41 protein-coding genes and 1 tRNA gene are annotated in these 51,193 nt (G+C 67.1%); 15 read left to right on the plus strand and 27 right to left on the minus strand.

Annotated features, from left to right (window positions below):
• Positions 1-113 precede the first annotated feature (113 nt).
• From MLE18_RS14670 to MLE18_RS14680, 3 genes are all read right to left on the minus strand, one after another.
• Positions 114-1,544 (minus strand): anion permease, encoded by a 1,431-nt coding sequence (locus MLE18_RS14670; protein WP_243439550.1) that lies wholly within the window; start codon positions 1,542-1,544, stop codon positions 114-116.
• Between the two features lie 324 nt (positions 1,545-1,868).
• Positions 1,869-3,317 carry a sigma-54-dependent transcriptional regulator gene (locus MLE18_RS14675; RefSeq protein WP_243439551.1) on the minus strand — a complete coding sequence of 483 codons (1,449 nt, stop codon included), beginning with the start codon at positions 3,315-3,317 and terminating at the stop codon, positions 1,869-1,871.
• Positions 3,314-5,092: a transporter substrate-binding domain-containing protein gene (locus MLE18_RS14680; protein WP_243439552.1), complete on the minus strand. Its 1,779-nt coding sequence runs from the start codon at positions 5,090-5,092 to the stop codon at positions 3,314-3,316. The genes MLE18_RS14675 and MLE18_RS14680 overlap by 4 nt, the downstream gene beginning before the upstream one ends.
• Positions 5,093-5,271: 179 nt before the next feature.
• On the opposite strand from MLE18_RS14680, the gene ychF reads away from it, so the two are divergent.
• Positions 5,272-6,372: a redox-regulated ATPase YchF gene (gene ychF / locus MLE18_RS14685; protein WP_243439590.1), complete on the plus strand. Its 1,101-nt coding sequence runs from the start codon at positions 5,272-5,274 to the stop codon at positions 6,370-6,372.
• A gap of 7 nt (positions 6,373-6,379) precedes the next feature.
• Positions 6,380-9,379 carry a sensor domain-containing protein gene (locus tag MLE18_RS14690; protein WP_243439553.1) on the plus strand — a complete coding sequence of 1,000 codons (3,000 nt, stop codon included), beginning with the start codon at positions 6,380-6,382 and terminating at the stop codon, positions 9,377-9,379.
• A 156-nt stretch (positions 9,380-9,535) separates the two neighbouring features.
• Here the strand turns inward: MLE18_RS14690 and MLE18_RS14695 are convergent, their stop codons facing one another.
• On the minus strand, positions 9,536-10,183 hold the full coding sequence (locus MLE18_RS14695) for a precorrin-8X methylmutase (protein ID WP_243439554.1): 648 nt from the start codon (positions 10,181-10,183) through the stop codon (positions 9,536-9,538).
• Positions 10,184-10,305: 122 nt separating this feature from the next.
• On the opposite strand from MLE18_RS14695, the gene MLE18_RS14700 reads away from it, so the two are divergent.
• From MLE18_RS14700 to MLE18_RS14735, 8 genes are all read left to right on the plus strand, one after another.
• Positions 10,306-11,559: an HDOD domain-containing protein gene (locus MLE18_RS14700; protein ID WP_243439555.1), complete on the plus strand. Its 1,254-nt coding sequence runs from the start codon at positions 10,306-10,308 to the stop codon at positions 11,557-11,559.
• Positions 11,546-13,141: a sensor histidine kinase gene (locus MLE18_RS14705; RefSeq protein WP_243439556.1), complete on the plus strand. Its 1,596-nt coding sequence runs from the start codon at positions 11,546-11,548 to the stop codon at positions 13,139-13,141. Before MLE18_RS14700 ends, MLE18_RS14705 begins: the two co-directional genes overlap by 14 nt.
• A gap of 307 nt (positions 13,142-13,448) precedes the next feature.
• On the plus strand, positions 13,449-14,648 hold the full coding sequence (locus tag MLE18_RS14710; protein WP_243439557.1) for a benzoate/H(+) symporter BenE family transporter: 1,200 nt from the start codon (positions 13,449-13,451) through the stop codon (positions 14,646-14,648).
• Positions 14,645-15,553 (plus strand): ArsR/SmtB family transcription factor, encoded by a 909-nt coding sequence (locus MLE18_RS14715; RefSeq protein ID WP_243439558.1) that lies wholly within the window; start codon positions 14,645-14,647, stop codon positions 15,551-15,553. Before MLE18_RS14710 ends, MLE18_RS14715 begins: the two co-directional genes overlap by 4 nt.
• A 10-nt stretch (positions 15,554-15,563) precedes the next feature.
• Positions 15,564-16,988 (plus strand): adenosylhomocysteinase, encoded by a 1,425-nt coding sequence (gene ahcY, locus MLE18_RS14720; protein ID WP_243439559.1) that lies wholly within the window; start codon positions 15,564-15,566, stop codon positions 16,986-16,988.
• A 301-nt stretch (positions 16,989-17,289) separates the two neighbouring features.
• On the plus strand, positions 17,290-18,015 hold the full coding sequence (locus tag MLE18_RS14725; RefSeq protein WP_243439560.1) for a class I SAM-dependent methyltransferase: 726 nt from the start codon (positions 17,290-17,292) through the stop codon (positions 18,013-18,015).
• Positions 18,012-18,962 (plus strand): glycosyltransferase family 2 protein, encoded by a 951-nt coding sequence (locus MLE18_RS14730; protein WP_243439561.1) that lies wholly within the window; start codon positions 18,012-18,014, stop codon positions 18,960-18,962. Before MLE18_RS14725 ends, MLE18_RS14730 begins: the two co-directional genes overlap by 4 nt.
• 25 nt (positions 18,963-18,987) lie before the next feature.
• On the plus strand, positions 18,988-21,081 hold the full coding sequence (locus MLE18_RS14735; protein WP_243439562.1) for a hypothetical protein: 2,094 nt from the start codon (positions 18,988-18,990) through the stop codon (positions 21,079-21,081).
• A 10-nt stretch (positions 21,082-21,091) separates the two neighbouring features.
• On the opposite strand, the gene MLE18_RS14740 is transcribed toward MLE18_RS14735, so the two are convergent.
• Positions 21,092-22,231 carry an iron-containing alcohol dehydrogenase gene (locus MLE18_RS14740; RefSeq protein ID WP_243439563.1) on the minus strand — a complete coding sequence of 380 codons (1,140 nt, stop codon included), beginning with the start codon at positions 22,229-22,231 and terminating at the stop codon, positions 21,092-21,094.
• 145 nt (positions 22,232-22,376) lie between these two features.
• Between MLE18_RS14740 and MLE18_RS14745 the strand changes: the two genes are divergently transcribed.
• From MLE18_RS14745 to MLE18_RS14755, 3 genes are all read left to right on the plus strand, one after another.
• Positions 22,377-22,922: a hypothetical protein gene (locus MLE18_RS14745; protein ID WP_243439564.1), complete on the plus strand. Its 546-nt coding sequence runs from the start codon at positions 22,377-22,379 to the stop codon at positions 22,920-22,922.
• A 304-nt stretch (positions 22,923-23,226) separates the two neighbouring features.
• Positions 23,227-23,754, plus strand: coding sequence for a hypothetical protein (locus MLE18_RS14750; protein WP_243439565.1), 528 nt, complete (start codon positions 23,227-23,229; stop codon positions 23,752-23,754).
• A 91-nt stretch (positions 23,755-23,845) separates the two neighbouring features.
• Positions 23,846-24,859, plus strand: coding sequence for a hypothetical protein (locus tag MLE18_RS14755; protein WP_243439566.1), 1,014 nt, complete (start codon positions 23,846-23,848; stop codon positions 24,857-24,859).
• 19 nt (positions 24,860-24,878) lie between these two features.
• Here the strand turns inward: MLE18_RS14755 and MLE18_RS14760 are convergent, their stop codons facing one another.
• The 22 genes from MLE18_RS14760 to MLE18_RS14865 form a co-directional block, all read right to left on the minus strand.
• Positions 24,879-26,183: a phenylacetate--CoA ligase family protein gene (locus tag MLE18_RS14760; protein ID WP_243439567.1), complete on the minus strand. Its 1,305-nt coding sequence runs from the start codon at positions 26,181-26,183 to the stop codon at positions 24,879-24,881.
• 9 nt (positions 26,184-26,192) lie between these two features.
• Entirely contained in the window at positions 26,193-27,059 is an 867-nt protein-coding gene (locus tag MLE18_RS14765) for an EamA family transporter (RefSeq protein WP_243439568.1), read from the minus strand.
• 110 nt (positions 27,060-27,169) lie between these two features.
• Positions 27,170-27,931 carry a tryptophan synthase subunit alpha gene (gene trpA, locus MLE18_RS14770; RefSeq protein WP_243439569.1) on the minus strand — a complete coding sequence of 254 codons (762 nt, stop codon included), beginning with the start codon at positions 27,929-27,931 and terminating at the stop codon, positions 27,170-27,172.
• Between the two features lie 244 nt (positions 27,932-28,175).
• Complete coding sequence (trpB, locus tag MLE18_RS14775) at positions 28,176-29,354, minus strand: tryptophan synthase subunit beta (protein ID WP_243439570.1); 1,179 nt, start codon at positions 29,352-29,354, stop codon at positions 28,176-28,178.
• A 12-nt stretch (positions 29,355-29,366) separates the two neighbouring features.
• Positions 29,367-29,981: a phosphoribosylanthranilate isomerase gene (locus tag MLE18_RS14780; RefSeq protein ID WP_243439591.1), complete on the minus strand. Its 615-nt coding sequence runs from the start codon at positions 29,979-29,981 to the stop codon at positions 29,367-29,369.
• A gap of 366 nt (positions 29,982-30,347) precedes the next feature.
• A complete protein-coding gene (locus MLE18_RS14785) occupies positions 30,348-31,115 on the minus strand; it encodes an indole-3-glycerol-phosphate synthase (protein WP_243439571.1) in 768 nt (255 codons plus the stop codon).
• The gene (trpD, locus tag MLE18_RS14790; protein ID WP_243439572.1) at positions 31,108-32,106 is read right to left on the minus strand and encodes an anthranilate phosphoribosyltransferase; all 999 of its coding nucleotides are present in this window, start codon (positions 32,104-32,106) and stop codon (positions 31,108-31,110) included. Before trpD ends, MLE18_RS14785 begins: the two co-directional genes overlap by 8 nt.
• 72 nt (positions 32,107-32,178) lie before the next feature.
• Complete coding sequence (locus MLE18_RS14795; RefSeq protein WP_243439573.1) at positions 32,179-32,913, minus strand: hypothetical protein; 735 nt, start codon at positions 32,911-32,913, stop codon at positions 32,179-32,181.
• 12 nt (positions 32,914-32,925) lie between these two features.
• The gene (locus MLE18_RS14800) at positions 32,926-33,498 is read right to left on the minus strand and encodes an anthranilate synthase component II (RefSeq protein WP_243439574.1); all 573 of its coding nucleotides are present in this window, start codon (positions 33,496-33,498) and stop codon (positions 32,926-32,928) included.
• Entirely contained in the window at positions 33,479-34,891 is a 1,413-nt protein-coding gene (locus tag MLE18_RS14805; RefSeq protein ID WP_243439575.1) for an anthranilate synthase component I family protein, read from the minus strand. The genes MLE18_RS14800 and MLE18_RS14805 overlap by 20 nt, the downstream gene beginning before the upstream one ends.
• 465 nt (positions 34,892-35,356) lie before the next feature.
• Complete coding sequence (locus tag MLE18_RS14810) at positions 35,357-36,160, minus strand: prephenate dehydrogenase/arogenate dehydrogenase family protein (protein ID WP_243439576.1); 804 nt, start codon at positions 36,158-36,160, stop codon at positions 35,357-35,359.
• Positions 36,157-37,470, minus strand: a complete 1,314-nt coding sequence (gene aroA / locus MLE18_RS14815) for a 3-phosphoshikimate 1-carboxyvinyltransferase (protein ID WP_243439577.1) — start codon at positions 37,468-37,470, stop codon at positions 36,157-36,159. Before aroA ends, MLE18_RS14810 begins: the two co-directional genes overlap by 4 nt.
• Before the next feature lie 2 nt (positions 37,471-37,472).
• Positions 37,473-38,609, minus strand: a complete 1,137-nt coding sequence (gene pheA / locus MLE18_RS14820; protein ID WP_243439578.1) for a prephenate dehydratase — start codon at positions 38,607-38,609, stop codon at positions 37,473-37,475.
• Between the two features lies 1 nt (position 38,610).
• The gene (locus MLE18_RS14825; protein ID WP_243439579.1) at positions 38,611-39,582 is read right to left on the minus strand and encodes a 3-dehydroquinate synthase II family protein; all 972 of its coding nucleotides are present in this window, start codon (positions 39,580-39,582) and stop codon (positions 38,611-38,613) included.
• A gap of 164 nt (positions 39,583-39,746) precedes the next feature.
• On the minus strand, positions 39,747-40,544 hold the full coding sequence (locus MLE18_RS14830; RefSeq protein WP_243439580.1) for a 2-amino-3,7-dideoxy-D-threo-hept-6-ulosonate synthase: 798 nt from the start codon (positions 40,542-40,544) through the stop codon (positions 39,747-39,749).
• Positions 40,545-40,839: 295 nt separating this feature from the next.
• The gene (locus tag MLE18_RS14835) at positions 40,840-41,361 is read right to left on the minus strand and encodes a hypothetical protein (protein ID WP_243439581.1); all 522 of its coding nucleotides are present in this window, start codon (positions 41,359-41,361) and stop codon (positions 40,840-40,842) included.
• Between the two features lie 232 nt (positions 41,362-41,593).
• Positions 41,594-42,358, minus strand: a complete 765-nt coding sequence (locus tag MLE18_RS14840) for a M15 family metallopeptidase (RefSeq protein WP_243439582.1) — start codon at positions 42,356-42,358, stop codon at positions 41,594-41,596.
• Between the two features lie 38 nt (positions 42,359-42,396).
• A complete protein-coding gene (locus MLE18_RS14845; RefSeq protein ID WP_243439583.1) occupies positions 42,397-42,795 on the minus strand; it encodes a response regulator in 399 nt (132 codons plus the stop codon).
• 61 nt (positions 42,796-42,856) lie between these two features.
• A complete protein-coding gene (locus MLE18_RS14850) occupies positions 42,857-43,102 on the minus strand; it encodes a hypothetical protein (RefSeq protein ID WP_243439584.1) in 246 nt (81 codons plus the stop codon).
• Positions 43,099-45,096: a SpoIIE family protein phosphatase gene (locus MLE18_RS14855; protein WP_243439585.1), complete on the minus strand. Its 1,998-nt coding sequence runs from the start codon at positions 45,094-45,096 to the stop codon at positions 43,099-43,101. The genes MLE18_RS14850 and MLE18_RS14855 overlap by 4 nt, the downstream gene beginning before the upstream one ends.
• Positions 45,093-47,282, minus strand: a complete 2,190-nt coding sequence (locus tag MLE18_RS14860) for an ATP-dependent helicase (protein ID WP_243439586.1) — start codon at positions 47,280-47,282, stop codon at positions 45,093-45,095. Before MLE18_RS14860 ends, MLE18_RS14855 begins: the two co-directional genes overlap by 4 nt.
• The gene (locus tag MLE18_RS14865) at positions 47,273-48,589 is read right to left on the minus strand and encodes an alkaline phosphatase family protein (protein ID WP_243439587.1); all 1,317 of its coding nucleotides are present in this window, start codon (positions 48,587-48,589) and stop codon (positions 47,273-47,275) included. Before MLE18_RS14865 ends, MLE18_RS14860 begins: the two co-directional genes overlap by 10 nt.
• 90 nt (positions 48,590-48,679) lie before the next feature.
• Here MLE18_RS14865 and MLE18_RS14870 point away from each other — a divergent pair.
• Together MLE18_RS14870 and MLE18_RS14875 are read left to right on the plus strand one after the other, a co-directional pair.
• Positions 48,680-48,766: transfer RNA gene (locus tag MLE18_RS14870), tRNA-Leu, on the plus strand.
• A gap of 1,388 nt (positions 48,767-50,154) precedes the next feature.
• Complete coding sequence (locus tag MLE18_RS14875) at positions 50,155-50,388, plus strand: hypothetical protein (RefSeq protein WP_243439588.1); 234 nt, start codon at positions 50,155-50,157, stop codon at positions 50,386-50,388.
• The last annotated feature ends 805 nt before the right edge of the window (positions 50,389-51,193 follow it).

The following is a 51,193-nucleotide window of genomic DNA, read 5'->3' on the forward strand; positions in this document are numbered from 1 at the left end:
CCCGGCGCCCGCGCCGGTGGGCGGGGGTTGGCCCCCCGGGGGGCCTCGGTGGGGGGGGGCCGGGGGGCCCCCCCCCCCCCGGGACGCGAGGAGGGAAACGGGAAGCGCCGCGCCTAGGCCCGGGCCAGGTTCCAGGGGAAGCCGATGAGCAGGAACGCGCCGAGGTAGACGAGGCCGAACACCAGGCCGAGGATCCAGAAGTCCCTGCCCTTCACGTAGCCGGAGCCGTAGTAGATGGGCGAGGGGCCGGTGCCGTAGGGAGTGATCACGCCCATGATGCCGAGCGTTCCGCAGAGCAGGATGGAGACCAGCTTGATGTCCAGGCCGGGCACGGCCATGGCCGCGGCCAGCATGACGGGCAGCATGGCGGCCACGTGGGCGGTGACGCTGGCGAACATGTAATGGCTCAGGAAGAACACCAGCACCAGGCCGACCATCGTCGCCGTGGGCGAGAGCCCCACCATGGAGCCGGAGATGCTCTTGGCGAACCAGGCCAGGAAGCCGACCTTGTTCAGGCCGTCGGCCAGGGTGACCAGGGTGGCGAACCAGGCCAGCACGTTCCAGGCCTGCTTGTAGCCGATCACGTCGTCCCAGCTGACCACCTTGAACACCACCATCAGGCAGATGGCGGCCAGGGCCACGGTGGTGGCCTGCACGTGGTCCTTCAGGAAGATCCAGCTGAGCAGCGCGCCCAGGGCCAGCACGGCCATGAGGATCTCGCGGGCCGTGATGGAGCCGAGCTTGGCAAGCTCGTTGCCCGCCCAGATGGGGGCGTCGTCGGAGGACTTCTTGGTGGGCGGGTAGAGGATGTAGGCCAGCAGCGGGGTGATCGCGAAGAGCACGATGCCCACGGGCAGGAAGCCCATGAACCAGTCGTTCCAGGTGAGCACGACCTTGGTGGTCTTCTCCACCAGGGACTGGGCCAGGATGTTGGGGGCCAGGCTGGTGAGGAACATGGAGGAGGTCACGCAGGTCGTGGCCAGCGCCGTCCACATCAGGTAGCCGCCCAGGCCGCGCGGGTTGTCCTCCGGGGTGGAGCCGTAGAGCGGCGGGATGTTCTTGATGACCGGGAAGATGGTGCCGCCGCTGCGCGCGGTGTTGGAGGGCATGAAGGGCGCCAGGATCAGGTCCGCCAGGGCCACCGCGTATCCGAGGCCCAGGGCCTTCTTGCCCATGACCTTGATGAGCGTCAGCGCCAGGCGCTTGCCCAGGCCGGTTTTTTCGTAGCCCAGGGCGAACATGAACGCGCCGAAGATCAGCCAGACCGTGCCGTCGGAGAAGCCCGAGAGGGCCCACTTGATGGCGTCGGCGGCGGTGGCGTCCTTGCCCGCGGTCATGGGCACCAGCTTGAACAGCGCAGCCAGGGTTACGCCCGCCAGGCCAGCCAGGGCCGGGGCGATGGGCTCCAGGATGAGCGCGACCACCACGGCCGCGAAGATGGCGAAATACGACCATGCGTTGGGGCTCAATCCGGCGGGAACCGGCAGCGCCCACAACGCCGCCCCGACGATCAGCGGCGCGAGCGCCTTGATGTTCAGGCTCATTTCCACTCCTGTGCTTGAGGTTGCAATGCCCGGACAAACGGCCCGCACGCCAGCCTTCGGCCTTGCGGGCGGGCCTGATGCGGTCACTCCGATAAGCAGGGACAATGCCAAAACAGCCCGAAGCAGAATTGTTCTGGAGTGATGAGGTGTTGCGTGGGTGCTGATAGGCGGGGGAGGCTCAGGCGGCCATAACCAAAGTTATGGCTGGAAATGTGGGTTGAAAAAAATGTTTTTATATCAATTTATTACGAAGGTTATTGCCGCATTGCGCCCCCATAACCCTGGTTATGGGGGCGTCGCCCCCGGCCGCAGGTGCGCCGGGCCTCAGGCCCCGTCGTGGCGGCTGAGCTTCAGGCGCTTGCTCAGCGCGGGCTGCGAGATGCCCAGCAGCCTCGCGGCCAGGGTCTGGTTGCCGCCGGAGCGCCGCATGGCCTCGTCCACCAGCAGGCGGGCCGCTTCGGAGAGGCTCGGCAGGTTTTCGAAGGCGGCGAAGGGATTCTCTTCCCCGGCCTGAGCTCCGGCCTGAGCTCCGGCCTGGCCTCCGGACAGCGCCCCGGCCTCGGGCGCGAGTTGGCCCAGGGCCTTGAGGAAGGGCTCCTGGGGCAGGGCCGCGCCGCTCCGCACGCTCACCGCGTCGTAGACCATGGCCCGAAGCTCACGCACGTTGCCCGGAAAGGGGTAGGCCGCCAGCCGCCGCGCCAGCTCCGGCGGCAGACCGGGCCTGGGCCGGCCCAGCTCCCGGGAGCACTCGACCAGGAAGTGGGCCAGCAGGGGTTCGATGTCCTCCTTGCGCTCCCGGAGCGGCGGCACGTGCACGTGGTGGGTGCGCAGGCGGTAGTAGAGGTCGCGCCGGAAGGTCCCGGCGGCCTCCTTGGCGGCCAGGTCGCAGTGGGTGGCCACCACGATGCGGGCCCGGATGCGCCGGGGCTGGTCGCTGCCCAGGGGGTAGAACTCGCCCTCCTGGAGCAGGCGCAGCAGCTTCACCTGGGAGGCGATGCTCAGGTCGCCGATCTCGTCCAGGAACAGGGTGCCCTCGGCGGCCTCCTCGATCATGCCGCGCCTGGGGGCGTCCGCGCCGGTATAGGCCCCGCGCACGTGGCCGAAGAGGGTGTCCGCGAAGACGGCGTCGTCCAGCCCGGCGGCGTTGAGGGCCACCAGCGGGCCCTTGCGCCCGCTCAGGGCGTGGGCCGCGCGCACCAGATGCTCCTTGCCCACGCCGCTCTCCCCGGTGACGAGCAGGGGCTGGGGGCTGGCGGCCACGGCCTCCACATAGGCGAAGATGGAGCGCATGGCCCGGCTGCGCGTGACGATCCCGGCGAAGGCCTCGGGGTGGTGCGGCCCGCCGGAGACCAGGCGGCTGGCCACCTCGCGGTTCTCGTCGCGCAGCTCCAGCATGCGCACGGCTCGCAGCACGCCGCCCACGATGCGCTCCTCCTCGTCGGTCTTCACCAGGTAGTCGTAGGCGCCGAGCTTCATGCAGCGTATGGCCCCGGCCAGCTGGTCCATGCCGCTGACCACGATGCAGGCGATCTCCGGGTGGCGCTCGGCGATCAGGGCCAGCAGCTCCTCGCCGCTGAGGCCCGGCATGTTCAGGTCCAGGAGCACCAGGCCCACGCCGCCGCGCTCCAGGATGCCCATCACCTGGGCGCTGTCCTGGCAGGGGATGGTGTTGGTGATGCCCGCGGCGCTCTCCAGGGTCAGGGCCATGGAGCGCAGCCAGGCGGGTTCGTCGTCCACCAGCAGGATCTTGAAGGAGGGGGAGGGGGTGTTCACGGCAGTTGCTCCTCCGGGGCGCCGGGAGGCGCGACCGGCTGCACGGCGGGCAGTGAGAGGATGGCGGCGGTGCCGCGTCCCGGGCTGGACTGGAACTCCAGCACCCCGCCCATTTCCTTGACGATGCCCGCCGACACGGAGAGGCCCAGGCCCGTTCCGCCCTGGGCGCGCTTGGTGGTGAAGAAGGGGTCCGTGAGGTGGGGCATGTGCTCGGGGGCGATGCCCACGCCCTCGTCGCGCACGGTGAGCTCCACGCAATCGGAGTCGCGGTTGTAGCGGGTGGTGAGGGTCACGGCGCGGGCGCGGTCCGGCAGGGCCTGGCAGGCGTTGAGCAGCAGGTTGACCACCACCTGCTCGATGCGCTGGGCGTTGCCCAGCACCGGGGGCAGGCCCTGGCCCAGGTCCGTGGTGAAGCGGTCCGTGGCCTGGCGGATGGCGCGGTCCAGCAGGCGTACGGCCTTGCCCGCGGCCTGGTTGACGTCCACGGGCTCCCTGGCGCGGGCCTCGTCGCTGCGGGAGAAATCCTTGAGGTCGTTGACGATGCGCTTGATGCGCTGGGCGCCCTCGAACATCTCCTCCAGCATGACGGGCAGCTCGCGGCGCATGCGCTCGTAGGGGATGCCGCCCAGGCGGAAGTCCCCGTGCCGGGCGTGGTGCTCGTCCAGGATGCGCGCCGTGTCGGCCTGGACCTTGCGCAGGATGGGGATGTTCAAAAGAATCAGCCCATTGGGATTGTTGATCTCGTGGGCCACGCCCGAAACCAGGATGCCCAGCGCCGCCATCTTGTCCGCCTGCACCAGCTGCTGCTGGTTGCGGCCCAGCTGGTCCAGGGCGTTGGTCAGGGAGCGGGTGCGTTCGGCCACCTTGCGCCTGAGCGAATGCGACCAGAGCACGGTGGCCCCGAGCAGCAGCAGCAGGGGGGCCACCACCGCGCCCACGTAGTAGAGCACGGCCTCCCACTGCACGGGGCGGGCCTCCAGCACGCCGAGCCACTTCTGGCGTATCTGCTCGTACTTGCCGGTCTTGTCGAGGATGGCCAGGCCTTCGCTGAAGCGCTCCTTGAGGGCGGTGTTGCCCTTCTTCACCGCGTAGCCGTAGCGCACCGTGGCCACGGAGTAGGCGGCCACGTAGAGGTTGTCCAGCTTGTTCTCGCGGATGATGTAGAGCCCGGGGAGCATGGCCGTGACCGCGTAGTCGCAGTGGCCCGAGGCCACCATGCGCAGGGCGTCGGCCGGCGTGTCGCTGAAGTTCAGCTCGCTTGCGAAGCCCATGCCCGCCAGGGTGTCGTGCATGATGCCGCCCCGGTGCATGACGATGTTGCGGCCGCGCAGATCCTCCAGGGAGGAAACGGGGGGAAGGTCCTTGCGGGCGAACACGGAGTGCACCACGGTGGTGTGGGGCGGGGTGAACTCCACCTCCTGCAGGCGCTCCTCGGAGTAGGACATGCCTTGCAGGATATCCACCTCGCCCCGGGCCAGGGCGGCGCGCATCTCGGCCCAGGCCCCCAGGCGGAACTCCACGGAGAGCCCCATGACCTCGGCGATGGCCCGGCTGAGGTCCACGTTGTAGCCTGCGGGCTGGCCGTTCTTGTCCAGGAATTCGTAGGGAGGGTAGTCCCGGTCGCCCCCGATGACGATGGGGCGGCTCACGCCGGGGATCTCCCTGGTCTGCGCAGGGCACGGCCGGGCGGACGTGAGCAGGGCCAACGCAGCCAGCAGCAGGCAGGCGGCCAGGGCGGGGAGAGGGTTGCGGGCGGGCGTGTGTATTCTGGGCATGGCTCGGGGCGTTCCGGTGCGCCTTGGGCGGCGATATCAAAGCCCGGGCCGCAAGCCAAGGGGCTCCGGTAGTGCTGGACTCCTGGGCCGAGGCGCGCTATGTGGCCGCGTTGCGCGCCGCGCCCGCGAGGGCAGTCCTGTGCGCGCCCCATAATCCCTGCATCTCCAAGGTGATCGCCATGTCTCTTTCCATAGGCATCGTCGGGCTTCCCAACGTGGGCAAGTCCACCCTGTTCAACGCCCTGACCAGGGCCCAGAATGCCCAGGCCGCCAACTATCCCTTCTGCACCATCGAGCCCAACAAGGCCGTGGCCCCCGTGCCCGACCCCCGCCTGGACGCCCTGGCCCGCATCGCCAACCCCCAGCGCGTGCTGCCCGCCACCGTGGAGTTCACGGACATCGCGGGCCTGGTCAAGGGCGCGAGCAAGGGCGAGGGCCTGGGCAACAAGTTCCTGGCCAACATCCGCGAGACCCAGGCCATCCTGCACGTGGTGCGCTGCTTCGTGGACGACGACGTGGTGCACGTTCACGGCGGCGTGAACCCGCTTGAGGACATCGAGGTCATCGAGACGGAGCTGATCCTGGCGGACGCCCAGGCCCTGGAGAACCGCATGGACCGCCTGCGCAAGCAGGCCAGGGCCGGCAAGGAGCACCAGGCCAAGCTGGCCGCGGCCGAGAAGCTGCTGGCCCACCTGATGGAGGGCAACCCGGCGGCCTCCATGCCCGGGGCGGACGATGGCGCCATGGCCGAGCTCTTCGCGGAGATGGGCCCCATCACGGCCAAACCGGTGATCTACTGCGCAAACGTCTCCGAGGACGCCCTGGGCGAGGACACCCCCGAGGTGCTGGCCGTGCGCGCCCACGCCGCCAAGACCGGCTCGCCCGTGGTCAAGGTCTCGGCCCGCATGGAGGAGGAGATGGGCGGCCTGGACGACGAGGAGCGCAAGGAGTTCCTGGAGTCCTACGGGGTTGCCAGCTCCGGCCTCGACCAGGTGATCCGCACCGGCTACGGAGTGCTCGGGCTGATCAGCTATTTCACGGTCGGCCCCAAGGAGGTCCGCGCCTGGACCATCCAGGACGGCTGGAAGGCCCCCAAGGCCGCCTCGGCCATCCACACGGATTTCGAGCGAGGCTTCATCCGGGCGGAGGTCATCTCCTACGCCGACTACGTGGCCCAGGGCTCCGAGGCGGCCTGCCGCTCGGCGGGCGTGCTGCGCCTGGAAGGCAAGGAGTACGTGGTGCGCGACGGGGACGTGATCCACTTCCTCTTCAACGTGTGAGCAGCGCATGACCGGACCGGACCAGCCCAAGCCCAATATGTCATCCGGCCGCTGGCCCTGGGATGAGGCCTGTTGCGGCGTCATGGCCTCCTCCCTGGGGGAGGCCGTGGCCGTGCTGGACGCCTCCCGCCGCGTGCTCATGGTCAACACCGCCTTCGAGGCCCTGCTCGGCGCGGCCGGGTCAGGCTCGGGCACACCCGTGCTCGAACTGTTCCCCCAGGCCTGCCGCGCGCCCCTCGAAGCCCTGCTGGACGCCTGCACCGAGACCGAACGCTCCAGAGGCGAGCTGGAGCTGCCGGGACCAGGCGGAGCGAGGCGCATCCTGGCCGCCGCCGCCCACCTGCCCGGAGCGCCCTCCGGCATGACGCTGCTCCTGGTCGACGTCACCGCCCTGGTGACAGAGCGGGAGGAGCGGAACCGGTGCTCGCTGGACGCGCTCAGAAGCAAGGAGCGCGACAGCCGGGCGCTGCTCGACGCCATCCTGGACTCCATGTTCCTGCTGGACAGCTACGGCGTCATCCTGGACATCAACGACCACGGGGCCCGCAAGATGGCCTCCCTGGACGCCGTCTCCGTGATCGGGCGCAACATGGGGGAGTTCATCCCGCAGGACGTGTGCCGCGAGAGGATGGCCCGCGTGCGCCGGGTGATCGAAAGCGGCCAGCCCATGCGCTTCGAGGACACCCGCAACTCCCTGATATTCGACAACAACATTCTGCCCGTGCTCGACGACTCGGGCACCGTCACCCGGGTGGCAGTCTTCGCCCGCGACATCACCCAGCAGCGCGGCAACATGGCCCACCTGCGCAGGCAGGCCTTCCAGCAGGGCGTTGTGGCGGAGCTTGGCCTGTTCGCCCTGGCCAGCCAGAGCCTGGACGAACTCATGGACAAGACCTGCAGGCTGGTCTCCACGCTCTTCGGCGTGGAGCTGACCACCATGCTGGAACTGACACCGGAAGGCGACCTGCTGCTTCGCGCGGGGGTGGGCTGGCGGCCCGGCAGCGTGGGCTCGGCCCGGGTGTCGCTGGACGCCTCCCATTCCGGCCTGGCGCTCAAGTCCAGCGCGCCGGTCATCATGGAACACATCGACACCGAATCACGTTTCGCCCCTTCGCAGATCATGCGCGAGCACGCCGTGGTCAGCGGCATGAGCGTGGCCATCCTGGGTGCGGAGCAGCCCTACGGCACGCTGGGGGTGCATTCCCTCTCCCCCAGGCGCTTCACGGAGGACGAGGTCCACACCCTGCAATCCGTGGCCAACGTGCTCTCCGAGGCGGTGGCCCGCCTCCAGGCGGAGCAGCGGCTGGAGACCCTGGGCGAGCGCAACGCGGCCATCCTGCGTTCCGTGGGGCAGGGCATCTTCGGGTTGGACCTGCAGGGGCGCATCAGCTTCGCCAACCCGGCGGTGGAGCGGCTCACCGGCTACACCTCCCAGGAGATGCTTGGGAACGAGGCGCACTGGCTGTTCCACCACACCCGCCCCGACGGCTCGGTCTACCCCCTGGAGGACTGCCCCCTGGAGAAGACGCTGAAGGACGGCAAGCTCCGCCACATCACGGACGAGGTCTACTGGCGCAAGGACGGCTCCAGCTTTCCGGTGGAGTATTTCGCCACGCCCCTGTTCTCGGGCGACAAGCTCTCGGGCGCGGTGGTGGTCTTCGAGGACATCACAGACCGCGTGCGCGCACAGGAGCGGCTCAGGCGCCAGGCCTTCTTCGACGAGCTTACGGGCCTGCCCAACCGGGCCCAGTTCAAGCGCAGGCTGGACGCGGCGCTCACCAGGCCGGACAGCGACCGGGATTTCGCCGTGCTCTTCCTGGACCTTGATGATTTCAAGGTGGTCAACGACGGCCTGGGCCACACCCTGGGCGACAGCCTGCTCATGGCCGTGAGCCTGCGACTGCGCAGGACGCTCGGCCCAAAGGGGATGCTCGCGCGAATGGGCGGGGACGAGTTCGCCATCCTGCTGGAGGAGGGCGACTGCGCAGGAGCCGCCCTGGACCTGGTGGAGCGCATCCGCCGGGAGCTTGCCCGGCCCGAGCACCTTCAGGGTTATGAGCTGTTCGTTTCCGCCAGCGTGGGCGTCGTGCTGGGCGAGGGCGGCTACAAAAGCTCGGAGGACGTGCTGCGCGACGCGGACACCGCCATGTTCAAGGCCAAGTCCCAGGGCAAGGGCGAGAGCTGCATCTTCGACAAGGCCATGCACAGCGAGGTGCGCTCCAGGCTGATCCTGGAGAACGACCTGCGCCGCGCCCTGGAGCGCGGGGAGCTTTTCGTGGCCTACCAGCCTTTGGTCTCCCTGCCGGACGGCAGGCCCACGGGGTTCGAGGCCCTGATGCGCTGGAAGCATCCGGAGCGGGGGCTGGTCAGTCCGGCCGAGTTCATCCCCGTGGCCGAGGCCTCGGGCCTGATCCTCAACCTGGGGGAGTGGATCCTCTCCGAGGCCTGCACACAGCTGGCCCGCTGGCGGGCCGCCATCCCGGGCGCGCAGGGGCTGAGCGTGAGCGTCAACCTCTCCGGCCGCCAGTTCATGCAGGCGGACCTCACCGAACGGGTGGGGGCCATCCTGCGGGATTCTGGCCTGCCCAGCGGGGCGGTGAAGCTGGAGATCACTGAAAGCGCGGTCATGCAGAACGCGGAGCGCGCCGTGGAGATGCTTGGCGAGCTCAAGAAGCTCGGGCTGCAGATCATGATCGACGACTTCGGGACCGGCTACTCCTCCCTGGCCTACCTGCGCCGCTTCCCGGTGGACGCCCTCAAGGTGGACCGCTCCTTCGTGCGCAACCTGGACACCGACCGCGACAACCGCCAGATCGTCCGGGCCATCGTGCAGCTGGCCGCCAGCCTGGAGCTATCCGTGGTGGCCGAGGGCATCGAGCGCCGGGAAGAGCTGGAGACCCTTGGCCACTTGGGCTGCACCATGGGCCAGGGCTACCTGTTCGCCAGGCCCCTGGGCGCGGGAGCCGCGCAGGAATACCTCAAGGCCGCGCTGGCCCAGCCCGAGTAGCAGCCTGTTGAAATTTCCCCGCAGGCTGCGTTGCTCGAAAAAGTCAAACCCTCGCGTATGCCGGATACGCGTCGGTCTTGACTTTTTCTTGCGCCTTGCCCGCGCGTTTTTTGAACAGGCTGCAAGAATCGACGTTATAGCGTGCAGCGAGGCGATTTATCGCCTGAGGGCCGCCTCGGCCAGGGCGTTGACGCAGGCCGCCGCCAGGGCCGAACCGCCCTTGCGCCCGGCCAGGGCCACGTAAGGCGCGTCGCCGCGCGCGATGAGCATATCCTTCGATTCCGCAGCGTTGACGAAGCCAACGGGCATGCCCACCACCAGCGCTGGGGCAAGCCGTCCCTCATCCATCAGCTCCATGAGCCTTAGCAGCGCCGTGGGCGCGTTGCCCACCGCGAAGATCAGCGGCCCCGCCAGCCCGGCGGCGGCATCCACTGCCATCCTGGCCCGGGTCGTCCCGGCGTCGCGGGCCTTTTGGGCCACGTCCGGGTCCTCCATGAAGCAGACGGTGCGGCAGCCCAGGGCGTCCATGCGCCGCCGGGGGATGCCCTTGAGGCACATGAAGGTGTCCGTGACAATGGTGGCCCCGGCGCGCAGGGCGGTCACGCCCGCCTCCACGGCTCCGGGTGAGAAACGCAGGAGGGCGGGCATCTCGAAGTCGGCGGAGGTGTGGATCAGCCTGCGGGCCACTTCCCACTCCAGGCCCGTAAAGGGGCGCGGCTCGGGAACCTCGGAATCGATGATGGAGAAACTCAGGCGCTCGATCTCTTCGGGAAGCATGGGGGCCTTGATGTCTCGAGTTGTCATGGCGCCTGCCTACGCCGTTTCGGGCCGCACGCCAAGGGTTTGCATCCGACGGGGGTCCATGTATACTCTTTCGGAATGCAAGGATGTACGGCCCTTCAAGCGGGGCGAGACGGAGTTGTGGCATGTGGGTGAGCGAGCTTCGGCCCGGCCTGACACTGACCCGGCCTGTTCACGACGTGAACGGGAGGCTGCTGATGGGCGAGGGGACCCTCCTCACGGAGCGGTTCATATCCGTACTCAAGGCCTGGGGCGTGGCCGAGGTGGCGGTGCGGGGCGAGGAGCTTTCCTGCGCCGTGACGGGCGGCGGTGAGGACCTCCAGCAAGAGGACGACCCGGGCAACGCCGCCCTGGCCCGCGAGATCGTGTCCCTCAGGCTGGCCAACGACCCCGCGCCCCACCCGTTCCTGGCTGACGTGCACCGTCTGGCCGTCACCCGGCTGGAAGCCCGGCTGAACCGGGGCGACAGCTTCCATGTCCCCCCCGGCGTCACCCCCCTGCCGTTGCAGGGGCCTCCCGCGCAGAATCCGCTGGACCCCAAGGCCCTGGCCGAGTCCAACCCGGTCATCGGAGCCATGCCCGAGGTGCTGGCCCAGCTGGCCCAGGTCATGGACGATCCTTCCGCCTTCCCCGCCGAACTGGCCGAGATCATCCAGGGCGACCCCGGGCTCTCCGCACGGCTGCTCAAGGTGGTCAACAGCCCGTTCTACGGGTTTTCCCAGCGCATCGACACCATCTCCCGCGCGGTGACCATCATCGGGGTGCAGCAGCTCTCGGCCCTGGCCCTGGGCATGGCCGTCATGGACCTGTTCAAGAACGTCTCCCACGATTGCCTCGACGTACGCGGCTTCTGGCGGCATTGCCTGGCCACGGCCTGCGGGGCGCGGGCGCTGGCCTCGGCCGTGGGGCTGCCCAACACGGAGCGCTACTTCGTGGGCGGCCTGCTGCACGACGTGGGGCTGCTGCTTCTGCTGCTGCGGGAGCCGCGGCGGGAGTGCTCCGCTCTGGAATTGGCGCGAGGGCAGGGCTGGACGCTCTGCGCCGCGGAACGTCACATCCTGGGGTTGGACCACGCCAAGGCTGGCGCGGCCCTGCTCAAGGTCTGGAAGCTGCCCCCCGGGCTGGTGCAGGCCGCGGGATACCACCACGAGCCCCTCAGGTGCCCCGACGTGCGCGAGGCCGCCATCGTGCATACGGCGGACTTCCTGGCCGAGGCCCTGGTGTTCGGCTCCGGCGGACAGACCGTGCTCATGCCGTTCTCGACTGAGGCTTTCGCCAGCCTGGCCGCGCCATCCGGCGTGGCCTGCACCGTGTTCGACCGGGTGGAAAGCCAGCTGGACCATCTGGAAAGGGTGTTCATGAGCCATGGCCCCCACTAACGGCACACGAATCCTGGACGCACTCGATGAGGAAGGCCTGGAGGCTTTCCCGGCTGCCCGGCACCTGGAGGGCACCACGCGTTTCGTGCTGGCCGCCCTGGACCAGGCGGCGGCACTCTCCGATTTTTCCATGAGCATGGCCCGCCTGGACGGGCCGGAACCCATCCTGCGCCTTTGCCTGGAGCGCATTGCCGGGCTTTTGCCCTTCGACAGCATGGGGCTCATGCTGGTGGACGAGGCCGACTCCTCGTTCCGGTTCGCCCTGTGCGAACCCGAGGCCGCGTTGCCCGAACTGCAGGCATACGCCGACGCCCGCATCGAGGACGGCTGTTTCGCGTTCGCCCTGCGCGAGAAGCGGGCCGTGCTCTCCCCCATGTGCTCGGGCGGGTCGCGCAGGCTGCTGCATGTGCTCACCACTGCCTCGCGCACCAGGGGCATGTTCGTGGCCGAGCTCGGGGAGACGGCCGACGGCATCAGCGAGGTGACCCTCTCCATCCTCTCCATCATCCTGAACAACACCGCCCAGGCCCTGGAGAGCCACTACCTCTACCGGCGCATCCAGGACATGAACCAGGCCCTGGAGGAAAAGGTGGCCCGCCTGGCCGCTTCCGAAGGGGAACTGCGCGTCATCCGGGACGACCAGGAGCGCCTCATCGAGGAGAAAACCTCCGAGATCAAAAACGCCATGGCCCGCCTCAAGGACGAGGTGCGCAGCCGCAAGAAGGCCGAAGCCCTGCTCGAGGCCCTGAACCAGCGCCTGGAGACCAAGGTGGAGGTGCGCACCAAGGCCCTGTTCCGCAAGGTCGCGGAGATGGAGGCCGCCAACCGGCAACTCAAGCAGCTGGAGCGCCTCAAATCCGGCTTTCTCTCTTCCGTGTCGCACGAACTGCGCACGCCCCTGACCTCCATCATGGGGTTCGCGAAGCTCATCGAAAAGGATTTCCAGAAATTCTTCACCCCGGGGCCTGGCGACAACCTGCAGCCCAAGGCCGAGCGCATCCTGCGCAACCTCGACATCGTGGAGAAGGAGTCCGAGCGCCTGACCCGGCTCATCAACGACGTGCTGGACCTCTCGCGGATCGAGTCCGGCAAGATGCTCTGGCGCGACGAGATCCTGGACGTGATGGACGTCACGGCCGACGCGGTCATGGCCGTGGAAGGCCGCCTGGAGAACAGGCCCGACGTCCGGTTGCGTCTGGACCTGCCCCTGAGCCTGCCCGCGGTCTACGCCGACCGCGACCGCATCCACCAGGTGCTCATCAACCTGCTGGACAACGCCATCAAGTTCACCCAGGAGGGCCACGTGCTCGTGGAGGCCGGGGTGGACGAGCGGGGGATGCTCGTGGTCTGCGTGGAGGATACCGGCCCCGGCATATCCCCTGAAGAGACCGAGAAGATCTTCGACAAGTTCCATCAGCACGACCGCAAGGACACCCTCAAGGACAAGCCCAAGGGCACGGGCCTGGGCCTGGCCATCTGCCGCCACATCGTGGAGCACTACGGCGGGCGGATCTGGGTGGAGCCAGGGCAGGACGGAGGCAGCGTGTTCAGCTTCACGCTGCCCGTGCACCGGCCCAGCTGATCCCGCCCCGGCCGCCCGGCCATCAGCGATACATCTCGCCAATTCAGGACGCGAAACGAAAAGGGAGCCCAGAGGGCCGAAGGCCCTTTGACCGCCGGAGGCGTTTTGCGGCGGGGGCACCGCCAGGAGGGGAATGCCTCCGGCGGGCAAAGAGGGCGCCGCCCTCTCCGCACTTTCCCGCAAAAGGGAGTCCTCCCTTTTGAATCCTCTTTCGCTTCGCGTCGTCCGAGGACTACGAATTTTCTTGACCGCTGCGGGGAGGGCCGCTAAACAGCATATCAACATATCTTGATATAAAGATTCATACATGAGCACAGCCGTATACACACCCACCGCTTCGCGGTCCGTCTTCAAGGACGCCTCCCTCTCGGCGATCACCGCCGGGCTGGTGGCGGTGGCCGTCTCCTTCGGGGGGCCGGCGGCCATCATCTTCCAGGCCGCCTCGGCCGCGAACCTCTCCCCGGCGCAGCTCTCCAGCTGGATCTGGGCCATCTGCATCGGCTCGGGCGTCACGGGGGTCTGGCTGTCGCTGCGCTATCGCGACCCGGTGGTCACGGCCTGGTCCACCCCGGGCGTGGCTTTGCTTGCAACGGGCTGGGCGGCCTACCCGTACCCCGAGGCCATCGGGGCCTTCGTGGTGGCCGGGGCGCTGATCACGGCGGCGGGAGCCAGCGGCGTGTTCCAGACCATGATGGACCGCATCCCCCGGCCCTTGGTATCGGCCATGCTGGCGGGCATCCTGCTGCGCTTCGGCGTGGATGTGTTCGGCTACCTGGCCAAGGCCCCGCTGCTGGCGGGTGTCATGGTGGCGGCCTACCTGGCGGCCAAGCGGCTCACCCCGCGCTACGCCATCGTCTGCACGCTGCTCTCCGGCTTCGCCGCCGCCTGGGCCCAGGGCGCGCTTGATTTCTCCACGGTGCACGCCACCCTGGCCACGCCCGTGTTCACCCCGCCGGTGTTCAGCCTGGGCGCGGTGGTGGGCCTGGGCCTGCCCCTGTTCCTGGTGACCATGACCGGCCAGAACGCCACGGGCCTGGGCGTCATGCGCGCCAGCGGCTACCACACCCCGGGCAACCCCCTGGTCTGGGTCACGGGTCTTGCCTCCACGCTGTTGGCCCCGTTCGGCTGCCACGGCGTGAACCTGGCTGCCATCACGGCGGCCATATGCACCGGCCCCGAATCCCACCCGGACCCGGCCCGGCGCTACGTGGCCGCCGTGGTCTGCGGCCTGTGCTACCTGGTGGTGGGCGTGTTCGGGGCGGCCCTGGTGGGCCTGTTCACGGCCCTGCCCGGGGCGCTCATCGCCGTGGTCTCGGGGCTGGCGCTGTTTGGGGCCATCGCCTCGGGCCTCTCCCAGGCCATGGAGGACGCCACCCGGCGCGAGGCCGCCCTGGTCACCCTGCTGCTGACCATCTCCGGGGTGAGCTTCTTCGGCATCGGCTCCGCCTTCTGGGGCCTGATCGGCGGCCTGCTGGCCGACCGCGTGCTCACCAGGACCCACGCGTGAGCGGCTGCCCCTGCCTGGCGGCATTCAAGGCCCTTGCCGACGAGACGCGCTTGCGCCTGATGCGCCTGCTGACGCGCCACGAGCTCAACGTGGGCGAGATCGTGGCCGTGCTGGGCATGGGCCAGAGCCGGATTTCGCGCCATCTGCGCATCCTGGTGGAGTCGGGGCTGCTGGCGGCCCGGCGCGACGGGCTGTGGGTGTTCTACGGCGCGCAGCCCTCCACGCTGCTGGACGCCGTGACCCCGCTCATCGCGGACTGCGGCCCCAAGGAGGACCTCCAGCGTGCAAGCGAAGTGCTGGAGGCCCGCAACCGCGAGACGCGCAGCTTCTTCAACGCCATCGCCTCCGACTGGCGGGCCATGCGCCGCGAGGTGCTGGGCGACCTGGACCTGGAGGGCCTGATCCTTGAGCGCCTGCCCCTGTGCGGCGTCATCGCGGACCTGGGCTGCGGCCCTGGCGAGCTGCTGGCCGCGCTCTCGGCCAAGTGCGAGCGCCTTATCGGGGTGGACGCCTCCCCGGCCATGCTGGAGCTGGCCCGGCGCGTCCCGGGCCTGGAGGCCGCCAGCCTGCGCGTGGGGGAGCTGGAGCACCTGCCCCTGGCCGACGCCGAGGCAGACATAGCGGTGCTGAGCCTGACCCTGCACCATCTTTCCGACCCCGCCCGCGCCCTGCGCGAGGCGCGCCGCGTTGTGGCCCCTGGCGGGCGGCTCATCGTGGTGGATTATCTCAAGCATGACGCCGAGCTCATGCGGCAGCGCTACGGCGACCGCTGGCTCGGCTTCGACCCCGCCGAGGTCCGCGCCTGGCTGGAGCAGGCCGGGTTCGCGGCGAACGGCATGGACCGGCACACAATAAAACTGGGCCTGGAGCTGGGCATATTCGAAGCCCTGCGGCCCCAAAAGTAAGGAGAACACAATGAGCGTCAAACCCCTGGACCTGACCCTGGCCAACATGGTCGCCGACATGTCCCAGGCCGATTGGGGCCGCAAGGAAATGGTCATCGCCGAGAACGAGATGCCCGGCCTGATGGCCGTGCGCGCCAAGTACGGCCCGCAGAAGCCCCTGAAGGGCCTGAAGGTCGCGGGCAGCCTGCACATGACCATCCAGACCGCCATGCTCATCGAGACCCTCTACGAGCTGGGCGCGGACCTGCGCTGGGCCAGCTGCAACATCTACTCCACCCAGGACAACGCCGCCGCCGCCATCGCCGAGGCAAAGACCGCCGCGGTGTTCGCCTGGAAGGGCGAGACCCTGGAGGACTACTGGTGGTGCACGGAGATGGCCCTGACCTGGCCCGACGGCTCCGGCCCCGACCTGATCGTGGACGACGGCGGCGACGCCACCCTGTTCATCCACTACGGCGTCAAGGCTGAGAAGGACCCCTCCATCCTGGACAAGCCCTCCGACAACAAGGAGTTCGCCATCATCCAGGAGCGCGTGGCCGCCTCCGTGAAGGCCGACCCCACCCGCTTCCAGCGCATGGCCGCCAAGATCAAGGGCGTCTCCGAGGAGACCACCACCGGCGTGCACCGCCTCTACCAGATGATGAAGGACGGCGAGCTGCTCTTCCCGGCCATCAACGTCAACGACTCGGTGACCAAGTCCAAGTTCGACAACCTTTACGGCTGCCGCGAGTCCCTGGCGGACGGCATCAAGCGCGCCACCGACGTGATGGTGGCCGGCAAGGTCGTGGTGGTGGCGGGCTACGGCGACGTGGGCAAGGGCTGCGCCCACTCCATGCGCGGCTTCGGCGCCCGCGTGATCGTCACCGAGATCGACCCCATCTGCGCGCTCCAGGCCGCCATGGAAGGCTACGAAGTGACCACCATGGACAAGGCCTGCTCCATGGGCGACATCTTCGTCACCGCCACGGGCTGCTTCGACGTGATCAACGGCTCGCACATGGAGAAGATGCGCGACGGAGCCATCGTCTGCAACATCGGCCACTTCGACTCCGAAATCGCCATGCACTACCTGGAGTCCACCCCCCACTGCAAAAAGGTGGAGATCAAGCCCCTGGTGGACAAGTGGACCATGAAGAACGGCAACTCCATCCTGGTGCTGGCCGAAGGCCGCCTGGTGAACCTGGGCTGCGCCACCGGCCACCCCAGCTTCGTCATGTCCAACAGCTTCACCAACCAGGCCCTGGCCCAGATCGAGCTGGCCCAGAAGGACTACGCGGTGGGCGTGTACACCCTGCCCAAGATCCTGGACGAGGAAGTGGCCCGCCTGCACCTGGAGCGCCTGGGCGCCCAGCTTGAGCGCTTGACCCCCGAGCAGGCCAAGTACATGGGCATGAGCGCCGACGGCCCGTACAAGCCTGAGCATTACCGCTACTAGGCCGAGCATTCGGCATTTGGATTCCCCGGGGAGGCGCTGCCTCCCCGGACCCCACCGGCAGGGGAGTGACTCCCCTGCACCCCCAATGGCTTCGCGTTCCGGCCCGGGCACATCGCGTCCGCATGGAACATTTAGCAGCCCGGGAGGCACAGCCTCCCGGGCTGCTTGTCGCGGGGTCCAGGGGGATCATCCCCCTGGCGGGGTGTGGGGCGGAGCCCCGCGCCTTCTCTTTCGCCTCCCACAGGTTTACAGCCGGCGTCTCTTTCCCTACAACCAGGACCACAACCCCTAAGGAAAGCAGATGAAAGAGGCTGAGTTCGACAAGTTCTCCTCGCGCTACGACGAGATCCACCGCGCCAGCCTCGGCATCGCGGGGGACCGCAAGGAGTACTTCGCGCTCCAGAAGGCCGAGTCCCTGGCCTCGCTGCTGGCCTCGCTACCCGCCAGGCCCGCAGGCTGGCCCGAGCGCGTGCTGGAGTTCGGCTGCGGCGTGGGCAACAACCTGCCGCACCTGACGCGCCTCTTCCCCGGCGCGGACGTTTTCGGCTGCGACGTCTCCGCCGCCTCCCTGGAGGAGGCCGCCAAGGTGGCCCCGGGCGTCCAGCTGGGCCACGTGCGCGAGCCGGGCGAGCTGCCGCTGCTCGACCCGAGCGGCTTCGACCTCATCCTGGCGGCCAACGTCTTCCATCACATCGCGGTTTCCCATCGTCCGGCCTGGATGAGCGGCATCTTCGCCGCCCTGGCACCGGGTGGGGTGCTGGCCGTGTTCGAGCACAACCCGCTCAACCCCATGACCCGCCACATGGTGGGACAGTGCCCCTTCGACGAGGGCGCGGTGCTGCTTCGCGCCAGCGAGGCCGCCTCCCTGGCGCGCGGGGCCGGGCTTGAGCCGCTGCGGCTGGCCTACACGTTCCCCTTCCCCTTCCTGCCCGCCCTGGCCCGCCTGGCCGGGCGCTTCCTGAGCCGCACGCCGCTGGGCTTCCAGTACTGCCTGCTGGCGGGCCGCCCGCTTGAGGAGCACGCATGACCGCCACCGGGAAAAAGCTGTCCGTCGTCGTCCCCTGCTTCAACGAGGAGCCGGGCCTGGCCGAACTGCACCGCCGGGTGGGCGCGGCCTGCGCCAGCGTGGCGGGCTCCGTGGCGGACTACGAGATCGTGCTGGTGGACGACGGCTCCTCCGACGGCACCTGGAGGGCCATGCAGGCCCTGGCCGAGCGCGACCCCCGGGTGCTGGGCGTGCGCCTCTCCCGCAATTACGGGCACCAGATCGCCCTGACCGCCGGGCTCAACATCTGCTCGGGGGACCTGATCCTGATCATCGACGCCGACCTGCAGGACCCGCCCGAGCTGCTGCCCGAAATGCTCGCCAAGGTGGAGGAGGGCTGCGAGGTGGTCTACGGCAGGCGCCGCTCGCGCTCAGGGGAGACATACTTCAAGAAGGCCACGGCCAAGGCCTTCTACCGCCTGCTGGACCGCATGGTCTCGGTGAACATCCCGCGCGACACGGGCGACTTCCGGCTCATCACCCGCAAGGTGCTGGAGGCGCTGAACTCCATGCCGGAGCAGCACCGCTTCATCCGGGGCATGGTCTCCTGGGTGGGGTTCAGGCAGGCGGCAATCGAGTACGACCGCGACTCACGCTTCGCGGGGGAGACCAAGTACCCCTTCCGCAAGATGCTCAATTTCGCCTTCGACGCCATCACGGCCTTCTCCGTGGTGCCGCTCAAGATGGCCACGGTGCTGGGCTTCTGCATGGGCGTGGCCAGCCTGCTGGGCATCCTCTACACCGTGATCGGCTGGCTCAGCGGGGGGACCGTGCAGGGCTGGACCAGCACCATGCTGGCCGTGCTCTCGGTGGGCAGCGTGCAGCTGATCGCCATCGGCATATTCGGGGAATACATCGGCCGGATGTACATGGAGTCCAAGCGCAGACCGCTCTACATCGTCGACACCACCACCAGGGAGCCCCGGTGACTGCCTTCCCGCCCCGGCCCCGCGCATGAACGCAGTTCTTCCGGAGAGCAGGCCCGGCAAAGCGGGACTTCCGGGCATCCTGTGCTTCGCGGCCGGGGCTGCGGCCTATTTCCCGGCCTCGGGCTGGGCGGCCTTCGGGCTGCCCGGGCTCTATGTTCTGACGACGGCTCTGCTGCTGGCCGCCGTGTTCCTGCGGGGAGCTGGCGGGGCAACGCCCCCGGCGGGGCTGCTCCTGGCGCGCTCGGCGCAGGGGCTGCTCTGCGCCCTGGCCGGGGCTGGCGCCGCCTACAACCTCATTGCCTACGCCAACATCGACTTCACCCGCTGCCTGGACACCGTGAACAGCGGCGCTCAGGTGGTGCGGGTCTGGATGGTGGCCCACGGGCAGAGCCTCTATCCGCCCATCGGCGAATCCCAACTGCTGCTGAGCATCTATCCCCCGCTCTATTTCTATCTCGCGGGTGCGCTGTGCGCCCTGGGAGCGAACCCGTACCACGCGGCCCTGGCGGTCAACGGTGCGAGCCTGGCGGGCATTCTGGCCACGATCCTCCTCTGGACGCGCAGGGAGTCCGGCTCCTGGCTGGTGGCCGGCCTGATGGCCCTGGCCTTCTTCTGCCAGCCTTCGCTGTCAGGCTGCGTGCGTTGGATCAGGTCGGACCTGTTCGCGTGGGCGCTGGCCTTCTGGGGAGCCTACCTGTTCTTCACCGGCAGGGGTGGGCGCGGCCAGGCCGCGCTGGCCGGGCTGCTGCTGGCCCTGTCCCTCTTCAGCAAGCAGCAGACGCTCTCGCTCCTGACGGGGTGCGTCAGCTTCTTCCTGGTGCGGCCCGGCTGGTTCGGGCGCTGCCTCGTGCTGGGGCTTTCCGCCGGGGCAGCCGGGGCGGCCATGTTCGGGGCGCTCATGCTGGCCACCCACGGCAGCTACCTGACGCACAGCTTCCTGTATCCCGCGGCCATGTCCGCCCAGCCGTCGGTGTCGAGCTGGGCCAACGCGCTGCCGCGCATCAGGACGTTCGGCCTGCGCGCGGCCGGGCTGCTGCTGGCCTTCGCGGCGGCCCTGGGACGGGACGCGCGGCTGCGGCGCGTGAGCCCGGTGGCATGGCTGGCCCTGGTGCAGACCGCCATGCTCCTGCTGCTGCTCAAGCACTGGGGCGCGGGGGAGAACTACTACTGGGCGCTGCTGGGGCTGCTCTGCGTTCTGGCCGGGGGACTGGCCGGGCGGTGGATGGACTGCCTGCCCAAGGGCTCGCCCCTGGCCTGGGCGTTGCTGGCGGCGGTGTTCATGGGCGCGCCTGGGCTTGCGGCCATCGAGTTCAACCTGTCGCTGCCCAGGGAATCAAACCCCGCGGTGGACGGCATCAACGCCTTCATCGAGAAGGGCGGATACCAGCGCGTGCTGCTCAACACCGAGGCGGGCTGCGCGGTGCTGGGCAAGCCCTGGCAGCCCAGGGTGACGTTTTTCGACTCCCTGGAGCTGTTCTTCTACGAGAAGGCCAAGCTCTGGAAGTTCCACGACTCGCAGCTGGCGCGCGACATCACGGCCCGCAAGTACGACGCCGTCATCGCGGGCGGAACCGCCATGGCCCCCCAGTTCTGGTGGTACGTGGCCAACGGGTACGAGAAAGCGGGCCAGGCGGGATACTCCACATTCCATACGCCCCTGCCGGGCGCCATCGTGCTGTACCCCAAGCCCAGCAACGACCCGGTCTCCAGCGGCGGGGTGAGCGCTCGCGTATCGGGCGTGGAGGGCGTCTACGCCCTGGCGGATTTCGGGGCCTACGCCTTCACCAAGCATGAGACGGCCAAGGCCGGGACGGTCACCTTCTCCCTGGAGTCGGACGGGCCGGTAAATGGGATTCGCGTGGCCTTCGCTTCGCTGGTGATCCACCCCGGGGAGGGCCACAGCCTCGACGTGGAGGTCTCGGAGGACGGCGGCCCGTTCAGGCAGATATTCAGCTACACTGGCGACGCCAAGAATGACGCCGACAAGGAGCTTCTGGAGGCCCGCCACGAGGCATCCTTCGAGACCAGCTCCCGCAGGACGGCCGTGCGCTTCGTGCTGCGCGGCTCCGGCCAGCTCTGGTTCAGCGAACAGTTCCCCCTCTCGTTCATCGTGCGCTGAGGCGCGGGCCTCAGAGCAGCGAACGGTAAATCTCCTCGATATCCGCAAGCTCGGGCTGGCGCGGGTTCAGGCGCGAGCTTCCGGCGGCCAGGGCGTCCTCGCTCATGGCCGGGATGGCCTCGGCCGTGACCCCGTAGTCCGAGAGCTTTGCGGGCAGCCCGGTCTCCGCGAACAACTCCTTGAGCGCCCACACCGCGGCCTTGGCCGAAGGCTCGCGGCAGCCCAGGGCCAGCGCCACCCCTCCCAGCCGCTTCTTGCAGCGCGACAGGTTGTAGGCCGTCACGGCGGGCAGCAGCATGGCGTTGGCCGCGCCGTGCGGCACGCCGAACATGGCCCCCAGCGGGCGCGACATGGAGTGCACCAGCCCCACCGAGCTGTTGGAGAAGGCCAGCCCGGCCTGGAGCTGGCCCAGCAGCATCTCCTGCCGGGCCTCCAGGTCCTCCGGGTAATCGAGCGCCACGGGCAGGTTGGCGGCGATGGTGCTCATGGCGGCCAGGGCCAGCGGGTCCGTGAGCAGGTTGGCCTTCTTGGAGAGATAGGCCTCCACCGCGTGGGTCAGGGCGTCCATGCCCGTGGCCGCCGTCACGTTGCGGGGCATGGAGACGGTGAGCTCCGCGTCCAGGATGGCCAGGGCGGGCACCAGCATGTTCCCGAAGACGAGGAACTTTTTCCTGGCGGCGGTGTCGGTGATCACGGCCACCCGCGTGACCTCGCTACCCGTGCCCGCCGTGGTGGGGATGGCCACGATGGGCGGGCCGGAGCGCTCCGGTGCGCTGGCCTCGTAGTCCTGGATGCGGCCCGGGTTGGCCAGCATGAGCGAGATGGCCTTGCCCGCGTCCAGGGGGCTGCCGCCGCCCAGGGCCACGATCAGGTCGCAGCCGCGCTCACGGGCCAGGGCCACGCCTTTCTCCACCGTCTCCACGGAAGGGTCCGGCTCCACTTCCGCGAACACCGTCACGTCCAATCCGCCGCCCAGCAGGGCCTGGCGGACCTTCTCCAGGCTGCCGCTCTTGGCCGACGAACCCCGCCCGGTGACGATCAGTGCCTTGCGCCCGAGCTTCGCGGCCTCGCCGCCGAGGCAGGAGAGCGAACCGGGGCCGTGGACGATGCGGGGTGGGGAGAGGAAAAAATTGGGGGTGGGGGTGCTCATGCCGGGCTCCTTGAATTCGCTCTAGGCGAGGTGCGTGCGGATATTTTAAAAACAAATAGGCATATACGGCCATGTGGGTGGCGCGGGTGCAACGGATGTGCATACTGCCGGGTCAACCCTGGCGGGATGACCATAAGAAGAAAGTATGAACCAGTTGCCTCGGGTTCGCAAGGACCACAGCCGCCACACGGCGGGAATCATGCCCACGTATGCCGACGTGCTCTGCGGGCTGTTGGATGAACCGGACATCGGCAGGTTTCTGCTGGAGCCGGACTTGGCTTCGTGCAGGCATTTGCGCCGCCCCGGCGCTGCAAACTCGATGAAGAATCGCGGGAGGCCGGGAGCACGGGTGGTGCGGGAAGCGCTCTCGCGGCGGATGGTCGCTTGGCTGGAATGCAACGATCCGTTGTTCGTGCACACGGTCGGCATGTTGTTCGACATGACCGAGAGCTGGCCGAAGAAGGCCGAGAGAGCATTCTGGCGGGTAGCGGAAGAAGACGTGCTGGAATTTTTGGAAATATATGCCGCGATACGGGAGATCGCGGAAGGAGTGCTTTCCGGCGGCGCCGTTGAGGAGCCGCATTCAGGTTTTGGCGGGAAGCAGGGCTGTCATGCGGGTGGGGTGGAACGGAACCACTCTTGCGCGCAAGGGGTCGGTACAGCTTACAGGGGGTGTTATGCGGGAGAATGATTTTGACACCAACGGCGGCATGATGGAAAATCCAGCGCCTGTGATTCCTGTAGCCGATAATCCCGGCGATGTGTCCGGCGCGGGGGCGGCAGGCACGTATCCTACGGCCGATGACAATCCTGCGGGGCAAGGCGGATCGGCGCCGGGCGCGTTCCAGAGCAGTGCTCCGTCATGGGGGGCTCCGGCTTTTCCCCAGGCCGTGACCCAGGCCAGGAAGGACAAGCTCGCCGCGATACTGGCTGGAACCTAATCCCGTGGGCCGCAATACCCGGAGCTGAACGCCGCACCCTCCGGTGCGCCGGGGATGCACCAGGAGCCGGGCGACGGCCCGCTGATCGGCCCCGACGGCGGTATGGCCGGGCGCGGCATCAAGGCCGCCGGAGACTGGTACCAGGGCTACATTGGTGAGAACCGTGATTCCATCATGCAGACTATGGAGCATGAGTTGAACAAAACAATCACTCCACAGTTTGTAGATGGGGTAAAGGCGTGGTCAACCGGACGCCTAGACGGCATAGCTGGTACAGACGCGAGCGAAAAGCCGGAGTACTTGACCAGCTATCTGGTTGCGCCGCACCAGGCACTCCAGCTGTTGCCGAGGACGGGAATTCTTGCCAGTGGTTTGAAACCACGCGTTAACCCCGTTGTTCCTTTGGCGATAGGAGTTGCTGAAGCATATGATAAGGGGAGCCTTACTGCGAGAGAAGGGTGGACTATGGGGAAGGCGATTTTCGGCGGAGTGAGAGATTTGCCTCCGGAAGCTATAAATTCTCCTGTGGCACGAGCCGTTCCCGAAGGGGTCTGGTCGAAACAGGATGAGAGCACACGGTAACCTCTGAAGATCAATCGAGTGAATGCTCTCAGTTGAATCTAGGCACCCTGTGGACTCACGTCCACAGGGTGCACGGAAAAGGAAAGAAGTGATGCGTTCAATTCAACAGTGTATCGTTGTATTGTTGCTAGCAGTTGTTGTTGCATCGTGTTCAAGTCAGGAACAGCGCAATCCAGGCATTGATGAAATTGACGCGTTTGTAAACAATAAAAGGGAGTTCTTCTTATTCTCTGGGGAGCTCCAAGCTGATTTAAAGGCAGACATCAATCGTCTTGAAAAATCAGCAAAAGGCGGGGACCCCCAATCGTTGAAGGGGTGTAAGGTTATAGTTGCGGAAATGTTGCTATATTTGCAATGCTTATATATTCAATTGTTGGAAGTGACATTGGATAATATTCTTGTGGAAATGGCGGCTGCCCATGTCGAGTTGAAGCAGCCAAATAATTTTGCGAAAGATGTCGCTGGTCTTGACGCGATCAAGCAAGAAATGAAGAATGAAATGGAATTGTTGGTCGAAAAAAATACTGTGCCAGACGGCTTTGCTGAGCTTTTGCACAAACGCTGGAATGACGTTGATGCCCTGTTTAAAAATTTTACTCCAGGCGTGGTAAGTCGGATTGGAAAGAAAAGTGATAAATACTTGATGAGCCCCGAGGGAGAAACTGTCACGGCCTATATGAATGCGGCAGCAAAATTGTACTCGCTGTCAAAAAATGCTAATAATCAATTTAGAAAAGTTATATTTCAAGATATGAGGGAAGGAAGCAACTGTTATGATGCCTCGCAAATGGGGCTGTTGTTTCGGGCTAATGCTGTATCTGTAATAATGTCAGGCCAGCGAGTGGCAAACATCATATTCGCCGCGCGCCATAAGAACCTCCCAGGTATGCAGGATTCGGTGATGGCAACGGGCAAGGATCTCGCTGCGACGCTTCGATACTTTGAACAGGTAGACACCTACCTCAGGACGCTGCAGGAGCGGCAGAACTACCTCGGATTCCTCAGCGCAGGCCGGGATTTTCTGGAATCCTACGCTGCCTGGAAGAAAGCCCTCATGGCGGTTCTGGAGCAGGAGGAGGTCCGTTTGCCCGCGGCTGCCAACTGATCGCCTGTCTTGCCCCACCTCACCCCTGCTCACCGCTCTCGCGGTCGTCCACCACTCGCTTGGTCTTGCCGAAGCTGCGCGGCAGTTCGCCCTGGCCCATCACCTCCACCCAGGCCCGCACCATCACCTGCTTGCGCAGCTCCTCCGACACGGCGTCGGAGAGGTTCTGGTCGTAGGTGGGGTCGGTCTCGGGGCGGCGCTCCACCTGCAGGAGCATCTGGTCCTTGCCGCCCTTGCGGAAGAGCTGGATGCGGAACTCGCTGCCAAGCTCCTTGAAGTGTTCGATCACGGCCGCGATCTGGCCAGGGTAGATGTTCACTCCCCGGAAGATGATCATGTCGTCCGATCGGCCCAGCAGCCGCTCGTGGCGCGGCATGGTCACGCCGCAGGGGCACTCCCCGGGGATGAGGCGGGTCAGGTCGCGCGTGCGGTAGCGGATCAGGGGGGCGGCCTCCTTGCGCAGCGTGGTGACCACCATCTCGCCGATCTCTCCCGGGGCCACGGGCTTGAGCGTCTCCGGGTCCAGGATTTCGAGGATGTAGAGGTCCGCCCAGTAGTGGATGCCGTGGTGCGCCGAGCACTCCAGGCCGGTGCCGGGGCCGTACAGCTCGGTCATGCCCACGATGTCGAAGCTCTCCTGGACGCCGAGCATCTCGTGGATGCGGGCGCGCATCTTGTCGGAGTGCGTCTCGGCCCCGAAGATGGCCTTCCTGAGCGCGATCTTGTCCTTCAGGCGGCGCTTGTGCACCTCCTCGGCCATGAGCAGGGCCATGGAGGCGGTGGAGCAGAGCACGGTGGTGCCCATGTCCTCCAGGAGCTGCAGGTGGATCTCCATGTTGCCGGGGCCGACCGGCACGGCCATGGCCCCGAAGTGTTCGCAGCCCAGCTGGAAGCCCGCCCCGGCGGTCCAGAGACCGTAGCCCACGGCGATCTGCACGCGGTCCAGCGCGGTGAGCCCGGCCAGCTCGTAGCAGCGGGCGAACATGTGCTTCCAGGTGTCGATGTCGCCCTGGGTGTAGGCCAGCACCTTGCGCTTGCCCGTGGTGCCGGAGGACGCGTGCACCCGCACCACCTGCTCCTGCGGGACGGAGAGCAGGGGCAGGGGGTAGCCCTGGCGCAGGTCCTCCACGGAGGTGAGGGGCAGGCCGGAGAGGTCGTCCAGGGTCAGGGCCTGGCCCGGCTGCCATCCGCTGGCGGAGAGCTTCTCGCGGTAGGCGGGGCAGCCCGCGTAGGCGTGGTTCAGGGTCCAGTTCAGGCCCTCGGTCTGCCGTGCGGCCAATTCGTCCTCGGAGAGATGGGGGATGAAGCGCTGGGGAGTGGACATGGCGGCAGCCTACCCCAAAAACGCGATGAGAAAAACCCCCAGCACCATGAGCGCCGCGCCCGCCAGGCGCTCCCGCACGCTGCCCTCGCGCAGCACCAGCCAGCCCAGCAGCACCGCGAACACCGCGCTCATGCGCTTCACCGCGATCACGTAGGGCACGATGGTCATGGTCAGGGCCTGCATCTGGCCGATGCAGGTCACGGCTTCAAGCAGACCCGTTGCAAGCAGGTACCAGGGAGCCTCGAGCACCTGGGCGAAGCCCCGGTGCGTCCTGCGCCAGACCAGGGGCGTGAGCAGCAGCGCCGTGAACCCGAAGGCGCAGGTGATCCAGAACAGCGGGGAGGAGTTGCGCAGCCCGATCTTGTCGATGTTGGCCGAAACTGACCACAGGAAGGCCACCAGCAGCATGTAGCGCGGCCCCCTTTCGCGCACGAGGGCCTTGAAGGGCTCGAACACGCCGTGCTTCATGCGGCTCAGGTTCATCACGTAGGAGCCCGCCACCAGGGTGAGGATGCCCACCAGGCCCATGACGTCCGGGAACTCGCCAAGCATCAGCGGCGAGGTCAGCAGCAGGAACAGCGGGGTGGCCGTGAGCATGGGGGCCGAGAGGGAGAGGTCCGACAGCTCCAGGGATTTCACGTAGAAGTGGAAGGTGACCACGGCCAGCGGCCCGGTGCAGGCCAGGGATATCCAGAACACGGGCGTGACCTGGGGGATGCCCTCGCGCAGGGCGAAGGGCGCGATGAAGAGCGCGGTGGTCAGGCAGTAGGCCCAGACCACGGCCAGGCCGTCCACGCCCGCAACGCTGCGTTTGAGGCAGAGATCCTTCACGGCCTGGCAGAAGGCCGCGATCAGCATCAACAGAACCCAGGTCATGCGTTCGGTCCTCGAAAAGAAGGCGCGGCGGGGAGGCCCGCCGCGCCGAGTGTTTCCTTCATGATCCTCGCCGCAGCCAACGTGCGGCATCCCTTACCCCTTTGCGGGCCTCAGCGCCAGCAGCGCATGAACTCCTCCCCGGAGCCGCCGTCGCGCAGATGCTTGACCAGGGCCGAGCCGATGACCACGGCGTCGATGCGGTCGCCGAAGGGGGCAACCTGCTCGGGGCGCGAGATGCCGAAGCCCAGGGCGATGGGCAGGTTGAACATGGGGCGCACCTCGTCGAGCTTCTGGAGCACCTCCTCGGGCAGGGATTCGCGCACGCCCGTGGTGCCCAGCACCGAGACGAAGTACACGAACCCGCGCGCCGCCTTGGCGTAGGCTTTCAGCCGCTCGGGCGGGGTGTTCAAGCCGATCAGGCAGATGATGTCCACGCCGGAGCCGGCCAGTATCTCGGCCACGGGCTCGGCCTCCTCCAGGGGAAGGTCCGGGATGATGAGCCCGGAGACCCCGGCGGCCGCGCAGTCCATGGCCAGGCGCTCCAGCCCGTACTGCAGGAAGGGGTTGTAGTAGCCCATGAGCACCAGCCCGGCCTTGAAGGTGCCTTTGCGGCAGCTCAGCTCATTGAGTATCCAGGCCAGGGTCACGCCCTGCTCCAGGCAGTCCAGGCTGGCCTGCTCCACGGTGGGGCCGTCGGCCACGGGGTCGGAGAAGGGCACGCCGATCTCGATGACGTCGGCCCCGCCCGCATCCAGGGAGGCAAGCTCCTTCCAGAAGCGGTCGCGGTCCGGGAACCCGCCCGGCAGGTAGGGGATGACGGCCTTGCGGCCGGAGGCGTTGGCGGCGCGGATGCGGTCGGTGAGGATGGACATGAGGTTGCCTCCGATTGGCTTCGGTTGATTCTGTTCGTTCGGGCCTTCCGCCTCCTCCCCCGGCCCCTGCACCCCGGGGCACGCCGATATATTTGAAGAATATCGTCGCGCCCCGGGGTGCAGGGGCCGGGAGAGGAGGCGGAAGGCGTCCGGGCGTCACTCTGGGTTGTGATCGGCCCTGGCGGTCCTTACGGATTGCGCGGGGTGTAGCATGAACGCGGGGCGGCTGAAATACCGCTCCCGGTCAGCAGCCCTTCCTGGCCTCGTACTCCTCGATGATGCCGATGTCCTTGTCGCCGCGTCCGGAGAGGCAGACCAGCACGTCGCTGCCCTTGGGGATCTCCGCCGCGTTCTCGATGGCCCAGGCCACCGCGTGGGAGCTTTCAAGCGCCGGGATGATGCCCTCGGAGCGGCTGAGCGTGTGGAAGGCGCTCAGCGCCTGGCCGTCGTTGACGGTGACGTAGCGGGCGCGGCCGCAGTCCTGCAGGTGGGCGTGCTCGGGGCCCACGCCGGGGTAGTCCAGGCCGGGGGCGATGGAGTGCGAGGGCTCGATCTGGCCGTCCTCGGTCTGCAGGAGCATGCTCATGGCCCCGTGCAGCACGCCGGGCGTGCCAAGATTCAGGGGCGCGGAGTGGTGGCAGCCCGGCTCGCCGGTGCCAGCGGCCTCGACGCCGATGAGCTGAACGCCCTCGTCGGGGATGAATTCGTTGAAGGCGCCGATGGCGTTGGAGCCGCCGCCCACGCAGGCCACCACATAGTCGGGCAGCTTGCCCGCTTTCTTGAGCATCTGTGCCCGGGCCTCCCGGCTGATCACGGACTGGAACATGCGCACCAGCGTGGGGAAGGGGTGCGGCCCGGCCGCCGTGCCGAAGCAGTAGTGGGTGGTGCGCTGGTCCGCGATCCAGCGGCGCAGGGCCGCGTTGATGGCGTCCTTCAGGGTCTTGGTGCCGGACTCGATGGGCACCACCGTCGCGCCCAGCAGGCCCATGCGCCGTACGTTGTGGGACTGGCGCACAACGTCCGTGGCGCCCATGTAGACTACGCACTCCAGGCCGAGCATGGCCGCCGCCGTGGCCGTGGCCACGCCGTGCATGCCCGCGCCCGTCTCCGCCAGGAGCACCTTCTTGCCCATGTGCCTGCACAGCAGGCCCTGGCCCAGGGCGTTGTTGATCTTGTGCGCGCCGGTGTGGTTCAGGTCCTCGCGCTTGAGCCAGAGGTTGAAGCCCAGTTTCTTGGAGAGGTTGGGGCAGCGGTACAGGGCCGAGGGGCGGCCCACGTAGTCCTCCAGCATGGCGTTGAATTCTTTCTGGAAAGCCTCGCCGGGCACGATGGTGTTCATGGCCTCCTCGATCTCCAGGAGGGGAGGCATGAGCAGCTCCGGCACGAACATGCCGCCGAACGATCCGAAATAACCTTTCTGCATGGGTGGTAGCCTCTATTTGCTGCGTGCTGCGATGTCGATGGTTTGCGAAACCTTGTCCAGGTCCTTGACGCCGGGCGCGGTCTCGACCCCGGAATTGATGTCCAGTCCGGCGGGGCGGGCCAGCTCAAGCGCCTCCTGGGCGTTGAGCGGGGAAAGGCCGCCCGCCAGCAGCCACGGCCGGGGGACCTTGAGCCCGGCCAGGGCGGAAAAATCCAGGCTTGTGCCGTGGCCCCCGCCCGAGGCGCCCGCGTCCAGGAGCATCATGGCGCAGGAGTCCGCGAAGCGGGCCAACTCGGCTTCGAGTTCGGCAAGCGAGGCGTGACGCTGGGGCCAGAAGGCCCGAATGACGCGCTCCGGGCCGATCTCGCGGCAGAAGGCCTCGTCCTGCCCGGCGTGGAGCTGGGCGAAGTCCAGCCCGGCCTCGTCCATGATGGAGAGGACTTCCGCGGCGGACTGCTCCACGAACACGCCCACGCGCCTGGCCCGCCCGCGCGCGATGGAGGCCACGTGGCCGGGCGTGACGCATCGGGGGCTCTTGGCGGCGAAGATGAAGCCCAGGAAGTCCGCGCCCAGGGCGTCTATGGCGGCCACCTGCTCGGGCAGGGTCATGCCGCAAACTTTTATCAGCGGTCTCACATTGAATCCTTTCGTGGAGGGGGTGGCCTCCGGCGGCCAGGGGCGCCGCCCCTGGACCCCGCCAAAGGGAGTTCCTCCCTTTGGAATCCCATTCAGCTTCGCGTTCACAAGCGGCACTTCGCTGCACTCTCGATGGCCCTGCTTTCAACTTGCCGCGATTGTCCGGTCCGTCTCCGCCTGGGGCGTCCGCCGCGCGCCGATGACAGATATTATTCAAATATATCGGGCGTCTGCGCGCGGTGGGCGCCCCAGGCGGAGACTACAAACCAATAAATTCTTTACCATTGCGGGGTCCGGGGGGATCATCCCCCCGGCGGGGGCCAGGGGGCAGCGCCCCCTTCTTCCGTCGCTCCGGCTCTACCTTCTTCCCGTCAGCCCGGCCAGGGCCGCCCCCGGGTCCTCCCCGCTCATGAGCGAGGTGCCCACCAGAACGGCGTCGTAGCCCAGCGCGGCCATTCGCTCCACGTCCGCGCGCGTCTTTATCCCGCTGGCGCTGATCCAGATCTGGCCTTCCTGCTTGCGCGCGGCCAGCCGCTCGGACACGGCGAAATCCGTGGTCAGCTTGTCCAGGTCGCGGTTATTCACCTGGATGATCTCGGGCTCCAGGGGCTCCACCTTGTCAAGGTCGGCCTCGTCGAACACCTCCACCACACAGGCCAGCCCGAAGGCTTCGGCCAGGCCCAGCATGGCGCGCAGCTCGTCAGCCTCGCTCATGCGCGCGATGAGCAGCAGGGCCGAGGCAGGGGTGGAGGCCGTGTGGATCACCTGCACGGGGTGCAGGATGAAGTCCTTGCGGAGCAGGGGCAGGCCCGCACCGGCCATGCGCGTCAGGTACTCCAGGCTGCCCTTGAAGTAGGCCTCCTCCGTGAGCACGGACATGGCCGCGGCCCCGGCCTTCCTGTAGGACTCGGCCGCCTGCTCGGGCGTGAGGCCCATGTTGATCTCCCCGCGCGAGGGCGAGGCCCGCTTGTATTCGGCGATCACCGCACCGGGGCCGTTCTCCCACAGGGCGCGGATGAAGTCCGGGCGTTCGCCCTCGAAGGGCGGGGGCATCAAGCCCTCGTCCTCCAGCTTGACGAGGCGCTCGATCTCGGCCTGCTTGGCTTCGCGGAATCGGTTAAGCATTGGTCAGCTGGCTCCAGAAGCTGGAGGCCGCGCGGGAGGCGATGGCGTCGCGGGCCTTGTCGATGCCCTGCTTGAGCGACAGGCCGGGCTCCAGCAGGTGCAGGGCGGTGCCCAGGTTCAGGGCCAGCATGTCCTTCATGGCCTGGGGACCGTCGCCCTGGATCAGCTCGATGAGCACGGCCACGGCTTCGTCCTTGCTGGCCACGGCAACATCGGAGAGCTTGTGGCGCGGGATGCCGTAGTCCTCGGGCTCGATGCGGTCGCGGCGCATCCAGCCGTCGCGCACCCAGCAGACCTCAGCCGGGCCGAAGGGCGAAAGCTCGTCGAAGCCGCCCGCGCCGTGCACCACTGCGGCGTTGCGCACGCCCGTGAGCGAGAGCGCCTCCGCGATGAGCGGCACGAAGGAGGCCGTGGGCACGCCCAGCAGCTGGTGCGTGGGGCGGGCGGGGTTGAGCAGAGGGCCCATGAGGTTGAAGAGGGTGCGCGCGCCCAACTCCTTACGGATGGGCATGATGCGCTTGAAGGCCGGGTGGAAGTTGGGCGCGAACAGGAACACGAAGTTGCGCTGGGCCAGGGCGTCGGCCACGGCGTCGGGCTCAACGGTGAGGCCAACGCCCAGCGACTCCAGCACGTCGGCCGAGCCGCAGGTGGAGGACACGGAGCGGTTGCCGTGCTTGACCACCTTGTGCCCCAGCGCGGCCAGGTACATGGCCACGGCGGTGGAGCAGTTGAAGGAGCAGGTGTTGTCGCCGCCGGTGCCGCAGGTGTCTATGCGGTCGCCCTCGAGGCCGGGCACCAGGCGGGCCTCCTCCAGGGCGGCCTTGACGCCGCAGGCGATCTCAAGCCCGGTCTCGCCCTTGGTCTTGAGGCCCATGAGGAACGCGCCCACGCAGGAGGCGGGCATCTCGCCCTTGTACATGGCGCGGAACGAGGTCAGCGCCTGTTCTTCGGTCAGGTTCTTGCCTATGGCCAGATGTTCGAGGACTTCCATCGCGGGCTCCTTCTTCTCTATCGTTTCGGCCGCGTCCGCTGCGGCCGCCTCTTCACGCCGGTTCAACCCGGGCTACTTGCTCATCACCGGACAGTTGAACAGCGTCGACCTGCTGACCCTGTCCGAAAGACCCTCCCGCTTGATGATGGAGAGCGACAGTTCGTACTGCCAGGGCTCGGAGAGGGGCGAGACGTAGATGCTCTCGATGATGTGCGCCGGTTCCACGTTTATGTGCAGGCCGGCGGCGTCCAGAAGCCTGGGGTTCTGTTCGCCGCTGTCGTTGATGTAGATCAGCCGGAACTCCTTCTCGTGCTCGAAGGGCCTGCGCTTGAGCAGGGAGAAGTCGTAGATGTCGCTGATCTGGCAGTCGTCCTGGGCCACGTCCTTGTAGAGCACCTTGCCCGCGGTGAGGTCGTGGGGCGCAAGCTCGCTCACCAGCGCCCCGAAGGTGGTCTGCACGGCGATGGAGTGGCCGCTGCCGCCGAAGAGCTTCCACATGGCCTCGGACTCGTGCTCGCTCACGTGCCAGGAGTTCACGAACACCTTGGAGCGCTCGTTGTTGATGTAGTCGTCGTGGCGCTTCAGGAAACGCTTCCAGCTCTCCGGGCTCGCCTCGTCCCTGGCGGTGGCGTACATGCCCGGGGGCATCAGACACTCGTAGGGGTCGTGCAGCTTGTCCACGCGGCGGAAGTACAGACGCTTCATGAGCAGGAAGTCGAGGAACTTCTCGAACGTCAGGTACTTCCACAGGGTGGTTTCGCTCTCGGCCTTGTCGCCGTTGGAGAGGTTGCGGATGGAAAGCGGCATGGCTGCTTCGCGCTAGGCGATCTTCTCCGGGAAATTCTTGAGCAGCTTCATGCCGTCCGGCGTGAGCACGCTCTCAGGGTGGAACTGCACCCCCACCCAGGGGCGATCCTTCCACCTGAGCCCCATGACCTCGTTCTCGTCGGTCCAGGCGGTGATCTCCAGCTTCTCCGGGGCCTTGTGCGCCAGAACGAGCAGCGAGTGGTACCGGCAGACCTCCATGGGGTTGGGCACGCCCTCGAAGAGCCCCGTCTCCCGGTGGGTCACCTGGCTGGTCTTGCCGTGCATGATCCTGTCCGCCACAACCACGGGCGCGCCCGCGTAGTGCCCCAGGATCTGGTGCCCCAGGCACACGCCAAGCAGCGGCGTCTTCTTGGGCAGGTGCTCCAGGAACTCCAGGCACAGCCCGGCGTTCTCCGGCCTGCTGGGGCCGGGGGAGATGCAGCAGCGCTCCACCTTGCCGGACTTGGCCAGCTCGATGATCTCCGGGTCGTCGTTGGTCTTGACCACGGGGGCCAGCCCGAGCTGCTGGAAGTACTGCACCAGATTGAAGGTGAACGAGTCGAAGTTATCTACGAGCAAAAACATCGCCTTCCTCCTGCTTTGCAAGCACTTCCGCGAGCACCCGGGCCTTGTTGTGCACTTCCTTCCATTCCATCTCGGGGATCGAGTCGTAGACGATGCCCGCGCCGGTCTGCCAGTGGACCATGCCGTCCTTGAACCACATGGAGCGGATGAGGATGCCGGTGTCCAGGTCCACGCGGCCCTTGTCCAGGCCGAGCCAGCCGATGGCCCCGGCGTAGGGGCCCCGGTGGATGGTCTCCAGCTCCGCGATGATCTCCATGGCCCGCACCTTGGGCGCACCGCTCACCGTGCCCGCCGGGAACACGGAGCCGATCACGTCCAGGGCGTCCAGGCCCTCCTTGAGCTTGGCCGTCACGTAGGAGGTCAGGTGCAAAACGTGCGAGAACCGCTCCACCTGCATGAATTTCTCAACGCGCACGCTGCCCGGGGTGGCGATGCGCCCCAGGTCGTTGCGGCCCAGGTCCACCAGCATCACGTGCTCGGCGCGCTCCTTGGGGTCGGCCAGCAGGTCCTGCGCGAACTGTTCGTCCTGGGCCTCGTCCTTGCCGCGCGGGCGCGTGCCGGCGATGGGCGCGGTGGTCAGTTTGCCGTCCACGCAGCGCACCAGGAACTCGGGGGAGGAGCCCACCAGCGTGAGCCTCGGCAGGCGCACGAAGAACATGTAAGGCGAGGGGTTCACCTGCCTGAGCCTGCGGTACACCGCGAAGGGGTCGCCGTTGAAGGGCGCGTGGAAGCGGTTGGAGAGCACCACCTGGATGCACTCGCCCTGGCGGATCATCTCCTTGGCCTTGCGCACGTTCTCCAGGAAGGGCTGCTCGCCCGGGTGGTGCAGCACCGCGCCCATTTCGGGCTTGTCCATGGTGCGCAGCACGTTGGTGGTGTCCAGCTTGGGGCGCATGCCGCCGCCCAGGGTCAGCAGGCAGCAGCGGTGGCGCAGGTGGTCGAAGAGCACCACGTGGCCGGGCAGCACCAGGGTCACGTCCATGTCCTTGGGCGGGATGACCTTGGCCAGCTTGGGCGTGAACAGCGCGGCCGAAGCGTAGCCGAAGTAGCCGTAGAGGCCCCGGGTGATGGCCGGGAGGTCCTCGAAACCGTCGGGCGGCGTGACGGTGAGGGCGGCCATGAGCTGGCGCACGCCGTCCAGGAAGGGCAGGCCGTTCAGGTCCTCCAGGGGCTTCAGGCGGTCGTCCCGGGTGGTGAGCAGGAGCTTGCCCTCCTGGCATTGGGCCGTGAGGCGGAAATCCCAGGCCAGGATCGAGTAGCGGCCCAGGCGGCCGTCCACTTCGGCGGACTCGAAGAGTATGCCCGGCCTGTCGCCCACAAGCCCAAGGTACAGGCTGATGGGGGTCTGCACGTCGGCGGGCAGCCACTTTGCTTCTTGCAGGAGCTCGATCATGGCGCGTCCTTGTCGTAGTCGTTGCGTCGTTTCGTTTTATGTCGTCCAAGCGTGCCGGGGAAGGCCTCCGGCGGCCAAAGGGAGTTCCTCCCTTTGGAATCCCACGGTATGGGATGGTCCTATCGTTTCGAGGCTGTGCCCGGCCCTGTCCCGCTCGTTGGTGAAATGCCATATATTTGAAGAAAATGGCCTTTCACCTTCCTCGCGGGACAGGGCCGGGCACCGGCGCGTCACCGCGTTTTCAATCACCTGCGGTTGGATTCTTTCTGACTCGCATCCAACCGTGCGGGCTGACCACCGCAGTGCCTGCCGTTCACGACCAGAGCGATCATTGGGCGGCATCCAACCGTGCGGCCTGGGTCCGTGGTGCCCCTCCGGCAGCCGCGCCCGGGTCATATTCTTCAAATATATGGCACGGGTGCGGCTGCCGGAGGGGCACCACGGGCCGTTATGAAAAAGAAACCCTTATTTCTTCCCCCGCGAAAACCCTTTCGCCCCGCCCGGCCTGCCGCCCTCCGGCCACCAGCCCTTGGCCCGCTCCACCAGCAGCTCCAGGTCGCCGCCCGCGGCCACGTTCAGGTAGTTCCTGTATGACCGCACGGCCTCCAGGCTGTAGGGGTTGGCCTCGAACAGCAGCCGGAACAGCCCCGCGTCCTCCAGGATCAGCTTCCTGGCCGACTCCAGCCGCCGCATGAACGACGGCGTCAAATAGCGGGCGAACTCCTCGTGGTTGGCCTGGGAGGCCAGGTAGGCCACCGTGGTCACGAAGTTGAGCCCCTGCACGTAGGCCATGGCCCGGTCGTGGTCGTGGGCGTCGGCGTTGAAGGGCGCGAAGCCCAGCCGGGCCATCAGTTCCGTGGCCTGGCGGCAGGCCTCGTCGCCCCTGCCGGGGCACACGGCCACGCGCAGCTCCTCCCCTTCGGGGGGCACCGGCCCGAAGAGCGGGTGCGTGCCCACCACCGGCCCCTGGTGCAGGGCCAGCATTTCGTCCAGGGGGCGCACCTTCACGGAGCAGATGTCCGCCACGATGGTCCCCTTGGGGATCATGGGCACCAGCCGGACCAGCACCTCGGAGAGCGCCTGGGCTGGCACGCACAAGAGCGCCAGGTCGGAGCGGGGCAGCACGCGCCGCGCTTCGGCCTCGTCCAGGGGCTGGTCCAGTTCGTGGCAGGCCAGGCCTTCCTTGCGGCAGCGGGCCACGATCATGCGGCCCATCTTGCCCTTGGCCCCCACCACGGTGAGCGTGCGAATGGCTTGCGCGGTGCTCAACGCGTGCGCCCCCACTGCTCGAAGAACCCGGGGAAGCTCTTGGCCACGCAGCCGGGGTTGTCCAGGCGCACCTCAACCCCCGCCAGCTCGAAGAGCGACATGCTCATGGCCATGCGGTGGTCGTCGTAGGTGCTGAACTCGATGGTGCGCCCGGCCGGGGAGGGCCCCGGGGTCACGGTCAGGCCGTCGGCGAAGGTCTCCACCGTGGCCCCGGCCTTGCGCAGCTCCTGGGCGCAGGCGGCCAACCGGTCGGATTCCTTGATGCGCAGGTGCGCCACGTTGCGGATGGTGGTGCTGCCGGTGGCCCTCGCGGCCACGGCGCAGACCGTGGGCACCAGGTCCGGGCAGGAGCCCATGTCCAGCTCCACGCCGCGCAGGCCCCGGGGGCTCACGGTGACGCCGGATTCGCCCCAGGCGATGCTTGCGCCCATGCGCTCAAGGATGTCCAGGATGGCGCGGTCGCCCTGCAGCGAGTCGCGGCGCAGCCCGATCACGCGCACCGGGCGCGGCCCCACGGCTCCGGCAGCGAGGAAGTACGAGGCGTTGGACCAGTCGGCCTCCACCACGTAGGGCCTAGCGCGGTACTGCCCGGGCCTGACCTCGAAGCGGATGCGCCCCGGGGTCACGCTGGTCACGTCCGTGAAGGCGGTGGAGACCCACTCGTCGCCTTCCAGGGTCTTGACCTCCACGTCGGCTCCGAAGTCGGCCATGGCCATGAGCGTGAGCGACACGTACGGCCAGGAGACCACCTTCTCGCCAGCAACGCCCACGGTGAGCGGCCCGGCCGCCAGGGGCGCGGCCAGCAGGATGCCCGAGAGGTACTGGCTGGACTCGTCCAGGGCGATGGCGGTCTCGCCGCCGGAGAGGCCCTCGGTGCGGATGACGAAGGGCGGGTATCCGGCCTGCCCCTGCCACTCGAAGCGGGGTCCCAGCGGAACCAGCGCCCCGGTGAGCTGCCCGATGGGCCGGGAGTGCATCCTCCCCTCGCCGTGCACCAGGAACATGCCCCGCCCGGCGGCCAGCACGGCCGTGAGCAGACGGCAGGTGGTGCCGGACTCGCCCACGTTGCAGTCAGCCGGGGAGAGCGCGCCGCCCTTGGGCTGGCCGCCCACGCCGGTGACGCTCCATCCTTCGGCGGTCTTCTCGAACCTGGCCCCGGCCGCCTCCAGGCACTGCCGGGTGCGGATAAGGTCGTCGGATTCCAGGGCGTGGCTGACCTGGGATGTCCCCCTGGCCAGGGCCGCGCAGATCATGGCCCGGTGCGAGACCGACTTGGACGCCGGGGCCTGGATGTCGATTGTGTCAGCCATTGTTATCCCCTCTCCACCACGGCGGAGCCGGAAACGTCCAGGTGCGGGCCCGTGGGGTAGCTGCCCAGGATGCGCAGGGAGTGCAGCTCGTGGCGCAGTTCGGCCACCACGGCCTGGAACTCCTCGCCGCCCAGGTCGCACTGGAGGTCCGCGAAGAAGACGTATTTCCACTTTTCGCCGCGCAGCGGGCGCGACTCCAGCTTGGTCATGTTGATGCCCTCGCTAGCCAGGCGGGAGAGCACGGCCGAGAGCGCGCCCGGCTTGTCCGGCAGGGTGAACAGGATGGAGGTCTTGTCGCGGCTGCCGGTTTTGGTTTCGCTTGGCCCGATCACCAGGAAGCGGGTCCAGTTGTCGGGCAGGTCCTCGATGCGGGTGGCCAGCACGTTGAGCCCAAGCATCTCGGAGAGCTTCACGTGCCCGATGGCCGCCGCCTTGGGGTTGTAGACCACGCGCCGGGCCGCCGCCGCCGTGGACTCCGTGGGGATCACCCGGGCCAGGGGCAGGTGGGCCTTGAGCCAGGCCCCGCACTGGGCCAGGGGCTGCGGGTGGGAGTAGACCTCCTCGATGCGCGAGATGTCCGTGCCCTTGGAGAGCAGGGAGTGGCTGATTTTGCAATACATCTCGGCCTGGATGTACACGTCGTGGCGCAGGAACATGTCCAGGCTCTGGCCCACGGTGCCCTGCAGCGAGTTCTCCAGCGGGATCACGCCCAGCTCAGCGTCGCGCAGGCTCACGGCCTCGAACACCTCGTCGATGCCCGCGCAGGGATGGAAGTCCGCGCTGGCCCCCAGGTAGCTCGACGCCGCGAAGAAGGAGAACGTGCCCTCCGGCCCCAGGTAGGCCACCTTCTGGGTGCGCTGCAGTCTGCGCGAACTGGAGAGGATCTCGCGGTAGATGGCGCGCAGGTGCTCGTTGGGCAGTGGCCCGGGGTTGGCGCGGGTCAGCTTCTCCAGCACCTCCTTCTCGCGGAAGGGCTTGAACACGGGCTCGTTGCTGCCCGCCTTGAGCCGCCCCACCTCAAGGGAGTAGGCCGCGCGCTTGTTGAGCAGTTCCAGGAGCTGCTTGTCCGCCGCGTCGATGGCCTCGCGGATGTGGTCCAGGGGGGCGTCGCGCGCGGGATCGTCCGTCTCGAGCGTCATCCTAGCCCTCCTTGATCTCTTCGCAGATGCGCATGCCGAAGTGGCGTCCCGCCTGGTCCGTGCTGCAGAGGATCTCGTCGCCCTCCTTGAGGCTGACCACGCTCACGGGCTCGCCGCCGGGGCGGGTGAGCCGGATGGTCTCGGCGTTCTGCAGGAACACGGTGCCCTCGGCGTCGCCGCAGCGGGCCGTGATCTGGAGCATGGGCCGCACCTCCACCTTGACCCGGCCGATGGTGGCCAGGGAGGTGGCGCCGTCCGCGCCCACCACCAGCACCTCGTCCCCGGAGGAGAGCTCCTCCAGGTAGTTGGTCTTGTCGCCGGGCATGATGGCGTAGGCGTGCACGGCCCCGGCGTTCACGCGGAAGGGCCGCGCGGCCACGTAGGGGTTGGACTCGGTCTCGGCGTGCACCAGGAAGGTGAAGGCGCTGGAGTTGCCGATGAGCATGCCCTGGCCCTTCTTGAACATGCTCATGGTGTCCACGCAGACCCGGTGGCCGAGCCCCGCGGGCTTGATGGCCGTGACCACGGCCTTGGCCAGGCGGGCGCAGCCCTGGGAGAGCTTGACGTCGGCCACGATCTTCTTGAGCTCCGTGGCCGCCTCGGGCAGCACCACCACCACGTCCACGCCGCGCTCCAGGATGCCGGCGGCCAGGCGCGCCTGGTCCGCGCTGGCGACCTCCACGCCCAGGCCCTCGGACTGGGCCAGGATGTTCTCCACGGGGATGATCTCCCAGCCGAGCTTGAGCACGGACTTGCCGCCGGACTTGAGCGCGGCGATGGCCGTGTCCTCGTCGGCCTTGGAGTTGAGCGTCACGTAGATGACGTCCTCGGGGGTGAGCACCTCCACGCGGCCCAGGGCGCGCACGTCGTCGGCGTGGGCGGCGTCGGTCACGATGGCGTCAACGCCGGACTCCAGGGCCAGGGTGACCAGGGTCTTGTCGAAAGGCAGAGCGGAAAACCAAACGGATTTCATTAATTTCGTCTCCTAGCAGCCCGTAGCTGAATCGATGTATTCAGCCTGTTCAAAAAGCTCGCTGGCAAGGCGCAAGAAAAAGTCAAGGCCGAAGCGTATCAGGCATACGTGAGGGTTTGACTTTTTTGAAGCAGCGCAGCCAGCGGGAATTTTTCAACAGGCTGCTAGTCCTTAAGGAGTTCCATGGCCTGTTCCACTTCCCAGTTCAGGTGCACCACGCCGTGCAGGGCCTGCACCAGGCGCGCGGGCTGGGCGTACTGGAAGATGTTGCGGCCGATGGACAGGCCGGAGCCGCCCGCCTGCACGGAGTCGTGGGCCATGGTCACCAGGTCGCGCACGTCGGAGAGCTTGGGGCCGCCCGCGATGACCACCGGGATGCAGCAGGCGTCGCAGACCTGGGCGAAGGTCTCCACGTCGCCGGTGTAGGGCACCTTGACCACGTCCGCGCCCAGCTCCAGGCCGACGCGGGCGCAGTGGGCCACCACGCCGGGGTCGTACTCGTTCTTCACCTTGGGGCCGCGCGCGTAGACCATGGCCAGCACCGGCACGCCCCACTCGGAGGCGGAAGAGCTGATGTGCCCGAAGTCCTCCAGCATGTGGCGCTCGGTCTCGTCGCCCAGGTTGATGTGCAGGGACACGGCGTCCGCGCCGAGCTTCAGCGCGTCCTCCACGGTGCCCACCAGGGTCTTGGCGTTGGGGAAGGGGGAGATGGTGGTGGAGGCGGAAAGATGGATGATCAGGCCGACGTCGCGGCCGCGCCCGCGGTGGGAGCAGCGCACCAGGCCTTTGTGCATCAGGACCGCGTTGGCGCCGCCCTCGGCCACCTGGTTGATGGTCTCGCGCATGTCGATGAGACCCTCGATGGGGCCCACGGTGACGCCGTGGTCCATGGGGACGATGATGGTGCGGTTGTTGTTACGGTTGAAGATGCGTTCCAGACGTACGGCTTTTCCGATGAGCATTGTCCTTTCCCTCCGGTTTTGCACCGATCTCCGCCTTCACCCGGCGGACTCTGGATAAAACAAAAGGGCCGCCGGCTTTTTGCCAGCGGCCCTCGGTGTGGTGTGGTTGACTTGCGTTACCGTGCACCTCTCCCCGAACCGCTGGCGCGGCTAAACCAAAAGTAAAACCAGTTAAAGAAGCCAGCGGCAAAGTTGGGGGTCTGCATGGGCGATATGGGTACGCCCCCCCGGCGAAAGTTGTCAAGCGGGTTTTGCGAAAAAACGCAAACACAAGGATGCCGCTGCGTTGGCCCGGCTAGATGTTCTGCCGCTCCCGCCGGGCGGATGTGCAGGCCCCGTCCTCCAGGGCCTTGGCCCCGCCGGGGGTGAGCCACTGGTCGAAGGCAGGCTCCCCGGCCTCGGCGCGCCAGCAGGCCTGCACGCTTCCGTCCTTGAGGCTCACGTAGATGGTGGCGTTGAACCCCAGGCAGTCGTGCGGCTTGCAGGCCGTGATCACTATGGCGTCCTGCTGCTTCTCGATGGGCGAGACCACCACGTCGTTGATCCTGTTGCCCCAGCCCCGCACCAGCTGGGCGAAGCGGCGCGGGCCGAGGGTGGCCACGAGCAGGGGCTTCAGGCGCGGGTCGCTTAAGATGCGGGAATCGGGGTATTTCCCCACCAGAGACCCCAGGAAGGCCGCCGTATCGGGCGGCAGGGCGCTTTCAGCGGCCCTGGCCTGGGGAGCAAGGCCGCCCAAGGCCAGTAGGGCCAGCGCCAGCAGCACCAGAAGAAAATGGCCAACGCCCGGCCTGATGGAGAACCTGCGGCTAGGGATCATGGAAACCTCCTGGCTGCGTCGAAGCCGGAAAAACGTCGTAGCGGCCCCGTCATCCCGACGAGACAGACGGTCCGTGCCGTCGTCCCCGGCCCTGGCCCGCACCGGCCAGCCGTTGGAGCCGCGCCGCTTCTCGGGCGATACCCGCGAACACCGTCTTTGAGGGCGCGGGACCTACCAACAAAAATTGGTTCTGGTTTTGGAAGGCATGCCCATGCCTGTCAAAACCGCCGCCTTACGGGTTCCCGGCCGTCACCGGGAAGTCGAAATAGGTCTTGGGGAACGGTTCGTCCTTCAGGGTGAAGTGCCACCACTCGTAATCGTAGGGCGAGAAGCCGTGCTTCACCATCAGTTCGCGCAGCCTGAGCCTGTTGGCCTTGGCCCCGGCGGGCACGTCGCCGGTCAGGGGGTGGGATTTCTCGTCCATGCAGTCGTAGCCTGTGCCCATGTCGATGCCGCCGTCGTTGTAGCGCTGGCCGTAGGGCGCGGTGCAGGGCGTGAGCGGCTGGCCCGGCGTGTAGGCCCCGGGTGAAGGGACGGGCAGGGGGGTGATGGTCAGGTCCACGGTGGAGCCGCGTGAATGGCCGGACTTCTCGGCCACGTAGCCCAGCTTGAAGAAATCCTTCTTGTCCACGTTGGGGTAGAACTCGCCCTTGGTCTTCTGGTCCGCGGGCAGCTTGCTCCAGGCCACGAAGTCCTCCACGGCGCGCTGCGGGCGGTAGCAGTCGTACACGAGCACGCCCTGGCCGGTGGCGGCCAGTTCGTCGGCCACGGCCTTGAGAGCGTCGGCGGCCCTCTTGCTCAGGATGCACTCCGGGGCCTCGTAGCCGGCCACGGGACGGCCGAGAAAGTTGTGGGAGCCGTGGTATCGGATGTCCTGCGGGATGCCGGGGGCCACGGCGCGCAGGCGCACGAAGCCTTCGGGCAGGGCGTCGTCGCGGGCGGAGAGCGCCGGGACAAGAAGCAGCACGATAAGCACGGCCAGGGAGCGGGCGCGCATAAGGACCTCCAGCGGAGCGGAGTGGGGGCTGAGGCAGATTAAACGATGAGGCCGAGCTTGCGCAACTCGTCAATGAGCTGGTCCGGGTCCACGGGCTTGGTCAGATAGCTGAGCGCCCCGCCCTGGAAGAAGGCGCGCTTGATGTCCTGGCTGCCGCCCGAGCCGGAGATCATCAGCACCGTGGACTCCTCGGCGGGGGTGAGGCCCGCGTCGCGCTCCATGCCGCGGATCTTGCGCAGGGTCTGGTGGCCGTCCATGCCGGGCATCTGCACGTCGAGCAGCACGGCGTCGAAGGCGCGGGAAGTGTGCATGGACTTGCGGAACAGCTCGAGCCCCAGCTCGCCGGATTCGGCCGAGGCGGTATCCGCATAGGATGAAAGGACCTCTTGCAGGTAGAGGCGGTTGACCGGGTCGTCGTCGATGATGAGTGCGCGCATTGGGTGGTTGCTCCGGGCGGGGTGCACATACCCCGAGCCCGGCAATGTGTCAAAGCCGGGCTTAACCGAAGGGGTTCTCCGGCTCCTTTTTGGCTCCCGAGGCCATGAAGCCCATGGCCTGGGCCTTCTTGGCGGTGGCCACGGGCGCGCAGGCCAGCCCGCAGAACCCTGCGCTCTCGTCGCCCTCCTGGGCCTCGGCGAAGCGCCACATCATGCACTGTGCGCCCTGGCAGAAGCGCATCTTGCCGTCCGGGGTGGCCAGCAGGGGGCAGACCTTGAAACGGGCTTCCTTCTCGGGGAGGATCATGCGGTTCGCTCCGATTTGAGTGGTTTGATGACCAGCAGGGTCACGTCGTCGGCGGAGGGCACGTCGCCCTGGAAGGCGCGCAGCTCCTCCAGCACGGCCTCCATGATCGCGGCCGCAGGGAGGGAGGCGTTGGCGCGCATGACCTCGCGCACGCGCTGCTTGCCGAACATGGTTCCGTCAGGCCCGCGCGCCTCCCAGATGCCGTCGGAGCCGATGAGCAGCACGTCGCCCGGGTCGGGCCAGGCCTGCTCGGATTGGGTGAAGGTGAGCTTCTCCAGTACGCCCAGGGGTACGCCCTGACCGTGCAGTTCGTCGAAGACGTCCTCCCCGGCCCTGTAGAGGATGGCCGGGTCGTGCCCCGCGCGTACCCAGACCATGCGCCGGGAGCGCGCGTCGAGCTCGATGTAGAACATGGTCATGAACCGGCCGCTGCCGTAGGTGTCCTGGGCGAGCAGGGCGGAGACGTCCGTGACGGTCTGGGCCGCGTTGCCCGGCTGGCGGACCCGCATGCGCACCAGAGCCCGCGCCGTGGCCATGAGCAGGGCCGCGTCCAGGCCGTGGCCGGAGACGTCGCCCACCAAAGCCGCGGTGAGTCCGGGCATCCCGTGCGCCCGGGGGATGACGTCGTAGGAGTCTCCGCCGGTGTCCTCGCAGGGGATGGAGCGGGCGGCCATGTCCAGCCCGGCCACGCGGGGCAGGGTGCCGGGCAGCAGCAGGCGCTGCACCTCCCTGGCCAGGGCCATGGATTGCTTGAGCCGGGTGTGTTCCTCCAGGTGGGGGATCATCTTGTTGAAACTCTCGCCCAGGGCGGTGATCTCCCCGCCGCCTCCGGGCTCAACGCGCACGCTGAAGTCGCCGTGGGCGACCTTCTCCCAGGCCTTGGCCAGGGCCATGATGGGCCGGGTGAATACCCGGGCCGCGAACCAGGACGCGGCCACCACGGCCAGCAGGGCGGCCAGCAGGATGAACAGGGTCAGGTGCAGCTGCTCGCTGAAGCTGGTCTGGATGAACTCCGAGGCGCGCTTCGCCTCGGCGGCGGCGTCGCTCTTGGGCGCCACGAGCACCAGGGCCGTATTCTTGACCCCGGTGGGAGCGTAGGCCCAGAGGTAGTCCTTGCCGTCGATCTCGGCCTGGCGCACGCCGCTCTCCCCGCGCTTGAGGTCGGTCCTGATCAGGGACATGTCGATGGGGTCGTCCGGCGTGAGCCAGCGCGGGGCGGAGAGCCCGAGCATCCCCTGGCCGTGGCCCATGCCGTGCATCATGCCCTGGCCGGCCGGCCGGCCGGGCTCCTCGGGGGCGGGGTCGGACTCGCCGATGACGGAGAATCCCTTGCCCGACGTGTCAGGAGGGTCATAATCCACCAGGAAGGTCTTGGAGCGCTCCGAGATGGAGCGTACGTGCTCCCGGCTGAACCCGCCGATGGAGAAGGGCGCCGTGAGCGCCGTGACGCCCACCACGCGGCCCGAGGCGTCCCTGATGGCCGTGGAGAGGGTGATGCCCACGCGCCGCGTGCCCGGGTCGATGACGGGGGCGGTCCAGATGATGCCTTGCCCGGTCAGGGCCTGGCGGTACCAGACCGTCTGGCGGCCGTCGAAGGAGTGGGGCATGCGCGCGCTCTCGCTGGAGACCACTATCCGGCCGTCCTCCAGCACGGTGATCTGGCCGCGCAGCGGGGTGTCCCCCGGAGGGGTGAAATTGCGGTAGGCCTCGGCCAGGTCCGAGTTGCGGTTGGCCGCCAGGGCGTCCTCCACGGCCCTGGCCTGGAGGCGCAGGGTCTGCTGCAGAAGTTGGCCCTCCTTCTGCCAGAGATGGGCGTGGTCCTGCACGAGCAGCAGCATCTGCTCCTTGGCTTTGGCCACCAGCAGGCCCGCGGCGTTGGTGGTCAGCTGGTCGGCCAAGGTCTGCATTGCCACCCGCCCGTTGAGGCGAAGGAGCAGCATGGGCACCACGGTCAGCGCCAGCAGCAGCAGGAAAAGCCTGACCCGCACGCTCATGTTTCAAGCTCCAGGTAATCGGAGAGGATGACCTTGAGGCCGAAGCCGGGGAAGTTCACCCGGCACTTGCCGCCGTCCAGGCGGGCCACGATCTTGCCCCGGCCGAAGATTTTGTGGCGGCAGAAGCCCAGGGGGCCGTCCGAGGAGGAGGCGAAGGGCGACGGCCCGGATGCCCCGCCCGGGTTGGCCATGGGAGCCTGCGCCGGGGCCAGCGTGGGCGCGGGATGCCCGGACGGGCGGTGGCTCATGGGGGCCAGGGATTCGACCCTGGCCGAGGCGTCGGCCAGCCCGCCGGAGAAGGTCTCGCGTTTCTCGCTGTACAGCTCGCGCGGCAGCTCCCGGATGAACAGGCTGGGCATGGCCGGCTGGGAGCCGCCCCCGCCCCGGTTGAACACGGTGCCGGGCACGAACAGGCTCAGCTCGTCCTTGGCGCGGGTGCAGGCCACGTAGAGCAGGCGGCGCTCCTCCTCCAGGTCCTCCGGGCGGGCCAGGGCGTGGCGGGAGGGGAAGCGGTCGTCCACCAGGTCGATGAGGATCACGGCGGGCCACTCCAGGCCCTTGGCCGAGTGCACGGTGGAGAGCACCACGGCGTCTTCCCGCACGCCCTTGCGCTCCTCCTCGGGGTTCTCCAGGGCCAGGTCGGCCAGGAAGGGCTCCAGGTGGGCGTAGTTCCGGGCGATCTGGCCCAGCTGCTCCAGGCCGTGCAGGCGGCGCGGGTAGTCCTCGGGGTGCAGGTGCATGAGCGTGGGCGTGTAGAAGGCCACGGCGCGCTCCAGCATGGCCTCGGGGCCGCCGGGCTCGGCGCGCAGGTCCTCCAGGAAGGCGAACAGGGCGTGCAGGCCGGGGTTTTTCTTGCGGTGGCTCTCGATCACGCCGCCCTCGCCGTCGCGCACGGCGGCGGCCAGCTTGAGGGCCGTCTTCTCGCCCACCTTGTCCACCAGGGTCAGTACGCGCTTCCAGGCCACCACGTCGCGGGGGTTGTGGGTCACGCGCAGGAAGGCCACCGCGTCCTTGACGTGGGCCGCCTCGGAGAAGCGCAGCCCGCCGAATTTCTGGAAGGCGATGCCCTCCTTGTTCAACCCGATTTCCAGCGAGTAGGACTGGTACCCCGCGCGGAAGAGCACCGCGATCTCGCAGGGCATGTAGCGGCGTTTCAGCTCACGGATCTTCTCCACCACCAGGCGGGCCTGGGTCTGGTCGGAGTAGGCCTTGATGAGTTCGGGGCGCGGCCCGTCCAGGCGTTCGGAGAAGAGGTTCTTGTCGAAGCGGTCCTTGGCCTGGCGCAGCACGGCGTTGGTCAGGTCCAGGATGGGCTGGGTGGAGCGGTAGTTCTGCTCCAGGCGGATCAGCTTCGTGCCCTCGTAGATGCGCGGGAAGCTCAGGATGTTCTCCACGTTGGCGCCCCGGAAGGCGTAGATGGACTGGGCGTCGTCGCCCACGGCCATCACGTTGCCCGCGTCGCCCGCCAGCAGGCGCACCAGCCGGGCCTGCACCAGGTTGGTGTCCTGGTATTCGTCCACCATGATGTAGCGGTGGCGGCGGCGCATGGCCTCGAGCATCTCCGGGTTCTCCAGGAGCACCCGCTCCAGGGTGAAGAGCATGTCGTCGTAGTCCAGCAGGCCGTGGCTCTGCTTGTACTCCTGGTAGACGTCGCCCACCTCCTCCAGCGTGGCGGCGTGGGGCAGGAGCTGGTAGGCCTCGCGGGAGAGCACGTCGTGGACGGTCAGCTCCTTGTTGCGGGCCTTGCTCAGAAGCTCCAGCACGAAGCCCTTCTTGGGGAAGCTCTTGTCGCCCTTGCCCGCGCCCAGCTGGCCCAGCACCTGGCCCATGACGTCCTCGGCGTCGGAGCGGTCCATGACGCTCACCCCGCCCGCGCCCGCCAGCTGCGGGTAGCGCCTGAGCGTGGAGAAGCAGAAGGAGTGGAAGGTGCCGCCCTGCACCCCGCCCAGGGCCATGCCCAGGAGGCGCTCGGCGCGGTGCAGCATCTCCGTGGCCGCCTTGCGCGTGAAGGTGAGCAGCAGGATGGAGGAGGGCTCCACGCCGAGCTCCACCAGGCGGGCCAGGCGGTGCACCAGGGTGCGCGTCTTGCCCGAGCCCGCACCGGCGATGACAAGCACAGGGCCTTCGGTGGCCAGCACCGCTTCGAGCTGGGCCGGGTTCAGTTGGCTGGCGAAGTCTATGGCCACCGGCGGGCCTCTGGGGTCAGGCCGAAGTGGGCGAACAGCTCGCGCCCGGCGTCGCTGACGGTCTCGGGCGCGGAGCCCGCCGAATCGTAGAAGAAGGCGTCGCCCGGGGTGTGGCAGCCGAAGCGGCCGTAGAGCCCGGTGAGCTCGGTGCGGTTGAACTTGCCCGTGAGCGAGATGCCGGGAACGGGCTCGCAGATCAGGTCCGGCGCGCGGGAGACGAAGGGGCCGGAGTAGATCTCGTGGGCCTCGTGCACGGCGGCCAGGGCGGGCTTGCCGTCCACGCGCAGCTCCATGAGCGCGGCCTTGAGCTCCCCGCGCAGTTTGTCCGCGATGTACTGGTGGAACACGCCGCGCGCGAAGCGTTCCTTGACGTTGATGTAGATGCGGCCCGGGTCCAGGGCGAAGGCGGCGGACTCGTGGGGCGCGATGGCCTGGCTGTCGAATTCGCTTGCGCCCAGCCCCTTGAGCTTGAGCAGGCCCTGCTGCATGAGCCAGACGTTGAGGTCCAGCTCGGTGGAACATTCGGTGAAGCCGTGGTCCGCCAGCACGACCAGGCGCTTGGGCTCGGGCAGGGCGTTGTAGAGCTCCAGCACGAAGCCGATGAGTTCGTCCCACTCGGCGAGCAGCTCCATGAAGGCCCCGTGCAGGGCGTGCTCCGGGTTGGCCACGGCCGGATAGAAAAAGTGGAAGATGCGGTCCGTCTCGGTGAGCACCAGCATGAAGGCGTCCCAGGCCAGGTCGGGCCAGAACAGGTCCAGGGCCTTGCGCCGGGAGCGCAGCGTGGACCGCAGCTGGGCCAGCAGATAGTCCGGGTCGGAGACGCCGCGCGTGGTGTCGGCCTCCAGCACGTAGCCCTCGCCCTCCAGGATGGAGGCCAGGAAGGGCGGATGCACCGCGCGGGCCAGGTCGTGCGCCACGAAGCCCGCCACCAGCATGCCGGGCATGGGCCGGGCCGGGTAGGCCCCGGGCAGGTTGATCACCTTGGATGTGCGGTGCTGCGCGCCCAGGCGCTCGAAGAGCGTGGGGGCCTGGATGGCGGAGGAGTCCGTGAGCGAGAGCGTGTACGTGGCCGGATCGATGCGGCTGAAGCCGAACACGCCGTGCCCGCCCGGGTTCAACCCCGTGACCACCGAGGCCCAGTTGACCGGGGACAGCTCGGGAAGCTCTGCCCGTATTGGGTGGGCATTGGGCGAGAGCGCAAGCGTCGCCAGATTGGGGAGCTTGCCGCCGGAACACAGCGAGCGCGCCAGGGAAAGAGGCAGGCCGTCCAGGCCCAACACCACCAGCCGGTTGCGTGAGTGTGACATGGGCGAACCCATATCAGCAGGAGCCCCCGGGGCCAAGACCCGTGATTGACGGCACGGTTACGGGCGGCTAGAAACAGCTTCCCTCACGATGCCCGAGTGGTGGAATTGGTAGACACAAGGGACTTAAAATCCCTCGGAGGCAACTCCTTGTCGGTTCGAGCCCGACCTCGGGTACCAAATTATATCAGCATATTATGATGGCTTTGCATTGACTCAACGGCCTGTAATTGGCCGAGGGTGTCGTTTTTGTCCCCCATCTGTCCCCCGGTTTCGGAGTATGTGGGGTGAGGTCGGATGAAAGTTGAAGTGTTCTCACACTCCTCGGACAGGAGTGTAAGATGGAGCCGAGGAAGACGGAAGGATCAGTTCCAAGGGCATGGGGAATCGTCACTTGGCTAAGTTCGAGGCGAAGGTGGCAAAGGAGCCTTGAAGGGTGAAGAAACGCTGGTCCAGTTGGCCGTGGGCTTTGATGTTCACCCGTCAGTCCTCCCACTCCAGCAATGCCTGGCTGCGACGAAATCCGTGCTGGCAGTATTCGCCGGCAATGTGGATTATAACCAACCACAACAGCTCTTCATCTCTCACTGTGCGGTGACGGAATCGCTGCGTCGTACGCGGTTGCTCCAACAGCCGGTACTTTGCGCTCCGACACGTTGAGAGCTAAACGTACGTGAGCCACGCATTGCCGACGTCTTGAACAGCCTAGAAGGTTCCCCTTGCCGCATCCTGGAGAATCAGCTTGCCCAGATTCAGATCCGCTGCGGCCTTCTTCAGTCGCGAATTCTCCCGCTCCAACGCCTCGAGCTTTTTTGCCTAGTCGACCTTCAGTCCGCTATACCCGTTACAGCAGCGGTAGAACGTCTGATCGTAGCCTCCAATAGTCCGGCATGCCTCGGGCACTGTCTTGCCTTTAGCCAAGAACATTTCGGCTTCGCGCTGCTTTGCGACGATCTGCTCAGACGCCTGTACCTTCCTGCTCATACCTTGTCCTCCCTGGCTCAGGGACTAATACAATCCCTGGCACAAGTTCAGGGGGTAGGTCAAAGGCACCAACTCTTCACGCCGTCATTTGACTTATTCTCATCGTTGCGGCTTATATTGGGCTATCATAACGCGGCTGACTTGAGAAGACGACGCCGTAACGAGGGGGAATAGAGCCATGGATCACACTGAAGTCGTGAATGAGATTGTCGCGGACTTGCCCGCATACGTCAGGAGGAGTGAGATCAGGAGGCTTACGGGTGGCCTGTTCTCGGGACGGACTCTTGCGAATGAAGACTGCTTGGGCACAGGACCGAGAGGGCGCGTTCTGATTGGTCGGGCCATCTGTTACCCGAGGGAAGAATTCGCCCATTGGCTGCGTGGGAAGGTCCGCCCGCCGCACCGGAACCATACCACTAGGCTCCGATTGGCTACTGCCGAGAATCCCAAGTAGAGTGCTGATTATTCGTGTGGGGAAGTCGAAGCTTCCCCACGCGAACAACCTGCAATCGGATTGCAGATTTGCACACTCTGAAAACCCAAGCCCATGCGCGAATGCCATCAAGGGAAGCATCGCCAAGTCCATGTATTGGTTCATCGTCTCCCATCGTGACAAAAAGTGGACTGGTCACTACGCGATCCTGGCAGATTCCCTGAACGTCGACAGGGAGCAGCCCCATTTCACCATCCGCAAGTATCTGAAGGAGGCCATCAAGGAGCTCCAGGAGCTCGGGATGCTGGCCCAGAGCAGCAAGTTCATCTCCAAGGACATCGTGAATCTGCAGATGACTGACGAGCTGCAGGCACGAGAGGTTTGAATCATGGCACGAGAGGTTTGAATCATGCTCGGAGAGGTTTGAGTCATGTTTTGATCCAGGTGAGGGCATGGTGGAAGACGAGAAGGGCCATAGAGGTGAGGCATTCAGGCGAGAAATGAGGCTGAGAGGTTTGAATCATGCGGGAGAGGCTTGAATCATGGCCATGAGAGATTTGGACCATGGACACGCGAGGTTTGAATCATGAAGGCGAGAGGTATGAGTCATGACCTGGTGAGGAATGAGTCATGCGCCAGCCCAGGAACCCAGACAGGTCAACGGCTTCCGGGCGCCTAAAGGGCTTGAAAAGGACTTGAAAGGGCTAAGGGCTTTATGAAGCCCGGACCCGCAATCGATTGCAGATCCCAGAAACAGAGAAAGGCCAGGAGGGGAGTCCTGGCCTTTCTCTGTCTCAATACCCAACAACCCAGCTTTGGTTTGGCTAGAAACCTATCCCCATCAACTGGGTATACCAAATTGAACCTGAGGTTAAGACTGGGCTGATACCACGGGTTGAGCAATCCGGACATACCCCCCTGTGCCAATCATGCAGACATGCCCTGTGCCAACTGTGCCGACCCTCCCGTGTGACAAACGGGCACTTTTAAGAGAACAGCCAAGAAGGAAGACAGGAAGCAAAGTCAGGGAAAGAAGTAGACAGAAAGGAAGATACAGGCGCGAGCTTTCGCACGCGCACTCGCTTACGCTCTTCAAACAGCCGCCGAGCCTTGGAGACCAATAGGGAAGAGAACAGCCGAACAGCCGATTGGAAGAGAAGACCCACCCCCCCCCCGGTGCCGCGCACCCC

The organism is Fundidesulfovibrio soli, assembly GCF_022808695.1.
GTDB lineage: Bacteria > Desulfobacterota > Desulfovibrionia > Desulfovibrionales > Desulfovibrionaceae > Fundidesulfovibrio > Fundidesulfovibrio soli.

Excerpts from the sequence above, each read along its gene's own strand:
- MLE18_RS14875 (WP_243439588.1), top strand. The coding sequence starts at position 50,155 with ATGTATTGGTTCATCGTCTCCCATCGTGACAAAAAGTGGACTGGTCAC.
- MLE18_RS14835 (WP_243439581.1), bottom strand. The coding sequence starts at position 41,361 with ATGATCCCTAGCCGCAGGTTCTCCATCAGGCCGGGCGTTGGCCATTTT.
- ychF (WP_243439590.1), top strand. The coding sequence starts at position 5,272 with ATGTCTCTTTCCATAGGCATCGTCGGGCTTCCCAACGTGGGCAAGTCC.
- MLE18_RS14795 (WP_243439573.1), bottom strand. The coding sequence starts at position 32,913 with ATGCCGCTTTCCATCCGCAACCTCTCCAACGGCGACAAGGCCGAGAGC.
- MLE18_RS14670 (WP_243439550.1), bottom strand. The coding sequence starts at position 1,544 with ATGAGCCTGAACATCAAGGCGCTCGCGCCGCTGATCGTCGGGGCGGCG.
- MLE18_RS14865 (WP_243439587.1), bottom strand. The coding sequence starts at position 48,589 with ATGTCACACTCACGCAACCGGCTGGTGGTGTTGGGCCTGGACGGCCTG.
- MLE18_RS14845 (WP_243439583.1), bottom strand. The coding sequence starts at position 42,795 with ATGCGCGCACTCATCATCGACGACGACCCGGTCAACCGCCTCTACCTG.
- MLE18_RS14695 (WP_243439554.1), bottom strand. The coding sequence starts at position 10,183 with ATGACAACTCGAGACATCAAGGCCCCCATGCTTCCCGAAGAGATCGAG.
- MLE18_RS14700 (WP_243439555.1), top strand. The coding sequence starts at position 10,306 with ATGTGGGTGAGCGAGCTTCGGCCCGGCCTGACACTGACCCGGCCTGTT.
- MLE18_RS14765 (WP_243439568.1), bottom strand. The coding sequence starts at position 27,059 with ATGACCTGGGTTCTGTTGATGCTGATCGCGGCCTTCTGCCAGGCCGTG.
- MLE18_RS14830 (WP_243439580.1), bottom strand. The coding sequence starts at position 40,544 with ATGCTCATCGGAAAAGCCGTACGTCTGGAACGCATCTTCAACCGTAAC.
- MLE18_RS14745 (WP_243439564.1), top strand. The coding sequence starts at position 22,377 with ATGAACCAGTTGCCTCGGGTTCGCAAGGACCACAGCCGCCACACGGCG.
- trpB (WP_243439570.1), bottom strand. The coding sequence starts at position 29,354 with ATGCAGAAAGGTTATTTCGGATCGTTCGGCGGCATGTTCGTGCCGGAG.
- ahcY (WP_243439559.1), top strand. The coding sequence starts at position 15,564 with ATGAGCGTCAAACCCCTGGACCTGACCCTGGCCAACATGGTCGCCGAC.
- MLE18_RS14760 (WP_243439567.1), bottom strand. The coding sequence starts at position 26,183 with ATGTCCACTCCCCAGCGCTTCATCCCCCATCTCTCCGAGGACGAATTG.
- MLE18_RS14850 (WP_243439584.1), bottom strand. The coding sequence starts at position 43,102 with ATGATCCTCCCCGAGAAGGAAGCCCGTTTCAAGGTCTGCCCCCTGCTG.
- trpD (WP_243439572.1), bottom strand. The coding sequence starts at position 32,106 with ATGGAAGTCCTCGAACATCTGGCCATAGGCAAGAACCTGACCGAAGAA.
- MLE18_RS14750 (WP_243439565.1), top strand. The coding sequence starts at position 23,227 with ATGCACCAGGAGCCGGGCGACGGCCCGCTGATCGGCCCCGACGGCGGT.
- aroA (WP_243439577.1), bottom strand. The coding sequence starts at position 37,470 with ATGGCTGACACAATCGACATCCAGGCCCCGGCGTCCAAGTCGGTCTCG.
- MLE18_RS14855 (WP_243439585.1), bottom strand. The coding sequence starts at position 45,096 with ATGAGCGTGCGGGTCAGGCTTTTCCTGCTGCTGCTGGCGCTGACCGTG.
- trpA (WP_243439569.1), bottom strand. The coding sequence starts at position 27,931 with ATGTCCATCCTCACCGACCGCATCCGCGCCGCCAACGCCTCCGGCCGC.
- MLE18_RS14735 (WP_243439562.1), top strand. The coding sequence starts at position 18,988 with ATGAACGCAGTTCTTCCGGAGAGCAGGCCCGGCAAAGCGGGACTTCCG.
- MLE18_RS14755 (WP_243439566.1), top strand. The coding sequence starts at position 23,846 with ATGCGTTCAATTCAACAGTGTATCGTTGTATTGTTGCTAGCAGTTGTT.
- MLE18_RS14680 (WP_243439552.1), bottom strand. The coding sequence starts at position 5,092 with ATGCCCAGAATACACACGCCCGCCCGCAACCCTCTCCCCGCCCTGGCC.
- MLE18_RS14840 (WP_243439582.1), bottom strand. The coding sequence starts at position 42,358 with ATGCGCGCCCGCTCCCTGGCCGTGCTTATCGTGCTGCTTCTTGTCCCG.
- MLE18_RS14705 (WP_243439556.1), top strand. The coding sequence starts at position 11,546 with ATGGCCCCCACTAACGGCACACGAATCCTGGACGCACTCGATGAGGAA.
- MLE18_RS14730 (WP_243439561.1), top strand. The coding sequence starts at position 18,012 with ATGACCGCCACCGGGAAAAAGCTGTCCGTCGTCGTCCCCTGCTTCAAC.
- MLE18_RS14725 (WP_243439560.1), top strand. The coding sequence starts at position 17,290 with ATGAAAGAGGCTGAGTTCGACAAGTTCTCCTCGCGCTACGACGAGATC.
- MLE18_RS14785 (WP_243439571.1), bottom strand. The coding sequence starts at position 31,115 with ATGCTTAACCGATTCCGCGAAGCCAAGCAGGCCGAGATCGAGCGCCTC.
- MLE18_RS14800 (WP_243439574.1), bottom strand. The coding sequence starts at position 33,498 with ATGTTTTTGCTCGTAGATAACTTCGACTCGTTCACCTTCAATCTGGTG.
- MLE18_RS14825 (WP_243439579.1), bottom strand. The coding sequence starts at position 39,582 with ATGAAATCCGTTTGGTTTTCCGCTCTGCCTTTCGACAAGACCCTGGTC.
- MLE18_RS14710 (WP_243439557.1), top strand. The coding sequence starts at position 13,449 with ATGAGCACAGCCGTATACACACCCACCGCTTCGCGGTCCGTCTTCAAG.
- pheA (WP_243439578.1), bottom strand. The coding sequence starts at position 38,609 with ATGACGCTCGAGACGGACGATCCCGCGCGCGACGCCCCCCTGGACCAC.
- MLE18_RS14805 (WP_243439575.1), bottom strand. The coding sequence starts at position 34,891 with ATGATCGAGCTCCTGCAAGAAGCAAAGTGGCTGCCCGCCGACGTGCAG.
- MLE18_RS14690 (WP_243439553.1), top strand. The coding sequence starts at position 6,380 with ATGACCGGACCGGACCAGCCCAAGCCCAATATGTCATCCGGCCGCTGG.
- MLE18_RS14740 (WP_243439563.1), bottom strand. The coding sequence starts at position 22,231 with ATGAGCACCCCCACCCCCAATTTTTTCCTCTCCCCACCCCGCATCGTC.